At 57.4% G+C, this 57,067-nt stretch carries 53 protein-coding genes (2 of these 53 running past the window's edge); 23 read left to right on the plus strand and 30 right to left on the minus strand.

Annotation, left to right across the window (positions count from 1 at the left end):
- On the minus strand, window positions 1-842 hold the 5' portion of the coding sequence (locus ACR0MP_RS14090; protein ID WP_170405116.1) for a hypothetical protein. The gene continues 154 nt to the left of window position 1, outside the view; the window shows 842 of its 996 coding nt (coding positions 1-842); it begins with the start codon at window positions 840-842; its stop codon lies off the left edge, out of view.
- A gap of 152 nt (window positions 843-994) precedes the next feature.
- On the opposite strand from ACR0MP_RS14090, the gene ACR0MP_RS14095 reads away from it, so the two are divergent.
- From ACR0MP_RS14095 to preA, 3 genes are all read left to right on the plus strand, one after another.
- Window positions 995-1,627 (plus strand): cupin domain-containing protein, encoded by a 633-nt coding sequence (locus tag ACR0MP_RS14095; RefSeq protein ID WP_480886050.1) that lies wholly within the window; start codon window positions 995-997, stop codon window positions 1,625-1,627.
- A 159-nt stretch (window positions 1,628-1,786) separates the two neighbouring features.
- Window positions 1,787-3,121, plus strand: coding sequence for an NAD(P)-dependent oxidoreductase (locus ACR0MP_RS14100; RefSeq protein ID WP_480886048.1), 1,335 nt, complete (start codon window positions 1,787-1,789; stop codon window positions 3,119-3,121).
- Window positions 3,122-3,166: 45 nt separating this feature from the next.
- On the plus strand, window positions 3,167-4,471 hold the full coding sequence (gene preA / locus ACR0MP_RS14105; protein ID WP_170405125.1) for an NAD-dependent dihydropyrimidine dehydrogenase subunit PreA: 1,305 nt from the start codon (window positions 3,167-3,169) through the stop codon (window positions 4,469-4,471).
- Between the two features lie 51 nt (window positions 4,472-4,522).
- Here the strand turns inward: preA and ACR0MP_RS14110 are convergent, their stop codons facing one another.
- Window positions 4,523-4,744, minus strand: a complete 222-nt coding sequence (locus ACR0MP_RS14110; RefSeq protein WP_480704565.1) for an N-(5'-phosphoribosyl)anthranilate isomerase — start codon at window positions 4,742-4,744, stop codon at window positions 4,523-4,525.
- Between the two features lie 37 nt (window positions 4,745-4,781).
- Window positions 4,782-5,390: a TetR family transcriptional regulator C-terminal domain-containing protein gene (locus tag ACR0MP_RS14115; protein WP_170393378.1), complete on the minus strand. Its 609-nt coding sequence runs from the start codon at window positions 5,388-5,390 to the stop codon at window positions 4,782-4,784.
- Between the two features lie 171 nt (window positions 5,391-5,561).
- Here ACR0MP_RS14115 and ACR0MP_RS14120 point away from each other — a divergent pair, with 171 nt between their 5' ends.
- The 10 genes from ACR0MP_RS14120 to ACR0MP_RS14165 all read left to right on the plus strand — a co-directional run bounded on the left by ACR0MP_RS14120 (window position 5,562) and on the right by ACR0MP_RS14165 (window position 14,888).
- On the plus strand, window positions 5,562-6,812 hold the full coding sequence (locus ACR0MP_RS14120) for a Zn-dependent hydrolase (protein WP_170405131.1): 1,251 nt from the start codon (window positions 5,562-5,564) through the stop codon (window positions 6,810-6,812).
- Between the two features lie 92 nt (window positions 6,813-6,904).
- Window positions 6,905-8,359, plus strand: coding sequence for a dihydropyrimidinase (gene hydA / locus ACR0MP_RS14125; RefSeq protein WP_170393377.1), 1,455 nt, complete (start codon window positions 6,905-6,907; stop codon window positions 8,357-8,359).
- Window positions 8,360-8,414: 55 nt separating this feature from the next.
- Complete coding sequence (locus ACR0MP_RS14130; RefSeq protein ID WP_170405134.1) at window positions 8,415-9,212, plus strand: ABC transporter ATP-binding protein; 798 nt, start codon at window positions 8,415-8,417, stop codon at window positions 9,210-9,212.
- Window positions 9,212-9,643, plus strand: coding sequence for a GNAT family N-acetyltransferase (locus tag ACR0MP_RS14135; protein WP_170405139.1), 432 nt, complete (start codon window positions 9,212-9,214; stop codon window positions 9,641-9,643). Before ACR0MP_RS14130 ends, ACR0MP_RS14135 begins: the two co-directional genes overlap by 1 nt.
- On the plus strand, window positions 9,640-10,557 hold the full coding sequence (locus ACR0MP_RS14140; RefSeq protein WP_170405143.1) for an ABC transporter permease: 918 nt from the start codon (window positions 9,640-9,642) through the stop codon (window positions 10,555-10,557). Before ACR0MP_RS14135 ends, ACR0MP_RS14140 begins: the two co-directional genes overlap by 4 nt.
- Window positions 10,554-11,399 (plus strand): ABC transporter permease, encoded by an 846-nt coding sequence (locus tag ACR0MP_RS14145; RefSeq protein WP_170610228.1) that lies wholly within the window; start codon window positions 10,554-10,556, stop codon window positions 11,397-11,399. Before ACR0MP_RS14140 ends, ACR0MP_RS14145 begins: the two co-directional genes overlap by 4 nt.
- Window positions 11,400-11,458: 59 nt before the next feature.
- Entirely contained in the window at window positions 11,459-12,448 is a 990-nt protein-coding gene (locus tag ACR0MP_RS14150; protein WP_480886044.1) for an ABC transporter substrate-binding protein, read from the plus strand.
- A 161-nt stretch (window positions 12,449-12,609) separates the two neighbouring features.
- Window positions 12,610-13,323, plus strand: a complete 714-nt coding sequence (locus ACR0MP_RS14155) for an ABC transporter permease (protein ID WP_170421167.1) — start codon at window positions 12,610-12,612, stop codon at window positions 13,321-13,323.
- Window positions 13,316-14,050, plus strand: a complete 735-nt coding sequence (locus ACR0MP_RS14160) for an ATP-binding cassette domain-containing protein (protein WP_170510881.1) — start codon at window positions 13,316-13,318, stop codon at window positions 14,048-14,050. The genes ACR0MP_RS14155 and ACR0MP_RS14160 overlap by 8 nt, the downstream gene beginning before the upstream one ends.
- Window positions 14,051-14,072: 22 nt before the next feature.
- On the plus strand, window positions 14,073-14,888 hold the full coding sequence (locus ACR0MP_RS14165; RefSeq protein ID WP_170735241.1) for a substrate-binding domain-containing protein: 816 nt from the start codon (window positions 14,073-14,075) through the stop codon (window positions 14,886-14,888).
- Window positions 14,889-14,927: 39 nt separating this feature from the next.
- Here the strand turns inward: ACR0MP_RS14165 and ACR0MP_RS14170 are convergent, their stop codons facing one another.
- The 10 genes from ACR0MP_RS14170 to ACR0MP_RS14215 form a co-directional block, all read right to left on the minus strand.
- Window positions 14,928-15,800, minus strand: coding sequence for a helix-turn-helix transcriptional regulator (locus ACR0MP_RS14170; RefSeq protein WP_170405158.1), 873 nt, complete (start codon window positions 15,798-15,800; stop codon window positions 14,928-14,930).
- Entirely contained in the window at window positions 15,801-15,926 is a 126-nt protein-coding gene (locus tag ACR0MP_RS14175) for a hypothetical protein (RefSeq protein ID WP_255612119.1), read from the minus strand. It abuts the gene before it with no gap.
- 13 nt (window positions 15,927-15,939) lie between these two features.
- Window positions 15,940-17,202, minus strand: a complete 1,263-nt coding sequence (locus tag ACR0MP_RS14180) for a c-type cytochrome (RefSeq protein ID WP_170405161.1) — start codon at window positions 17,200-17,202, stop codon at window positions 15,940-15,942.
- Entirely contained in the window at window positions 17,203-18,411 is a 1,209-nt protein-coding gene (locus tag ACR0MP_RS14185) for a formate dehydrogenase subunit gamma (protein ID WP_170405163.1), read from the minus strand.
- A 73-nt stretch (window positions 18,412-18,484) separates the two neighbouring features.
- Window positions 18,485-19,078, minus strand: a complete 594-nt coding sequence (gene fdh3B / locus ACR0MP_RS14190; RefSeq protein ID WP_037307340.1) for a formate dehydrogenase FDH3 subunit beta — start codon at window positions 19,076-19,078, stop codon at window positions 18,485-18,487.
- Window positions 19,079-19,089: 11 nt separating this feature from the next.
- Window positions 19,090-21,984, minus strand: a complete 2,895-nt coding sequence (locus ACR0MP_RS14195; protein WP_170393362.1) for a formate dehydrogenase subunit alpha — start codon at window positions 21,982-21,984, stop codon at window positions 19,090-19,092.
- Window positions 21,985-22,089: 105 nt separating this feature from the next.
- Window positions 22,090-22,278, minus strand: coding sequence for a ubiquinol-cytochrome c reductase iron-sulfur subunit N-terminal domain-containing protein (locus ACR0MP_RS14200; RefSeq protein WP_170393361.1), 189 nt, complete (start codon window positions 22,276-22,278; stop codon window positions 22,090-22,092).
- 56 nt (window positions 22,279-22,334) lie between these two features.
- Complete coding sequence (locus ACR0MP_RS14205; RefSeq protein WP_170405167.1) at window positions 22,335-22,946, minus strand: molecular chaperone TorD family protein; 612 nt, start codon at window positions 22,944-22,946, stop codon at window positions 22,335-22,337.
- A 4-nt stretch (window positions 22,947-22,950) separates the two neighbouring features.
- Window positions 22,951-23,532, minus strand: a complete 582-nt coding sequence (locus tag ACR0MP_RS14210) for a DUF3306 domain-containing protein (RefSeq protein WP_170393359.1) — start codon at window positions 23,530-23,532, stop codon at window positions 22,951-22,953.
- The gene (locus ACR0MP_RS14215) at window positions 23,529-24,083 is read right to left on the minus strand and encodes a DUF3305 domain-containing protein (protein WP_170393358.1); all 555 of its coding nucleotides are present in this window, start codon (window positions 24,081-24,083) and stop codon (window positions 23,529-23,531) included. Before ACR0MP_RS14215 ends, ACR0MP_RS14210 begins: the two co-directional genes overlap by 4 nt.
- A 250-nt stretch (window positions 24,084-24,333) precedes the next feature.
- On the opposite strand from ACR0MP_RS14215, the gene ACR0MP_RS14220 reads away from it, so the two are divergent.
- Window positions 24,334-26,289 (plus strand): 4Fe-4S binding protein, encoded by a 1,956-nt coding sequence (locus ACR0MP_RS14220; protein ID WP_480760310.1) that lies wholly within the window; start codon window positions 24,334-24,336, stop codon window positions 26,287-26,289.
- Here the strand turns inward: ACR0MP_RS14220 and ACR0MP_RS14225 are convergent.
- Window positions 26,283-27,011 carry a hypothetical protein gene (locus ACR0MP_RS14225; RefSeq protein ID WP_480886040.1) on the minus strand — a complete coding sequence of 243 codons (729 nt, stop codon included), beginning with the start codon at window positions 27,009-27,011 and terminating at the stop codon, window positions 26,283-26,285. The two genes, ACR0MP_RS14220 and ACR0MP_RS14225, sit on opposite strands and share 7 nt — an antisense overlap.
- A 132-nt stretch (window positions 27,012-27,143) precedes the next feature.
- Here ACR0MP_RS14225 and ACR0MP_RS14230 point away from each other — a divergent pair, with 132 nt between their 5' ends.
- Genes ACR0MP_RS14230 through ACR0MP_RS14240 form a run of 3 tightly spaced genes read left to right on the plus strand, consistent with a single transcriptional unit; the run spans window position 27,144 to window position 29,376 of the window.
- Window positions 27,144-28,205, plus strand: a complete 1,062-nt coding sequence (locus tag ACR0MP_RS14230; protein WP_170405176.1) for an Mrp/NBP35 family ATP-binding protein — start codon at window positions 27,144-27,146, stop codon at window positions 28,203-28,205.
- Window positions 28,202-28,900 carry a biotin/lipoate--protein ligase family protein gene (locus ACR0MP_RS14235; protein ID WP_170405178.1) on the plus strand — a complete coding sequence of 233 codons (699 nt, stop codon included), beginning with the start codon at window positions 28,202-28,204 and terminating at the stop codon, window positions 28,898-28,900. Before ACR0MP_RS14230 ends, ACR0MP_RS14235 begins: the two co-directional genes overlap by 4 nt.
- Window positions 28,897-29,376 (plus strand): DUF6505 family protein, encoded by a 480-nt coding sequence (locus ACR0MP_RS14240; protein WP_170405182.1) that lies wholly within the window; start codon window positions 28,897-28,899, stop codon window positions 29,374-29,376. Before ACR0MP_RS14235 ends, ACR0MP_RS14240 begins: the two co-directional genes overlap by 4 nt.
- On the opposite strand, the gene ACR0MP_RS14245 is transcribed toward ACR0MP_RS14240, so the two are convergent.
- The 8 genes from ACR0MP_RS14245 to acs all read right to left on the minus strand — a co-directional run bounded on the left by ACR0MP_RS14245 (window position 29,373) and on the right by acs (window position 38,765).
- On the minus strand, window positions 29,373-29,873 hold the full coding sequence (locus ACR0MP_RS14245; protein WP_170405186.1) for a flavin reductase family protein: 501 nt from the start codon (window positions 29,871-29,873) through the stop codon (window positions 29,373-29,375). The genes ACR0MP_RS14240 and ACR0MP_RS14245 overlap by 4 nt on opposite strands.
- Before the next feature lie 86 nt (window positions 29,874-29,959).
- Window positions 29,960-31,372 (minus strand): 3'-5' exonuclease, encoded by a 1,413-nt coding sequence (locus tag ACR0MP_RS14250; protein ID WP_170405188.1) that lies wholly within the window; start codon window positions 31,370-31,372, stop codon window positions 29,960-29,962.
- 2 nt (window positions 31,373-31,374) lie between these two features.
- Window positions 31,375-31,893 carry a hypothetical protein gene (locus ACR0MP_RS14255; RefSeq protein ID WP_170393351.1) on the minus strand — a complete coding sequence of 173 codons (519 nt, stop codon included), beginning with the start codon at window positions 31,891-31,893 and terminating at the stop codon, window positions 31,375-31,377.
- 27 nt (window positions 31,894-31,920) lie between these two features.
- Window positions 31,921-33,744 carry a DUF294 nucleotidyltransferase-like domain-containing protein gene (locus ACR0MP_RS14260; RefSeq protein WP_170405191.1) on the minus strand — a complete coding sequence of 608 codons (1,824 nt, stop codon included), beginning with the start codon at window positions 33,742-33,744 and terminating at the stop codon, window positions 31,921-31,923.
- Window positions 33,745-33,852: 108 nt separating this feature from the next.
- Window positions 33,853-35,637, minus strand: a complete 1,785-nt coding sequence (locus ACR0MP_RS14265) for a sodium:solute symporter family protein (RefSeq protein WP_170393349.1) — start codon at window positions 35,635-35,637, stop codon at window positions 33,853-33,855.
- 5 nt (window positions 35,638-35,642) lie between these two features.
- The gene (locus ACR0MP_RS14270) at window positions 35,643-35,927 is read right to left on the minus strand and encodes a DUF4212 domain-containing protein (RefSeq protein WP_010439512.1); all 285 of its coding nucleotides are present in this window, start codon (window positions 35,925-35,927) and stop codon (window positions 35,643-35,645) included.
- 182 nt (window positions 35,928-36,109) lie between these two features.
- Entirely contained in the window at window positions 36,110-36,793 is a 684-nt protein-coding gene (locus ACR0MP_RS14275) for an adenylate kinase (RefSeq protein WP_170735237.1), read from the minus strand.
- Between the two features lie 7 nt (window positions 36,794-36,800).
- The gene (gene acs / locus ACR0MP_RS14280) at window positions 36,801-38,765 is read right to left on the minus strand and encodes an acetate--CoA ligase (protein ID WP_480886036.1); all 1,965 of its coding nucleotides are present in this window, start codon (window positions 38,763-38,765) and stop codon (window positions 36,801-36,803) included.
- A gap of 408 nt (window positions 38,766-39,173) precedes the next feature.
- On the opposite strand from acs, the gene ACR0MP_RS14285 reads away from it, so the two are divergent.
- From ACR0MP_RS14285 to ACR0MP_RS14295, 3 genes are read left to right on the plus strand one after another with little or no spacing between them, the layout of a single operon-like run.
- Window positions 39,174-40,190: a C4-dicarboxylate TRAP transporter substrate-binding protein gene (locus ACR0MP_RS14285; protein ID WP_170405200.1), complete on the plus strand. Its 1,017-nt coding sequence runs from the start codon at window positions 39,174-39,176 to the stop codon at window positions 40,188-40,190.
- 59 nt (window positions 40,191-40,249) lie between these two features.
- Window positions 40,250-40,879 carry a TRAP transporter small permease subunit gene (locus ACR0MP_RS14290; protein WP_170393345.1) on the plus strand — a complete coding sequence of 210 codons (630 nt, stop codon included), beginning with the start codon at window positions 40,250-40,252 and terminating at the stop codon, window positions 40,877-40,879.
- A gap of 3 nt (window positions 40,880-40,882) precedes the next feature.
- Complete coding sequence (locus ACR0MP_RS14295) at window positions 40,883-42,286, plus strand: TRAP transporter large permease (protein WP_170393344.1); 1,404 nt, start codon at window positions 40,883-40,885, stop codon at window positions 42,284-42,286.
- Window positions 42,287-42,336: 50 nt separating this feature from the next.
- On the opposite strand, the gene ACR0MP_RS14300 is transcribed toward ACR0MP_RS14295, so the two are convergent.
- The 3 genes from ACR0MP_RS14300 to rocF are packed head-to-tail and all read right to left on the minus strand — an operon-like array spanning window position 42,337 to window position 45,227.
- Entirely contained in the window at window positions 42,337-43,380 is a 1,044-nt protein-coding gene (locus tag ACR0MP_RS14300) for an ornithine cyclodeaminase (RefSeq protein ID WP_170510833.1), read from the minus strand.
- 6 nt (window positions 43,381-43,386) lie between these two features.
- Window positions 43,387-44,307 carry a citrulline utilization hydrolase CtlX gene (gene ctlX / locus ACR0MP_RS14305; RefSeq protein WP_170393342.1) on the minus strand — a complete coding sequence of 307 codons (921 nt, stop codon included), beginning with the start codon at window positions 44,305-44,307 and terminating at the stop codon, window positions 43,387-43,389.
- Window positions 44,307-45,227: an arginase gene (gene rocF / locus ACR0MP_RS14310; RefSeq protein ID WP_170801112.1), complete on the minus strand. Its 921-nt coding sequence runs from the start codon at window positions 45,225-45,227 to the stop codon at window positions 44,307-44,309. Before rocF ends, ctlX begins: the two co-directional genes overlap by 1 nt.
- A gap of 86 nt (window positions 45,228-45,313) precedes the next feature.
- Here rocF and ACR0MP_RS14315 point away from each other — a divergent pair, with 86 nt between their 5' ends.
- Together ACR0MP_RS14315 and mprF are read left to right on the plus strand one after the other, a co-directional pair.
- Entirely contained in the window at window positions 45,314-45,742 is a 429-nt protein-coding gene (locus ACR0MP_RS14315) for an Lrp/AsnC family transcriptional regulator (RefSeq protein WP_170393340.1), read from the plus strand.
- 91 nt (window positions 45,743-45,833) lie between these two features.
- Window positions 45,834-48,440 (plus strand): bifunctional lysylphosphatidylglycerol flippase/synthetase MprF, encoded by a 2,607-nt coding sequence (gene mprF / locus ACR0MP_RS14320; RefSeq protein WP_170405209.1) that lies wholly within the window; start codon window positions 45,834-45,836, stop codon window positions 48,438-48,440.
- 3 nt (window positions 48,441-48,443) lie between these two features.
- Here mprF and ACR0MP_RS14325 read toward each other — a convergent pair whose 3' ends face one another.
- The 4 genes from ACR0MP_RS14325 to ACR0MP_RS14340 form a co-directional block, all read right to left on the minus strand.
- Window positions 48,444-49,994: an efflux transporter outer membrane subunit gene (locus ACR0MP_RS14325; protein WP_480886033.1), complete on the minus strand. Its 1,551-nt coding sequence runs from the start codon at window positions 49,992-49,994 to the stop codon at window positions 48,444-48,446.
- Between the two features lie 11 nt (window positions 49,995-50,005).
- Window positions 50,006-51,151 carry an HlyD family secretion protein gene (locus tag ACR0MP_RS14330; RefSeq protein ID WP_170393337.1) on the minus strand — a complete coding sequence of 382 codons (1,146 nt, stop codon included), beginning with the start codon at window positions 51,149-51,151 and terminating at the stop codon, window positions 50,006-50,008.
- 21 nt (window positions 51,152-51,172) lie between these two features.
- Window positions 51,173-51,535, minus strand: coding sequence for a DUF3302 domain-containing protein (locus ACR0MP_RS14335; RefSeq protein ID WP_170393336.1), 363 nt, complete (start codon window positions 51,533-51,535; stop codon window positions 51,173-51,175).
- Window positions 51,536-51,624: 89 nt separating this feature from the next.
- Window positions 51,625-52,383: a DeoR/GlpR family DNA-binding transcription regulator gene (locus ACR0MP_RS14340; protein ID WP_480886031.1), complete on the minus strand. Its 759-nt coding sequence runs from the start codon at window positions 52,381-52,383 to the stop codon at window positions 51,625-51,627.
- A 190-nt stretch (window positions 52,384-52,573) separates the two neighbouring features.
- Between ACR0MP_RS14340 and glpD the strand changes: the two genes are divergently transcribed.
- The gene (gene glpD, locus ACR0MP_RS14345; protein WP_480886029.1) at window positions 52,574-54,151 is read left to right on the plus strand and encodes a glycerol-3-phosphate dehydrogenase; all 1,578 of its coding nucleotides are present in this window, start codon (window positions 52,574-52,576) and stop codon (window positions 54,149-54,151) included.
- Between the two features lie 77 nt (window positions 54,152-54,228).
- Here glpD and ACR0MP_RS14350 read toward each other — a convergent pair whose 3' ends face one another.
- Window positions 54,229-57,067: the 3' portion of an efflux RND transporter permease subunit gene (locus ACR0MP_RS14350; protein WP_170405224.1), read on the minus strand. 299 nt of this gene lie beyond the right edge of the window; only the last 2,839 of its 3,138 coding nucleotides appear in the window; the start codon falls outside the window, past its right edge; its stop codon occupies window positions 54,229-54,231.

The following is a 57,067-nucleotide window of genomic DNA, read 5'->3' on the forward strand; positions in this document are numbered from 1 at the left end:
ATCTTGTTCGGGGCCACGACGGTTTCCAATATCTCGACCACATGATCGCTTTCGCGGGCGTAGAGCATCGGGAACAGGCGATAGTGGCAGCTGATCCGACCATCCAGCAGGCCCTCGGGCAGGGCATCCCGTCCGCCACCGAAGGAATGGATGACCAGCGGCAAGGCGATCTGATCTAGCCACGGGTTCAGAACTTGCCCGGTCAGTTCGGGGATTTCCTCGTCGCGAATGGTGCGGGCATAGCCCATAAACCGCTCACCAAATTGGCGGGGGCATTTGTAGAAGAAATAACCGGCGTTAAAATACAGGTAGCGCCGCCAATAACCCTCGGGCTGGCTGGGATCGAGAGAGCTTTCGAAATCCAGCCCGAACCGGTCATACAGTGCGCGCCAGATACCCTCATATCCTGGGCCGTAGAGCGTGGGTTTGGGCCATGTTCCCTCGACCCGAAGTGAGGCGCCGGGCTGTTCGAAATCGAACGGGACGTCGGAAATTTCGCCGGTGATCAGAGTGTCGGAGTCGAAAAAGACAAAGGGCTCGCCCTCTGGCATCGCCAGCAAAGCTTCGATCTTGTTGCCATTGGGATAGCTCGAGCCAAAAGCATGAGACTCAAAAGGCAGAATCTCGGCACCCAGATGCTGCAGGGCTTCAAGAACTTCGGCATCCTGAATGCTGGGGTTCTGAGGCCAAAGAGGGCCGGGCTGTGGTACCCCCACGAACAACCGACCTTTGAACCCTGATGAGCTGTGGCGCAGCGAGGCGGCGAACAAAAGCGCCTCGTATTGCAGCCGGTTGTTTTGCCCGATGATGAGGATGTTGAATGTCGCCGGGCTTGCCTGCATCGTGTTGCGCTTTCTGATCGGGCCGGTATTCGGCCGCTGCCTCAACCGGAAGTACAACAAGCTGTGAAGGGCGTCAAAACCCCAAGCATGACCGGTTTGCAAATCCGGCTCGTGCTCCCATCTAATGCTACAGCAACGCAGGAGGATTGCATATGCTGGTCAATGCAGATTTCACACAGCGGGCCGCCGTTCACTTTGATCAGACCGAATGGGTCGCGTCACCGGCTGCTGGCGTCGAACGCAAGATGCTGGACCGCATTGGCGAGGAAGTGGCGCGTGCCACAACCATCGTGCGCTTTGCCCCCGGCAGCGCGTTTTCGGCGCATACTCATGACGGGGGTGAGGAATATCTGGTGCTGGACGGTGTGTTCCAGGATGAAACCGGAGATTTCCCTGTCGGCAGCTATGTACGCAATCCCCCGACGTCCTCCCATACACCTTCGGCCAGCGAAGGCGCGACTATTCTGGTCAAACTGCATCAGCTCGACCCCGATGACCGCACTGAGGTTCGGCGCTCGATCAACGGGGGCGGAAATATCGATTTGTTCAAGGATGCGCATGAGGATGTCCAGGTGCAAACCTGGGGCGCGGGCGAACATATTGAATTGGACGCAGATAAGGGGTTTGAGGTCTTTGTTATCGAAGGTGGCTTTGCCGAGGCGGGCGAAGAATTTGGCACTTGGGACTGGTTGCGCTTGCCGCCTGGATCACGCTTTGCTGCTGTAGCAGGTGAGGGCGGAGCCCGTGTTTGGATCAAATCCGGCCACCTGGGTGGGATGGTCTGAGCCACCGCTGCCAACAATATAGGCAATTTCTGACTGAATCCGGACCATTCCGCCCGGATTTTTCATTTTTTGACCATTTGGCAAATTTTACCAATTGATAAAAAATCAGATTGTGGCAAGCTGGGGTCCATAACAAACATATCTACAGGGAGTAGAGTGATGGCACAGGGCCAGATGGCACCCGGGATCGTCTCCGGGCGGCTTTCCAGCGATGAGCTGACCTCGAATTTCACCGATCTGCATCCGCCACTGGCCCCGCACGAGGCCGCTGTGGCCGCCGATCGATGCTATTTCTGCTATGACGCGCCATGTGTGACGGCATGTCCTACGGATATCGATATTCCGTTGTTCATTCGCCAGATTCAGGCCGGGCAACCGCAGGCGGCAGGGCAGACCATTCTGGAGCAGAACATTCTGGGCGGCATGTGTGCCCGGGTTTGTCCGACCGAAACTTTGTGTGAAGAGGCTTGCGTGCGTGAGACGGCCGAAGGCAAGCCGGTCGAGATCGGACGCCTGCAGCGTTATGCAACCGATGATGTGATGGCCTCGGGTGCGCATCCGTTCGAGCGCGCCGCATCAACCGGCAAGACAATTGCCGTAGTTGGGGCAGGGCCCGCCGGTCTGGCCTGTGCGCATCGTCTGGCGATGCAGGGGCACGATGTGGTGATCCACGAAGGCAAGCCCAAGCCAGGCGGTCTGAACGAATACGGGATTGCGGCGTATAAATCTACCAATGATTTTGCACAGGCCGAGGTCGATTGGCTGCTTAAAATAGGCGGGATCGCGATCGAGACCGGTTCGTTTCTGGGAGAGACGATTTCTCTGGAAGGGTTGCAGGAGAACTATGACGCTGTTTTCCTGTCAATAGGACTTGCGGGGGTGAACGCACTGCGGGCTGATGGGGTCGATAAAGACGGGGTGCGCCCGGCGGTCGACTTTATCTCGGATGTGCGACAGGCCAGCGATCTGGTTGATCTACCTGTGGGTCGCAATGTCGTTGTGATTGGCGGTGGTATGACTGCCGTAGATGCGGCAGTGAAATCGAAACTGCTAGGCGCTGAGCACGTCACCATCGCCTATCGCCGAGGTCGCGACGCGATGGGTGCAAGCCGGTACGAACAGGATTTGGCGGCATCGCATGGTGTTCGGATTCTCTGCAATGTTCAGCCGGTGGCTATTCACGGAAATGGTGCCGCAGCAGAGATCGAATTGGAGTATACTGCTAGCCATGATGGTCGACTGACCGGAACGGGTGAAACTGTCCGTGTGCCCGCCGATCAGGTTTTTAAGGCCATCGGTCAGACGCTTGACGGTGCGCCGGAAGGCCTAACGCTGGATGGCAATAAGATTGCCGTGACCGGGGCGGGACGCACTTCAATGACCGGTGTGTGGGCTGGCGGAGACTGTGCGGCAGGAGGCGAAGACCTGACCGTGACCGCCGTAGCCGAAGGTCGCGATGCCGCGATGGATATCCACGCTGCTCTGAGCGCGTGAAACTCAAAGACAAAGATGCAGAACAGCATCAGGGAGGCCGGATAAATGGCTGATTTAACATCAAACTTTATTGGAATATCAAGCCCGAACCCGTATTGGCTGGCCTCCGCGCCACCGACGGATAAGGAGTACAATGTTCGCCGCGCCTTCGAGGCCGGATGGGGCGGCGTAGTGTGGAAGACCTTGGGGGCCGAGGGGCCTCCGGTCGTGAATGTGAACGGCCCACGCTATGGCGCGATTTATGGCGCGGACCGCCGGTTGTTGGGACTCAACAACATCGAACTGATCACAGATCGGCCGCTTGAGGTGAACCTTGAGGAAATGGCCCGCGTAAAGGCGGATTATCCAGATCGCGCCCTGATCGCCTCGATCATGGTGCCCTGTGAGGAGGCTGCTTGGAAGGCCATTCTGCCGCGTGTGGCCGAAACCGGTGCGGACGGGATCGAGCTGAATTTTGGCTGTCCGCACGGGATGAGCGAGCGGGGTATGGGATCTGCCGTGGGGCAGGTGCCGGAATACATCGAAATGGTGACCCGTTGGTGCAAACAGTATTACGACCGCCCAGTTATCGTGAAGCTAACGCCGAACATTACGGATATCCGCAAACCTGCGGCGGCGGCGAAGAATGGGGGCGCGGATGCGGTATCGCTGATCAATACGATTAACTCGATCACCAGCGTCAATCTGGATACGTTCAGCCCCGAACCCTCGATTGACGGTAAAGGCAGCCATGGTGGCTACTGCGGACCGGCGGTGAAACCAATCGCGTTGTCGATGGTGTCCGAGATTGCGCGGGCCGAAGCCACGCATGGGCTGCCGATCTCAGGCATCGGTGGCGTCACCACTTGGCGCGATGCAGCAGAGTTTATCTCGCTGGGTTGCGGCACTGTTCAGGTCTGCACTGCAGCGATGACCTATGGGTTTAAAATCATCGATGAATTGACGGCTGGCCTGTCGGAATGGATGGATGAGAAAGGCTATGCCAATATCGACGAAGTGATCGGACGCGCAGTGCCCAATGTGACTGATTGGCAATATCTGAACCTCAACTACATCGCCAAAGCGAAGATCGATCAGGATCAGTGCATCAAATGCGGTCGCTGTTTTGCAGCCTGTGAAGACACCAGCCATCAGGCGATTTCGATGTCGGAGGATCGGGTGTTCGAAGTGATCGACGAGGAATGCGTAGCCTGCAATCTTTGCGTGGATGTGTGCCCTGTAGAGGGGTGTATTTCCATGGAGCCGATGGCCGCCGGAGCGGTTGATCCGCGCACAGGCAAGGTCGTTGATCCTGAATATGCCAATTGGACGACACACCCCAACAACCCCATGGCGAAAGCGGCGGAGTAGTCAGAGATTTTTCGTCGAAAAATCTTGGCGTAGAAAATTCGGCGAATTTTCTCAGAACAGAATGTCGATGGGTCCGTTGTGGCAGATGATGACATATTGATTGGCGGTGCGGATCAAATGGTATCCGCGCCGTTTCACTTCTGCCTGAAAAGCCGCGTGACCAACCTCGCGTTCGACCCAAGCAACTGAGCGTCGTACAACAGCTCCCGTTCTAGCAGATCGGGACGAGAAAAGCTGGGTGATCCAAGGCTCGGGATCTGAGCGATACGTCATCATGCTCCGAGCTTTTCTCAATAGGGTTAAGTGTTTCTTAAGGTGTAAGCAGTTTTCGATAGAGCGTTTCCACGAACGGAACTGCGCCTTCGAATGGGTCTTCTTCCCCAAGAATTGCCCGGACTTGAACATCGAAATCCGCATAATGCTGTGTCAGTGCCCAGATCGAGAAAATCAGATGATAGGGATGGACTCGTGCAATTTTGCCCTGAGCCATCCAGCTTGTCAGAATCGTGGTTTTTTCATCGACCAGTTTTTTGAGATCGCTGGACAAAGCTTCATGAATGCGCGGCGCGCCCTGAACAAGCTCATTGGCAAAGAGGCGGCTCTCGCGCGGCAGATCGCGGCTCATCTCAAGCTTGCGTTGGATATAAGACAGTATTTCTTCCAGCGGGTCGCCATCCTCATTCAACGCGTGCAGGGGAGCGAGCCAGACTTCAAGCAGACCCGACAACAGGGCTGTATGGATCGCTTCTTTCGATGGAAAATAATAGAGCAGGTTGGGCTTGCTCAGCCCCGCCTCAGCTGCAATTTGGTCGACGGTTGCGCCGCGAAAACCGTGGGCTGAGAACACATTCAGGGCCGCCTCGAGAATCGCTGCTCGGTTCTTTTGCTGAATCCGGGTTGGGGCGCGGTCTTTGGGCATGTTCACCTGTTGTCCTTTTTTCGGCCAGTTGGGTGTCAATTATGTCGAAAATTCCGGCAGGCCACTGCAATTTCTTGACTGATGTCGAACCCGTGATAGCGTGAGTTTGACCAGATGGTCAAATCAAGACACCAAAAGCGAGCCAAATCGCAAGCAACAGGGAAGAACAAGATGGCAGCTCCGGCGCAGAATCTCAGGATCAATGGCGACAGGTTATGGGACAGCCTGATGGAGATGGCCAAGATCGGCCCAGGCGTCGCGGGTGGGAACAACCGTCAGACGCTAACGGACGAGGACGCCGACGGGCGCGCGCTGTTTCAGAAATGGTGCGAGGATGCCGGTTGCTCGATGGGGCTGGACCAGATGGGCAATATGTTTGCCCGACGAGAGGGAGCGGACCCCGAGGCTCTGCCGGTTTATGTAGGGTCGCATTTGGATACGCAGCCCACAGGTGGCAAGTATGATGGCGTTCTTGGCGTGCTTGGTGGGCTGGAGATCATTCGCACGCTGAATGACCTGGGCATCAAGACCAAGCACCCTATTGTGGCCACCAATTGGACCAACGAAGAAGGAACGCGATATGCCCCGGCGATGTTGTCTTCGGGGGTGTTTGCCGGAATGCACACTCAGGACTGGGCTTATGCACGTGAGGATGCCGAAGGAAAGAAGTTCGGGGATGAACTGAACCGCATCGGTTGGCGCGGCGATGAAGAGGTTGGCGCGCGCAAGATGCACGCTTTCTTTGAGTTGCACATTGAACAGGGCCCGATTCTGGAAGCTGAGGGTAAGGATATTGGCGTTGTAACCCATGGTCAGGGTTTGAGCTGGACCCAGGTTACCGTGACCGGCAAGGATGCGCATACTGGGTCTACACCGATGCCGATGCGCAAGAATGCCGGGCTGGCGATGGCGCGTATTCTTGAGAAAGTGGACGAGATTGCATGGTCGCATGCACCTCATGCCGTGGGTGCGGCGGGGCATATCGATGTCTATCCGAACTCACGCAATGTGATCCCTGGAAAGGCAGTGTTCACGGTCGATTTTCGCTCGCCCGAGTTGGACGTGATCACTGATATGGAGAACCGTCTGCGGGTCGCAGCTGAAGACATCGTCGAAGAGATGGGGCTGCAGATCGAATTCGAGAAGGTGGGCGGTTTTGATCCGGTGAAGTTTGATGAGGGTTGCGTGGCGGCGGTGCGCGATGCGGCTGAGCGGTTGGGGTATTCGCATACGGATATCATCTCGGGCGCCGGACATGATGCCTGCTGGATCAACCGGGTGGCGCCAACAGCGATGGTGATGTGCCCATGCGTTGATGGGTTGAGCCATAATGAAGCTGAGGAGATCAGCAAGGATTGGGCTGCAGCTGGGGCGGATGTTCTGTTGCATGCGGTCGTTGAGACGGCTGGGATCGTGGAATAGGGGGCTCTGCCCCCGTCGCCCGATGGGCGGCTCCCCCGGGATATTTTTAGCCAGATGAAGCAAGCGGCGCAGACCGCATCAGGGAGTTTAACATGAGCACTGTAATCAAGAACGGAACCGTTGTGACCGCTGATCTGACCTATAAGGCGGATGTAAAGGTCGAAGGTGGTGTGATTACTGAGATTGGGCCGGACCTGCGAGGTGATAAGGAACTTGATGCATCGGGCTGTTATGTCATGCCCGGAGGGATCGACCCGCACACGCATCTGGAAATGCCGTTTATGGGAACCTATTCCAGCGATGATTTCGAAAGCGGCACACGCGCAGCGCTGGCAGGCGGGACCACGATGGTGGTGGATTTCGCGTTGCCCAATCCGGGCGAAAGCCTGTTGGACGCCCTGAAGCGTTGGGACAACAAGTCAACGCGCGCGAATTGTGATTATTCGTTCCATATGGCGGTGACCTGGTGGGGCGAGCAGGTGTTTGATGACATCAAAACCGTCATCGAGACGCGTGGCATCAACACCTTCAAGCATTTCATGGCCTATAAAGGCGCGCTGATGGTGAACGACGATGAGCTGTTTGCTTCGTTCAAGCGTCTGGCCGAGTTGGGTGGCACCGCGATGGTCCATGCCGAGAATGGCGATGTGGTCGCTGAACTGAGCGCGAAGTTGTTGGCCGAAGGAAACACAGGGCCAGAGGCGCATGCCTATTCCCGCCCACCACAGGTGGAAGGCGAGGCAACCAACCGCGCGATCATGATCGCGGATATGGCGGGTGTGCCGCTCTATGTGGTGCATACTTCCTGTGAGGAGGCGCACGAGGCTATTCGACGCGCCAAGATGCAGGGCAAACGGGTTTGGGGCGAGCCTTTGATCCAACACCTAACATTGGATGAAAGCGAGTATTTCCACCACGATTGGGAGCATGCGGCACGGCGAGTCATGAGCCCTCCGTTCCGGAACAAACAGCATCAGGATAGCTTGTGGAACGGTTTGCAGTCAGGAACGCTGAGCGTCGTAGCAACGGACCATTGTGCCTTTACCACCGAGCAGAAACGATATGGCGTGGGTGATTTCACCAAAATACCGAACGGGACCGGAGGGCTGGAGGATCGGATGCCGATGCTTTGGACACATGGGGTGAATACAGGTAGGTTGACACCGAATGAGTTCGTGGCTGTTACTTCAACTAACATCGCCAAGATATTGAATTGTTATCCGAAAAAAGGTGCGGTTCTCGTGGGAGCGGATGCTGATCTGGTGGTTTGGGATCCGGATAAGGCCAAGGTGATCTCGGCTGATACGCAGCAGTCGTCGATCGACTACAACGTCTTCGAGGGCAAAGAGGTGCGAGGGCTGCCTCGGTTCACGCTGACCCGCGGTGCGGTGGCTGTACATGATGGCGAGATTCAGACTCAGGAAGGGCACGGTAAGTTCGTGGCACGTGAGGCCAATACCCATGTGAACAAGGCGCTGAGCACCTGGAAAGAGTTGACAGCGCCCCGGCCTGTTGAGCGGACAGGTATACCGGCAACGGGAGTATAAACCCCTTGGGTCGCCTTTCTGGCGACTCGGGTCTGAGCTTCTTCAAGGCAATCGAATGAATACAGAAAATACTACTCAGCCCGTTATTGAGGCAAGGCAGCTGGATCTTACATTTCAGACGAATGATGGGCCTATTCATGCGCTGAAAGATGTGAACTTGTCGATTGGCAAGGGGGAGTTCGTTAGTTTTATCGGCCCCTCGGGCTGCGGCAAGACGACGTTCCTGCGCTGTATCGCAGCACTGGAAACACCGACCGGCGGGGCCCTGACCGTGAATGGCATGACGCCTGACGAAGCACGGCGAAAGCGCGCTTATGGGTATGTGTTTCAGGCGGCCGGGCTCTACCCGTGGCGGACCATTGCAAAGAACATCAAGCTGCCGCTTGAGATCATGGGCTATTCCTCTGCCGAGCAGGAGGAACGCGTTAGAAAGGTTCTGGAACTTGTTGATCTTGATGGATTTGGCGGTAAGTTCCCCTGGCAGCTCTCGGGCGGGATGCAACAGCGGGCCAGTATTGCGCGGGCCTTGGCATTTGATGCGGATATTCTGCTGATGGACGAACCGTTCGGTGCGCTGGATGAGATTGTGCGCGACCATCTGAACGAACAGCTTCTGGCATTATGGGCGCGCACCGAGAAGACCATCGGTTTCGTAACACATTCGATCCCCGAAGCGGTGTATCTCAGCACCAAGATCGTGGTGATGAGCCCTCGGCCTGGCCGGATCACGGATGTGATCGATAGCCCTCTGCCGAAAGAGCGGCCTCTGGATATCCGTGATACGCCCGAGTTTATCGAAGTCGCCCACCGCGTGCGAGAAGGATTGCGAGCGGGTCATGGGGATGAAGTGTGATGGCGGGTAAAGGCATCAGGCGGGCATCCCGCGAAGATGTGGGGGATTGCGCGCGCATCATCGCGACCTGGGCCGCCCAGACCGATTGGATACCCGAGGAATTGCCAGAAGAAAAGCTGGCGGATCTGATCCTTGAGGCGTTTCCGAACAGGGACATCTGGATCGCAGGTGATCCGATTGATTGCTATATGTCTGTCGATCCGGTCGAACATAAAGTTGGTGCGCTGTATTGTTTGCGCACTGGGCAGGGCATCGGCAAGCAATTGCTGGATAAGGCGAAGGAGGGGCGCGACCATCTTTGGCTGACCACACATGTGCCAAATGTCGACGCGCAACGGTTTTATCGGCGCGAGGGCTTTGTTGAGACGGGAAGAGAGCCTCCGGTGCCACCTGACACGGTGCCTGTCATTCGGATGGAGTGGCATGCATGAAGCAGATCATTGCAGTCCTCACCGTGATCGCCGCCATTGTCGTTGTCTGGTACGCGGCCTGTATTCCTATGAATATCAAAGGGGTTCTGACTGAACAGGAGCGCGCGGGTGCTGAAGTCCAACCACCTTCAGCCAAGGATCGCCGGGACATGGGGGAGATCGGTCTGGCCTTGAACAACGCGTTTGCAATCCCAGCCACATGGGAGCAGGACCGCCCGCGGCTGCCTGCACCGCATCAAGTTGGGATTGAGCTGTGGGAAACCACGATTGAGAAAAAAATCACCTCGAAACGCTCTCTGATTTATCATGGCTGGGTCACGCTGAGCGCCACGATGCTGGGTTTTGCTATCGGAACCGGGTTGGGCATCCTACTGGCGGTCGGGATCGTGCACAGTCGGGTGATGGATCTGTCGGTGATGCCCTGGGCGATCGTCAGCCAGACCATTCCTATCATTGCGCTGGCTCCGATGATCATTGTCGTTCTGTATTCTGTCGGGGTTCAGGGGATCATTCCTAAGGCGATCATTTCGGCGTATCTGAGTTTCTTCCCCGTCGTCGTAGGCATGGTAAAAGGGCTGCGCAGCCCGGATGCTATGCAGTTGGATTTGCTGCGAACCTACAATGCCAGCCGTTCGCAGGGGTTTTGGAAACTGCGCCTGCCGGCCTCGATGCCCTATCTCTTCACATCGCTGAAAATTGGCGTCGCTGCTTCGCTGGTCGGGGCCATTGTTGGAGAACTGCCGACCGGGGCTGTTGCCGGGTTGGGTGCACGGCTGCTGGCCGGTAGCTACTATGGCCAGACGGTACAGATCTGGTCGGCGCTGTTTGCTGCGGCCATTCTCGCCGCCTGTCTCGTCGGGTTGCTGGGGCTGATCGAGCGGACCGTCCTGAAACGAATGGGGATGGCACAATGATACCTATTCTTGGTGCAATCGCAGTCTGGTTATTGGGCTGGTGGTTGAACAGCCTTCTGGCCAGCGGACCCTATTCTGACACACGGATGGTGCGGTTTCTTGCGCCCCTGATCTTCGGTCTGACCGTGATTGGCATCTGGGAACTGGTGGTGCGTGGACTAGAAGTGCCCTTGGTCATCCTGCCCGCACCATCGGTCATCTGGGACCGTTTCTGGGACAGTTTGCCGACACTTTGGGCTGACTTTGTTCAAACGATCATCAAGGGAGCACTCAGCGGCTACATCATCGGCTGCGGTTCGGCCTTTCTCATGGCAATTGCCGTGGATAGATGGGATTTCCTGCGCCTCGGGCTTCTTCCCGTCGGCAACTTTGTTGCAGCGCTGCCGATCGTGGGCACCGCACCCATTTTAGTGATGTGGTTCGGGTTCGACTGGCATTCCAAGGCGGCGGTCGTCGTAGTGATGGTGTTCTTCCCGATGCTGGTGAACACGGTGGCAGGGCTGCGCGAAGCCACAACGATGCAGCGCGATCTGATGGAGACCTATGCCGCCACCTATTGGCAGAGCTTCCTGAAACTTCGCCTCCCCGCCGCGATGCCGTTTATTTTCAACGGGCTAAAGATTTCTACCACTCTGGCGCTGATCGGCGCTATCGTGGCTGAGTTCTTTGGCTCCCCCACATTGGGCATGGGCTTTCGGATATCGACCAGCGTCGGGCAATTGTCGCTGGACATGGTGTGGGCCGAGATTGTGGTGGCCGCGCTGGCGGGGACGGCCTTCTATGGCGTAGTGGCGATGATCGAAAAGGCGGTGACCTTCTGGCATCCGTCGCAGCGAGGATAAAGGAATAATTCAACAGACCCCATAAACGGGGCAAACATAAGCAACTAGGAGATATGAAGATGAAGAAGCTACTCAGTGGGGCGGTTGCGGCCTTTAGCCTGGCAGCCAGTGCGACACTTGCTGCGGATGAGGTGACACTGCAATTGAAGTGGGTCACGCAAGCGCAGTTTGCGGGCTATTATGTGGCAAAAGATAAAGGGTTCTACGAAGAAGAGGGGCTGGACGTCACCATTCTGCCCGGCGGTCCTGATATTGCGCCTACACAGGTGATCGCAGGTGGCGGAGCAGACGTTACGGTGGAATGGATGCCGGCTGCACTTGCTGCGCGCGAAAAGGGTCTGCCTCTGGTGAACATCGCGCAGCCTTTCAAGAGCTCGGGCATGATGCTGACCTGCTGGAAAGATGCGGGGATTGCCTCGCCCGAAGATCTCAAAAATCGCACGCTGGGAGTCTGGTTCTTCGGCAACGAATTCCCGTTCATGAGCTGGATGAGTCAGCTGGGAATCGGTACCGATGGCAAAAGCGACAGCGGTGTCGAAGTGCTGAAACAAGGCTTTAACGTCGACCCGCTGCTGCAGCGTCAGGCCGATTGCATCAGCACCATGACCTACAATGAGTATTGGCAGGTCATTGATGCCGGTGTCACGCCTGAAGAACTGGTAACCTTCAAATACGAAGATCAGGGCGTCGCCACGCTTGAGGATGGTCTATATGTGCTTGAAGAAAATTTGAGCGATGCGACCTTCACCGACAAGATGGAACGGTTTGTCCGTGCCTCGATGAAGGGTTGGAAATACGCCGAAGAGAACCCGGATGAAGCCGCCGAGATCGTTCTCGAAAACGATGCGACCGGTGCCCAGACCGAAGAGCATCAAAAGCGCATGATGGGCGAGATTGCCAAGCTGACCGCAGGGTCGAACGGGGCGCTGGATCCAGCCGATTTCGATCGCACGGTTGATACCCTGCTGGCGGGCGGATCTGATCCGGTTATCACCAAAAAGCCTGAAGGGGCATGGACACATCAGATCACCGACGCTGCGCTGAACTGAACCAGCTACAGCAAAAGACGTGCCAATCAAACGCGGCCCCGTCAGGGCCGCGTTCTTAGTTTTGAATGTCGAATTTGTGCCTGTACTTGCTGGCCAGAACCTTTAGTATTTCCCTGTAATTCATAGCATTTTGTCACAGCATACGGCATGAATTGTAGAATATGCAGGGATTTGCATCAGAATTCACTCAGGCGCTCTCGCTGATCCTCGAAGGGGATGCAGAGCTGTGGGCAATTGTGTTGTTGTCGCTGCGTGTTTCGATCTTTGCTGTTCTGATTTCGGCGGTCATCGGGATGCCTATTGGGGCAGCTTTGGCCGTCGCGCGGTTTCCGGGACGGCGGGCGCTGATTATCCTTGTGAACGCTCTGATGGGGTTCCCACCAGTCGTCGTCGGTTTGCTGGTCTACCTGATGTTGTCCCGATCCGGTCCTCTGGGGGTGCTGGAACTTCTCTACACCCCCACCGCAATGATCATAGCGCAGGTGGTGCTGGTGACGCCGATCATGGCCGCACTTACCCGGCAGGTGGTCGAGATGCTGGCCGAGGAGTATTCTGAACAACTCCGCTCGCTCGGCGTATCGCGGTTGGCTTCGATCCCGGTGCTGTTGTGGGACGCGCGTCTGGCTCTTGTCACCGCATTACTGGCCGGGTTTGGCAGGGCGATCGCCGAGGTAGGCGCAGTGATTATTGTCGGCGGCAATATCAATCACGTGACGCGGGTGATGACGACCACGATTGCGCTTGAGACTTCGAAGGGGAACTTGGCGCTGGCGCTGGCCTTGGGTGTGATCCTGATCGGTTTGGCCGTGGCGGTAAACGCGATGGTCAGCGCATTGACCCTGCGGGCCGAGCGGGAAGGGCTGCGCCATGCGTGATGTCGTAACCGAGGTGCCGGGCATGTTGGAGGTCCACGGGTTGCACATTGCACGCGAAGGCAAGGTGCTGCTCGATGTCCCGCATTTGTGCCTGGATGGCCCGGGTCCGACCTTGATCTTGGGTCCAAACGGCGCTGGCAAAAGTCTGTTGCTGCGTTGTCTGCATGGTCTGATTCAACCCGACAGCGGGCGTGTCTGTCAGGACGGTGTTGTGTTGAATGCAGCCCACAAAGCGCGGCAGGCGATGGTGTTTCAAAGCCCCGTGTTGCTGCGCCGCTCGGTCGCGGCCAATCTGGACTTTGTGCTAAAGCGGAAATCGATGCCCCGTGCCTTGCGCAGGCATCGTATTGAAGCTTTGCTGGCCGAAGGTGGACTGGATGGCAAGGCACGTCAATCCGCGCGTTCGCTGTCTGGTGGCGAGGCGCAAAGGTTGGCGATCCTGCGCGCGTTGGCCTTAGACCCCAGGACCTTGTTTCTGGACGAACCCACCAGCGCATTGGATCCAAGCGCCATGCAGATGATCGAGCGGATGGTCCTGCGTGCCTCGGCCCGGGGTGTGCGCATCGTGATGGTGACGCATGACATCGGGCAGGCGCGGCGCCTGGCATCTGACATCGTGATGATGCAGGCAGGGCATGTGGTTGAACATGGGGGGGCACAGCAGGTGCTGGAAACCCCAAAAAGCAACGAGTCGCGCCGGTATCTGGCTGGCGGTCTGGTAACTTGATTAACAGAGATGGAGACTTCGAATGATCCCTGATTTCGTTCGGGCATCAATTGTTGCACTTGGACTGACCACAAGCGCAGGTTTGGCGGAAGAACCCTTTATAGTCGTGCAATCCACGACCTCGACGCAGAACTCGGGTCTGCTGGACTATATCCTGCCAGGGTTTGAGGCTGAAACAGGTATCGATGTACGCGTTGTAGCCGTCGGGACCGGTCAGGCAATCAGGAACGCAATCAACGGGGATGGCGATGTTCTTCTGGTTCATTCCAAGCCCGCCGAAGAGCAGTTCGTGGCAGACGGTTGGGGCGTCGAACGGTTCGATGTCATGTACAATGATTTTGTATTGGTTGGCCCAAAATCTGATCCGGCCGGAATTGCCGGGGGCAACGACATTACAACCGCTTTGACAGCTGTGGCCGAAACGAAGGTACCCTTTGCCTCGCGCGGGGATGACAGCGGGACCCACAAAGCCGAAATGCGCAATTGGGAGGCGACAGGCGTTGACCCGACGGCGGCGTCGGGGACTTGGTATCGCGAGACCGGATCGGGGATGGGGGCAACGCTGAACGTGGCCAGCGGCATGGACGCGTATGCTCTGACCGACCGGGCAACCTGGTTATCCTTCGGAAACCGGGGCAATCTGGAGGTCTTGGTCGAGGGCGATCCGCGCCTGTTTAACCAATATGGTGTAATCCTCGTGAACCCTGAAAAGCACTCCGGCGTTCGCGCCGCTGCCGGGCAAAGGTTTATCGACTGGCTTATCGGCCCTGATGGACAGGCGGCGATTGCGTCTTACACGCTGGATGGTGAGCAGTTGTTTTTTCCAAACGCACAGTAAGTTCGCCTTGGGTTAGCGCAACCGCGATTAGACGACAGATCAGCCACTGGCGCCGTTGTGGTGGATCCGACCCAGATTTGCGAGATCATAGCCGCCTAGTTCATCAGCGCGTTCGGTAAAACGCTCGGATTTCAAAAACTGGGTCAGCGTCTGCATGGGGGCCTCGAAGAAGGCGCGGCGCCAGATTGCAAGGTCCAGACGCTCGGAATGGGTGGGCACGAAACTCAGCCCATACGGGCGCGCCAGTGCACCGAGGCCAAAACCAACCTCTGCCTTGCCGTCACGCAGGGCGGTGGCCAGCTCTTCTTCGGTGCGGGCGCAAACAGGCAGGGTGTTCAGATCATCACGACCCAGACCGTGGGCGTCGAGCAGTGCATCGAACAGACGCTGGCTGGCGGCGCTGTCTTGCCGCAGAATGATCCGTATGCCTTTCAGATCCTGAAACCCCGAGATGTCCGAGGTGCCAGGTGCCAGCAACAGGCCGCGCTGCCGGTTGGCAATCTGGTAGAGGATCACAGGTGCTTCGCCAATCGTGTCGCGCAGGGTCTGAGTGTTGAAGCCTTCCGGTTCGTGGATATGCAAGGCCGCCGCCTGTGCGCTGCGCTCCGCGAGACGATTCAGCCCGTCGAAAGACCCATCATAGTAAGTCGCAAGCCCAGAGCCGCTTTCCCGCAAAGCCCAGTCCAGCAGGGGATCGTGGCTACCTGCCACGATCGGCGGCAGGGGTGGTTCGACGACATCGGGGCCAGAGCGTGAGGCGTTGAGCCACGCTATGATCTCGGTTTTTGGGAACAACAGCTTGCCCATGGCGCGTACACAGGGGATTTCGCCCGAGGATGCCAGATCATAGGCCTTCCGCTCACCAATGCGCAGCAGATCCGCCAATTCGCGGGTGGTCAGGTATTGCGGCATTCAGTCGAGGCGTACAGCCGAACCGGACGTTTTGTCGGCGGCGCTGAAACCGAATTGATCCAGCGTGTAAGGAGCGGCGACAGTGATCACGACCATCGCGGCGACGGCGGTCAGAAAGGCTTTCATGTTCTCCTCCGGCTCAATCCTGCGGTGCGGTGGCGCTGCGCAGGAACGCGACCAGGTCTATCCGGTCCTGTGCTTGCGTGATCCGCTGCATCGGCATCTTTGACCCAGGAATGTAGTGGTCCGGGCCTTCGTCGAAAAGGGCATTTATGGTCTCTTCATTCCAAATGATATCAGAGTCTTGCAGCGTATCCGAGTACAAATAACCGGGCAATGTGCCCGCTTTCCGCCCGAAGATGTCGTGCAAGGTAGGACCCGCACGTCGACCCCCATCCGGCGTCAGGCTGTGACAGATCGAACATTTGCGCGCAAATTGCCGTTCTCCGTTGCCCATCTCGCTTGGGTCTTTCAGAAAGCTGGGTTCGGCAGCGGCCATCTGTTCGCGATCGCCCAGCGCTGAAACGGGCCAGCTGTACATTGCCTCATCAATGCCGCCTGCGTGAAGGTTTTGACCATCGGCAGAAAAAGCGAGCGCCCAAACCGGACCGCGCAGGGTGGCGCGGAAATCTTGTGCAATGCGCCATTCAGCCGTGTCGATGACCATTATAAAGCCCTCACCATCACCGACAGCCAACAGCTTGCGATCGGGGCTCAATGCCATGGCGAGGATCGGGCGCCGATCCAACGTAAAGTCATGTTCTTCTTCGGTGGCGAGGCTCAGGATGCGTGTCACTCCATCGACGGTGCCATAGGCGATCCAGTTGTCATGTGCGTTCAGGACCAATTCATTGATGCCAAAACCATGCTCGATCAGGCGATTTGTTTCCTGACCGCTGGCGACATCCCAGATACGCAACGCTCCGTCGACACCTGCCGAATAAAGCTGCTTTCCGTCCGGCGTAAAAACAACTGCATTCACCCCGCTGCCGATTGGCCCAAGCAGGGTCGGCTCGGACCCGTCCACCGGCCACAGGCCGATGGTGCCATCCCAGCTGGCCGTCGCGATATGAGTTTTCGACGCTGCAATGCCGATAATCTTGCCTTTGTGCTGCCCGACTACATCCCCGCCGGGCCAGCGGCGGAGGGTGAAGTCATCCCCGGCAGAATAGATTGCAGTGCCATTGAAAACGACCGAGTTCACTGCCGCTTCGTGCCCTTCCAGCCATTCCGGTGTCTGTCCGGTCCAGAGACCGACCGAATTGTCGAAACTGGCCGTTGCGATACGCCCATCCGGCGCCGAAGCGATCCCCATGATCGGCCCGCCATGGCCTTTGAGCGTGAAAAACTCGGACCAGGCGGGCAGGGGGGTCAAAACAAGCGCAAGAGCGAGCCAGCGCATCTATTCTGCAGGTGAGGCCGATGCCTTGCCAGCCTCTTTTTCTTGCACCTCTTCCAGCCACAGCGAGTGGTGCTCGCGTGCCCATTGTTCTTCGACTTCACCGGTGCCCATGGCGTCAAACGCACCCTCCATGCCCACCGAGCCAAGGTAGATATGGGCGATGATGATGGCGATGAACACGTAGGCGACCATGACATGCCAAACTTGGGCATATTGCATCTCTTCCTGCGGTGACATCTGCACTGGCAGGTTCAGACCCAACGCCTGCGGAATACCTGTCGAATTGGCGATTGAGAAGGTTTTGGCGAACATCGGCAGCTCGAACGGGAATAGCAGCGACAGGCCTGACAGGCTGATAGAGACACCCAGTAGAATGCAAGCCCAGAAGATTATCTTTTGACCCGCATTGAATTTCTTGGCTGGTGGATGGCTGTCTTTGGTGAACAAGCCCCCTCCGGCGGCCAACCATTTCAGGTCGGTCTTGTTGGGGATGTTATGGGCAATCCAGTTTATGGTGATGATTATCAGACCCAACATGAAGGCCCATGCGAGGTTGTTGTGAAGCCACTTGCACCCTTGCGCGATAGTGGCGAACCCTTCTTTGCCAAAGACCGGGATCAAGAAATCGCGGCCATAAAGGGTCAGCAGGCCTGTGATGCCGAGCACAAGGAACGACCCGGCAAAGAGCCAGTGACCGAAACGTTCGAAACTATTGAAACGAAGGACCGTGCGGCCGGTTTTTTCTCCGTCGATGCGGATTTTTCCTCGGATCAGAAAGAAAAGCACAATAATCGCAAGCATTCCGCCCAGAATGTAGGTTCCATATTCACGCAACGGGCCAGTTCGGAAGTTCAACCACCACATGCCGCCGTCTTGAATCAGCACGCTGTCCGCAGGTCCCTGGGATGAAACGGTGACGTCCGCAGATCCGTAACGCAGCGCGCGGTAGACGTCACTGTCAGAGGCAACACCATGGGTGCCGAACTGTCCCAGCAGGCCTTCAACATTGCCCTGACCGGTGTTTTCAGACCTGTAGCTGTTGTCGACCTTCTCGCCACGCTGGCGGGCCAGAATGTCCTCAAGCGTGGTCGCGCCGCCGGTTGTAGACCGGTCGGTCGAATCCGCAGGGGCGGCCCCCTCACTGGTTTGAGCGCCCGCAACTTGGGTCAGCGTTAGCGAAAGCAGGAAAGCGATGAATAAGCGCAACATCGGAACCTCAATAAAAATCCAATGCAGGATGACCCACATCTGCGGGTCATCCGTTTTGCTTTAGTAGACGGGGTCAGCCGTCTTTCTGATCGTAGGCCGTGCCCCAACCCCAAGCGCCCGAACCAAATCCGCGCGCGACGACACGCTCGCGGTAAATAGCCGAGACCACGTCGCCATCGCCGGCGAGCAGGGCCTTGGTAGAACACATCTCGGCGCAGATGGGCAATTTGCCCTCTGCGATCCGGTTGCGACCGTATTTGGCGAACTCTGCGGTCGAGTGCGTTTCCTCGGGGCCGCCAGCACAGAAGGTACATTTGTCCATCTTGCCTCGCGATCCGAAGTTGCCCGCCTGCGGGTATTGCGGCGCGCCGAAGGGGCACGCATAGAAGCAATAGCCGCAGCCAATGCACAGGTCCTTGGAGTGCAGGACGACCCCTTCTTCGTTCTGATAGAAGCAGTCGACCGGGCACACCGCCATGCAGGGCGCATCCGAACAATGCATACAGGCCACCGAGATCGAGCGTTCACCCGGATTGCCGTCATTGATCGTCACCACCCTGCGGCGGTTGATGCCCCACGGCACCTCGTGCTCGTTCTTACACGCGGTTACGCAGGCATTACACTCGATGCAGCGTTCAGCGTCGCAGAGAAACTTTGCTCTAGCCATTATCGTCCTCCTTACGCTGACCAGATTTTGCAGAGAGTCGCTTTGGTCTCTTGCATCTGGGTCACTGAATCATAGCCATAGGTCTGGGCGGTGTTGGTACTTTCACCCAGCACATAGGGGTCTGCACCGGCAGGATACTTGTGCCGCTGGTCTTCGCCCTGGAAATGGCCGCCAAAGTGGAAGGGCATGAAGGCGACACCGGCGCCGACTCTGTTAGTCAGCATCGCCATCACCTTGACCTTGCCGCCCTCAGGACCTTCGACCCAGACCTGTGATCCGTCCCGAATACCAAGGTTGTTGGCATCGCGCGGATTGATCTCGACGAACATGTCCTGCTGGAGCTCAGCCAGCCACGGGTTCGACCGCGTCTCATCGCCGCCACCCTCATACTCGACCAGACGACCAGACGTGAGGATTATCGGGTAATCCTTTGAAAAGTCGTTCTTTTGGATCGACGCATAAAGGGTAGGTAGACGATAGGCCTGACGGTCATCGTAGGTTGGATAGTCCTCCACCAGATCGCGCCGGTTTGTATAGAGCGGCTCGCGGTGCAGTGGGATCGGATCCGGGAAGGTCCATACGACCGCGCGTGCCTTTGCGTTCCCGAAGGGCGCACAGCCATGGGCAATCGCGACCCGTTGGATACCGCCGCTAAGGTCGGTTTTCCAGTTGGTCTCTGGTCCCGCAACGGCGTCGATGGCCGCACGTTCCTCAGCCGTCAGGTCACCGTCCCAGCCAAGATCCATCAGCATCTGCATCGTGAATTCCGGATAACCATCCTGGATTTCCGACCCAACGCTATAGACCCCTTCGGCCAGCAGGTTGTCACCATCCCGTTCCACGCCGAAACGGGCGCGGAAGGTCAGGCCACCTTCGGCCACCGGTTTGGACATATCATACAGGTTTGGTGTCCCCGTATGACCCATCTCAGCCGTTCCCCAGCAGGGCCAGGGCAGACCGTAATACTCGCCGTCGTTGGGGCCACCAATGGCTTGCAGCGTGGTTCTGTCGAACGTGTGCTGGTTGGCCATATGGCTTTTCAGACGTTCCGGCGACTGACCGGTATAGCCAATTGTCCAAAGGCCGCTGTTGAACTCACGCGTGATGCTTTCAACATTCGGGGTTTCGGGATCTTCCATCTCGATATTGCGGAAGAACCGATCCGCCCAGCCGAACTTGTTGGCGAACTTGGCCATGATGACCTCGTCCGGCAGGCTTTCGAACAGAGGTTCGACCACGCGGTCCCGCCACTGCAGCGATCGGTTCGAGGCCGTGACCGAGCCACGGGTTTCGAACTGCGTACAGGCGGGCAGCAGATAGACGCCATCGGTGCGGTCATGCAGCACGGCCGAGACGGTGGGATACGGGTCGATCACGACCAGCATGTCCAGCTTCTCCATCGCCGTCTTCATTTCCGTCATCCGGGTCTGCGAGTTGGGCGCGTGGCCCCACAGAACCATGGCGCGGACGTTGTTGTCCTGATCCATGTTAGCTGGGTCTTCGAGAACACCGTCGATCCAGCGGGAAACCGGGATGCCGCGCTCATTCTGCAGCGGTTTATCCTTGCCTTCCTTATCCTTGATCGTGGCGAACTGGCCTGCAAGCCACTCGGGCTCTTCACCCCAGACTCGTGCCCAGTGACCCCATGCGCCTTTGGATAAGCCATAGTAGCCGGGCAGGGTGTGGGACAGAACACCAAGGTCCGTCGCGCCTTGCACGTTGTCATGGCCGCGGAAGATGTTGGTGCCACCACCCGAGGTGCCCATGTTGCCAAGCGCAAGCTGAAGCACGCAGTAGGCGCGAGTGTTGTTGTTGCCGTTGGTGTGCTGCGTACCACCCATGCACCATACAACGGTACCGGGGCGGTTGTTCACCATGGTCCGTGCGACGCGGCGCAGCTGCGAGCCGGGCGTGCCGGTGACACGTTCGACCTCATCCGGGTTCCACTTGGCAACCTCTTCACGGATTTGGTCCATCCCCCAGACACGGGTGCGGATAAACTCTTTGTCCTCCCAGCCGTTGTCGAAGATGTGCCACAGGATACCCCAGATCAGCGCAACGTCTGTGCCGGGGCGGAAGCGGACATATTCATCCGCATGGGCCGCGGTGCGCGTAAAGCGCGGGTCGCAGACGATTAAAGGCGCATTGTTCTGCTCTTTCGCGCGCAGGATATGCAGCAGCGAGACGGGGTGCGCCTCGGCCGGGTTACCACCGATGATGAAGATGGCCCGGCTGTTGTGCATGTCGTTGTACGAATTGGTCATGGCGCCGTAGCCCCATGTATTCGCAACACCCGCGACAGTGGTCGAGTGGCAGATACGGGCCTGATGGTCCACGTTGTTCGTGCCCCAATAGGCGGCGAACTTGCGGAACAGATAGGCCTGTTCGTTATTGTGCTTCGCAGACCCCAGCCAGTACACGCTGTCCGGCCCGGATTCTTCGCGGATGCTCATCATGCCATCGCCGATCTCGTTGATCGCCTCTTCCCAGCTGATGCGCTTCCACTCGCCACCTTCCTTTTTCATCGGATATTTCAGGCGGCGCTCGCCATGGGCGTGCTCGCGGACCGAGGCCCCCTTGGCGCAGTGTGCACCCAGATTGAATGGGCTGTCCCAGCCGGGTTCTTGCCCGATCCAGACTCCGTTCTGTACCTCGGCAACGACCGTGCAGCCGACCGAGCAGTGAGTGCATACGGATTTGATATTCTCAACGGCGGTGTTTGCCGCTGTCTGGGCACTGGCGGGCGTCACGGTTCCACCCGTGGCGCTGATCGCGGCAAGGCCGCCGATCGTCAGGCCCGAGCCACGCAAGAATGCGCGGCGATCGACGGTTTTCTCGCCGACCTGGGACAGGATACTTGTCCGCTGGGGGCGTCTCGCAACCCCGTTGGTCTTTTTCCTAAGCATTTCTTTCCTCCCTTGCTGGCCATGTAACCCATGGCTGGCTTGGTACTTCGCGAAACCGACTTCAGGGCCAATCGCAACCGTCAGTCGGGTATGACTACGTCCGGGTCAGAACCGGGCGCTGTCGAGGTATGCGCGCGTGTGCGCGGTGTCCTGCATCCGGGTTTCGTCCGTCGGCAGTTCGGCTGCTTCGGCTTTCCCAGACAGGCTGGCGGCGGCTACAGCAGCGGGCGCTGCGGTACCGGCCAGTTTCAGGAAGTCGCGGCGGGTTGCGCCTTCTTCCTTGGTCTTGCTCATGGGCTCCTCCTGTCCCAATTGCGGTTTGGTGCCTAAAGGCACCGGCGAATGGCGGGCTAGGCCGCCGTCATTCGAAAGGCTTCACGTTCGATCTCCATGAACACCCGACCAGCCGTGCCGACCGAGGCGTAGAGAACCGAGTTCTCGGCACCTTCCAAATCCGAATAGAAATGCGCGGCCCAGGGCCCGATATGTTTGCTCCAGAACGCCTTTTGATCTTCCAGCGTGGCGGGCGCGCCGAACCGACCGACGATCATGCCCGCCATCATTTCCATTAGCGAGGCGATGTTGTCTTCGGGTTCATAAACATTCTTCGCCCGGGTGATGCCCCGCGCGGCCATGTCATTGCGCAGCTGCGCCAGGGGTTTTTCGTTCAGAAATCCCGTCAGGTAGAAAGAGGCATAAGGCAGCAGTTCGCCTCGGCCCAATCCGATGAACAGTGCGTTGAATTCGCGCTCTGCGGCGGCAGGCTTGGTCACCTTGGCCACCCGTGCCATTGCCTGAATGGCCTGACCTAGAACCGAGTCATCACCGCTTAGCCCGGCCATCTGATCCAAAAGCAACTGATCGGGTGGACCGGCCAATAGCAGGCCAAGAAAATTATAGAAATCCGCACGCAGACGATCCTCAGTCGAGATATCCAATGTTTGCGCGTTGTCTGCGGTCATAGAGTTATCCTTCGAATTCGAATTTCATACGGCGTGGAGCAGGGGGGAGTTCGATTTCCTCTGGCTCTTCCATTTCAACCATCTGTGGGGCTTCCGGTTCTGGTTCGACGGCGTTGATCGGTTCTTCACCTGACTCGATCGCCTCGGGCATGTCAGCTTCTGTTTCTGCTTCGGACACTTCTGCCTCGGCAGCGAGCGCTTCGACATGCGCCAACATACCCTTGCCAACCTGATACGCGGTCTGGATGTTCTCAATCACGCAGGCCGCATCGGTATAATCCTCGCCGTAATCGACCAGCCCGTCGACATTGGCCAGAACAGGATTCAACCGCCATAGGCGCCGCAAGGCGCGGCGGCGCAAACGGTTAGGTACAGCTTTGGCCATGAAGCCCGAGACATCATCGCCGGCTTCCAGCGTGTCGGGATCGGGCAGATCAAACTCGGCCAGAATTTCGGCGTCGCTTTTTTCCTCCAACTCAGCTTGCCGCGTTGTGATAATCTGTTCCTCTGCGGCCAAAGCTTCTGCTTCGGTCTCGGCCTGAACGGCGGCCTTGCGGCGGGACCAGAAATCGCGGGCCTGGGTCATTGCAGCACCCGACGCGGAGCCCGGTAGACATCTGAATCCTGCCGGATTCGTGCATCGCCCTTGCCGTCTTCCACCAGATCGGTGCGTTTCTTGTCCCGTTTACGTTTTATGAACACCTCGTCCTGATGATGCTGCAGGGTGAAATCGCGGAGCCATGCAATCAACCCTTCGGTCATCGGAATCTTCTCAACGATCTCTTCGCCGGTATCCGCATAATCCTGACCCTCGAACGGTGAGGCGGTGATCAATACGGCATTCAGGGGTGTTTCGCCTTTCAGCTCATCCCGCAAAACCAGGTACAGCGAAGGTTGACCGTCCGACAGGTTGACCATGTAGGCTTCGGTTTCATCGGCCCACAGGGTGAGGGGCAGGGTGGCTGCATGGTATTCGATGGCCTCACCTTCACGTCGCAACTCTTGCCAGTCGGCAGGCTTTGCACCTGGCAAAACAGCGACCGCGCGCCAGTTCCAACGCGCCCAGCGTGTCACCCCGGGTGTTCTGCGCACGACGACGCCAATTGTCATTTCAGTCCGGCTTGCGGCCTTGGCCACTGGCTCCTCCCCGGAAGGCTCTCCCCTGCCTTCCATTGATGTACTATGTTACATAAATTGGCGACCTGCCAAGTCTAGTTTCGCCTAATATGAGACATTCACTTAGAGTTTATTTCCAACTTCAGGTTTTGATGGCGATTTGTGATGAAAAATAATGCACATATCGGGTTTTTCTCTGATGCTTCGCATTGCCTCGGCGCGGATTGGGTCTAAGCTGCTGATGGGGCAGAACGCAGCGTCGGGAGGGGAAATGGCCAGCAAGCTCATATTGTGTGATTGCGAGGGGACGCAGTCCCTGAACGCAGATGGTATTTCTGCAGCCTGCGATACGGAGTGCTCGAAGGTGCATACCGCCCTTTGTACGCGCCAGATTCAAACTGCCGCCGAGTTGATGACGGGCGATGAGCAGGTGGTGTTTGCCTGCGCTCAGGAAAGTGCAGTTTTTAGCGAGCTTGCCGAGGAACTGGGTGTTGAAGCGCCCGGATTTGTCGATCTGCGCGACCGAGCTGGCTGGTCCGAACAGGGGACCAATGCAACCCCCAAAATGGCTGCGCTCGCGGCTGAGGCATTACTGCCGCAGCCAGTGACCCCAAGTTTCGATGTCATCAGTGAAGGTACCTGCTGTATTGTGGGGCCCGGAGAGGTTGTCTTTCCGTTGGCCGAACAGCTGTCCGCTGTGTTGGCCGTGACTGTGCTTTTGGTTGACGATGCAGAACCGCTAAGCCGCAACTATGACGTTGCGCGCGCACGAATACGCAGACTGACCGGCGCGCTGGGTGGATTTGTTTGGCATCTGGATGAAGTGCAGCAACTGGATCCCGGCGGACGCGGAGAATTTGGTTGGAGCGCACCCCGTGACGGTGCAACGTCGCGTTGCGACATTGTTGTTGATCTGACCGGAGCAACACCTTTGGTTAATGCCCCCGAAAAGCGCGAGGGGTACTTGCGCGCTGATCCCAGAGATGCGGTGGCCGTCGCGCGTCTTGCTTTTGAAGCGGTGCAACTGGTCGGGACCTTTGAAAAACCGCTCTATGTCCGATTGGATGAGACGCTTTGCGCCCATTCGCGAGCGGAACAAACGGGGTGTTCAAACTGTCTGGACGTCTGCCCGACCGGTGCGATCACACCGGCTGGCGATCATGTAGCCATTGATCCGATGATTTGCGCCGGGTGCGGTGAGTGTTCGGCGTTGTGCCCGTCGACTGCCATCACATATGAAGATCCTCCGGTCTCGGCGGTATTGTCGCGGATGCACATACTGGCCCGGACCTTCCGGCGCGCGGGCGGCGTTGCACCGCGACTGCTGGTGCACGACGCCCATGGGGCGCAGATGATCCGGATGGCGGCCCGGTTTGGACGAGGACTGCCAGCGGATGTCATTCCGCTGGAGCTGAACGTGGTTTCGGGCTTTGGACATGCCGAGATGCTCGCAGCGCTGGCGCATGGCTTTGCGCGCGCCGATATCCTGATTAGCCCTAAGACCGAACGGGACGCGCTTGATCGTGAATTAGAGCTGGCTCGGGCTATCGCAGTGCAAGACGCACTGAGTCTGATCGATGAAACCGACCCGGATGCGCTGGCAGATCTGCTTTATGCGCAAGATGTTCCGCAGCCATTGATTGATCCGGTGCTTCCACTGGGTAATCGTCGTCAAATAGCGCGTCTGGCGGGGCAAGCTTTGAACCCGGAGGTCGAGGTGCCGCTGGCCTTGCCCGAGGGCGCGCCTTATGGCGCGATTGCAGTGAATACCGACACCTGTACATTGTGCCTGAGTTGCGTGTCCCTTTGCCCATCGGGGGCGCTGATCGATAACCCGGACAAGCCGCAGTTGAATTTCCAGCAGGACGCCTGCCTGCAATGCGGGATTTGCCGAACGATCTGCCCAGAACAGGCGATCACACTAGTGCCCCAGCTTGATCTGAGCGACCAAGCGCTGTCACAACAGGTGCTGAATGAAGAGGAACCCTTTGAATGCGTCGAATGCGGCGCAGCGTTTGGCGTTAAATCAACGGTTGAGCGGATCATGGAAAAGTTGTCGGGCACACATCCGATGTTCGCGACCTCGGATCAGGCGCGGATGATCCAGATGTGCGACAATTGCCGGGTGAACGCCCAGTTCCATAGCGCTGACAATCCATTTCAATCCGCCCCCAGACCACGGGTTGTCACAACGGATGATTACCTTTCAAAGCGCAAGGATCACTGAAGTTGCAGTGGCGCGCCCAGATCGGCGGCGCGCATGGCGGTCACGAAAGCCAGAATTGCTTCGAGGTCATCCAGGCTCATCTCGACCGGATGGATCGGCGAGGGGCGCTCGGGCGGGAAAGGTTCGGTGACGCCCTCGATCTGCGTGAAAGCTGGGTGTGGGTTCAGGGCAAAGAACGCCTGAAACCGTTCCGACCAGTCGGGCATAGCGCGCAGCACTGCGAAAGACGGGGTCGAACCCAGCCCGTTCATCCGATTCTTTGGGCCGATTACGTGGCACCGGCCACAATGGATCATCGACAGATCTTCGCCAAGCAGCGCGTTTCCGTCGACCACGACCTCTTTGGTAACAGTGGCAGTTTCGAAACTTGCGCTAAAGGGCGTGCCCTCGTCGGGGATGAAGTTTTCAACCGTCCGTCTGCCAATGTCGGAAAGTAGCCATTCACGAAACCTTACCTGCTTGGCGCTGTCGTCGATTCTTAGATGATAGACCACCCCGTCACGGGCAAAGACCGGATCGCCGGGCGAACTTGGGGCCAGTGACATGACGCCGCTTTCATCCGCAACAACACGTATTCCGGTCTTGAGAGAAAAGCGCGGAAGAATATGTTGCAAAAGACCTGAGTTTGTCACCTCATCCGGGGCGGCAAGGCCCAATGCCTCTTGCGACCAAGAGGGGGTGGCGGTGAGCGTCAGGCTCAGGCACAACAGGACAAAGCGCATGGTTAAGCCTAACGGTGGCTGACCCGATGCGTCAAATGTACAAAATGAGACGGAGACACATGCAATGAGCGGCGACTATATTCTGTCGATACGCAAGGCGCCCAGCGCGGGGCGGATCAAGGGGAAGACGGCATGAGCATCCGTGATGCAGTTCTAGCAAACTTGAAGAAGATTACCGATCCGGTTTCTGGTCAGGATATTGTGAGCGCGGGTATCGTGCGTGCATTGAATGTTGAAGGCGATACCGTTCGGTTTGTGCTGGAGATCGATCCCAAACAGGCCGAGAAGATGGAGCCCGTACGAGCCACAGCCGAACAGGCGGCGCAGATGGTTGATGGTGTTTCCAAGGTCTCGGCAATGTTGACCGCGCATTCGGACAAGGCGCCGCCTGATTTGAAGCCCAAGCCCAAGCCCTCACAAACCGGACCGCAGGCCGTTCCCGGTGTGGACCGGATCATCGCGGTTGCGTCGGGCAAGGGTGGCGTGGGCAAGTCCACCGTGTCGGCCAACCTTGCCTGCGCGCTGGCAGCTGAAGGCCGTCGCGTAGGCCTGTTGGACGCAGACGTATATGGCCCTTCACAACCCCGGATGCTGGGCGTGTCGGGGCGACCGGCCAGCCCAGATGGCAAGACGATCCTACCGCTGCGCAATCACGGTGTCACCATGATGTCGATGGGGTTAATGACCAACGAAGGGCAGGCGGTTGTCTGGCGTGGCCCCATGCTGATGGGCGCCTTGCAGCAGATGATGAGTCAGGTGCAATGGGGCGCATTGGATGTGTTGATCGTTGATCTGCCCCCCGGAACCGGCGATGTGCAACTGACGCTGAGCCAAAAGTTTCAGGTGGATGGAGCCATTGTCGTCTCAACCCCACAGGATGTTGCTTTGATCGACGCCCGCAAGGGGATCGATATGTTCAACCAGCTCAAGACGCCCATTGTTGGGATGATCGAAAATATGTCGACGCATATTTGCTCGAATTGCGGACACGAAGAACATGTCTTTGGCCATGGCGGTGTTGCCTCAGAAGCCGAGGCGCTGGGCGTGCCATTGCTAGGGGAAATTCCGCTGCATCTGGATATCCGAGTTGCCGCCGACGGGGGTGCCCCCATCGTTGTCAGCAAACCTGACAGCCCGCAAGCCGAAGCCTTCCGCAAGATCGCCCGCGACATGATTGCCAAGGGCAACGCGTGACCCAGCCGGTCTTTCCCCCATTGCTCAAAGGGCAACCTGCCAAGGCTGGCGAAGACCCGTTCGAGCGTGCCCAGGCGATGGCAGCGCTGGGCTGTGACGCGGGAACTGTGGTCCACAATATTCAGGCGGATCGTCTGCGCGTTGCGATTGTATTCGCGCCCGAGGTTCCGTTGCAGGATGCTATGGCGATGCTGCCGCTTTGTGTTGTTGGGTTCCAGAATGCGCTGGGCGCGCTGGCCCCGCCCGAGGTCGCGGTGCACTTTGGTTGGGATGGGCTGATCTGTGTAAACGGTGCAAAATGTGGGACAATAAAAGTCTCAGCCTCGTCTGCCGAGGTGGATGAGGTTCCCGATTGGCTGATCGTTGGTTGGGAACTGGCCTTGCTTCAAACCAGCGATGCACCGGGGGAAACACCGGATGTTACCTCGCTCTATGATGAAGGATGCGCCGAGGTTTCTGCGACGCAGTTGGTCGAGAGCTGGTCGCGTCACATGTTGACCTGGTTGAACCGCTGGAACGAGGACGGTAACGCGCCGCTTCACGCTGAGTGGATGGGGCTGCTGCGCGGTGTCGGAGAACCTATTGGAGAAGGGGGTGTCTTTCTGGGCACCGATGAGCGCTTCGGTATGCTGATCCGCGACGGCGCGGACACACATATACGCCCGCTGACAGAATTATTGGAGACCGCCAGATGAAACTCGCCCGTGCTATCCATTTTGATGAAAGCGATATGAACGTGTTTCATTCACCCGCAAGAACCGGTGAATGGTGCATCTCGGGCGGATTCGAGTTTTCGAACTGGAGTGAGGCTGATCTGGAAGGTAAGGCGCGTCAGGCCTTTGCCAATGGATGGCTGGGGCTTGAAACCTTCGGGCGCGTTACATTTGTTGCCGTTACGCGGGTCGAGCAGGCCGAGATTAACCAGATCACGCAATATCTGGCCGAGCATTTCGTGCAATTCTACGGCGCGCCTTCGGTTGAAGCCGCGTTAGAAGTGGCGCAGGCCGAAATCTCGCATATGTCCGAGCTGTGCGAAGATCATGCCCCGAACACATTGCTGACCGTCGCCCGAGAGCTGACGGGTGCAGGCGTGCACGAGGCATTCCGCGTGATCGCCCCGCAAGAGGCGCAACTTGAAGCGTTGGCCGTCCACGGCTCGCTGGACGATTAGATCAGATCGGCGAAGCCGCCGAATTGTCCGCGCTTGAAGATCAGCCCCTGACCTGGGCGATGCATGACCTGTTCAACATGACCAACAAGGATCAGGTGGTCACCTGCCTCATGACGGGCCGAAAGACGGCAATCGAAGCGGGCGAGGCATTCCGCAAGTCGGGGACGCCCGGCGTCATCCTCCTGCCAATCCGCATGGGAAAAATCGAACCCGTTTCGCGCGAATTGCAATGCTTGGTCGTGCTGGTCCTGCGCCATTACGTGGATCGCGTAATATTCGCAGTTGTGGAACGCGTCGTACCGGTTCGAATCCCGATCAAGACACCACAGGACCAGCGGCGGGTCCAGCGATACAGACGCAAATGAGTTCACCGTGATTGCTGCAGGGCCCTCGGAGGTATTTGTGGTCACAACGGTGACGCCGGTGCCGAAACAGCTCAGGGCCTCGCGAAAGGCAAGGCTTTGCTCGGGGCTGGGAATGAAGGTCTTTTCAGTCATCGCGCGCTCGTACATGGGCCTGTCTCAGGTGCCACGCGACGCCAGAATTGTCTACGGAAAGCTGCGGTGGTGGTAGCAATTTCTGGTCAGTTCAGGTCTTCAAGCAACCGTCCGTGTTTGCGAGTCTCGGTGATGACGTCGCCAAAGGTCACCAAATTACGGGCCGTAAGCATTGGTAGCATCCGAACCAGCACTTCGGCGGTCGCGACGGCATCACCCAAGGCCGTGTGACGCAGGGCTTCGGGAATTGTTATGCCAAGCCGTTCGCAGACAGCGTCCAGCGTATGAGTTTCGCTTGCCCCGAACAGCACCGCCGACAGCAGGACCGTATCCAGAATGGGGTGGCTCCATTCCACCCCCATACGCTCGGCATGGCGGCGCAGGAAAGCCATGTCGAATGGTGCATTGTGGGCAACAATGACGGCATCCCGGGCAAATTGGTGAAAGCTGCGACCGGCCTCGGCAATATCAGGCGCACCCTGAACCATCCGGTCGCTGACCTTATGCACTTTGGTTGAAGCTGGGGGGATCGGGATGCCGGGGTCGACCAGGGTATCAAGCCGTTCGCCTTCGACGATTTTACCCTTTACGACGCGCACAGCACCGATCTGTACGATCTCATCCTTATGCGGGAGCAGCCCCGTGGTTTCGGTGTCAAAGACTACGAAGCAGAGGTCCAACAGGGGTCTATCTTCAAACGCGTCGTCACCGGGTGTGTCGAGAAGTTCGAAATCGTAAACCAGAGGGCGGGCCGCGTCGGGATCGATTTGCGCGGCACTGTCATCGAAGACCAGCATGTAACCGGGGGCATCGCCCAATGGTTTCATACGGGCTGAATACGATTGCCGCCCATCGACACTGGTCAGTGTGCAATGGACGTCTTTCCCGGTTTTTATCAGTTTCGCATAGGAATCCGTCAGACCGGTTGCTTCGAGGTAGTCAAACAGCGAGGCGTTTAGCCGGGGATGTGCGATCTGTGCCAAAACCTCAGCCGCCTGCGCGTCATATAGAACGATCTGATGCTTCGGGCCGGCTAAAAGCATTGCAACCGGAATCTCGGTCAGCAGCGCCGTTAGACGTTGTTTTTCCGAGGCCAGATGGGCCGTTTCCGCGGCCACGGCCTCAGCCGTGGTCATGGCGTTGGCAGCCAGTTGTTCGGCCAGTCCAGCGGCGGCTGGGGCCAGATCGCCCAAATAACGCGCCGCCTGAAGGTCCAAATCCGTGCTGACCCCGGCGTGTGCGCGCGCCCGGAGTTGGGCCGAGAGCCGCTCGATCGGTTTTGCAACGTTGTCATCAAAAAGAAGCCAGACTCCGGCAACTAGCGCCAACATTCCAAAAGCGATCAGTATCTCTGCGAAGATGAACGCATCCATAAGAGCAGGATCACTTGCCCTCTGATAACCGACCCACAAAGCCAGGGTGCTGATGATCAGCCCTCCTGCCGCAAGTAATAGGAAGAACAGGAACACCCTCAGGCGCAGGCTCAGATGGTTCAACATGGTCAGACCCCGCAGGTTGCCTCGATTACCGGATCTTCAGCGTCGATCTTGATCCAGCTGGCGTTCAGCAAACGTCCGTCATCGGCGAATTCGGCCCCGTCTGCCAGGTTGGCGCGGCTGTTTTCGGCGCAGTTTACAGCGACCGGCATCTTCGAGACCGGTGCCCAGCGACCAAAAAAGTAAAGATCAACCAGACGCTCGTCCGGCAAATTGGCATTGGTGCGTACCGATGTGGCGTCGATCGCAGCAAAGCGGTCGACAAAGGGCACGGCATACGTCCATGGACGATAGAAGGCGCGGCTTTCCACCTCCTGCACGATGGTGAGGCTGTCGGGCAGTTGGTCGCGCGTACGGTCATACCAAGAATACTCGCTGGTAATCGTCATACCGATCATCCCCGCACCTGCCGCAACCGGCGCGGCCCATTTGGGCAAGCGGCCCCCGGTCAGCTTGTTCACCACCATCACGACACCCGCAAAGGCAAAGCCTGCAAAAATCGTGCCGATCAGTTCCAGAAACATGTGATTTCTCCGTTCATTTCCAGTTTCTTAACCCAGCATTCCTTTGCCATGGCCAACCGCTGATTGCATGGTTTTTACCACGACAAAGGCATCGCGGAGATGACTTCGCTCAAAGTCCGACAATTCAGCGGGTGGCAGGTAATTGTCCGGTGCATCCCCGGATTTGACCAGACGCACTTGATGTTCCAATCGGGTCTCAGCGATTAGGTCATATGCGTCCAGTAAATCGCGTGCGCCGGACGCGCTGAGCACACCCGCAGCCTCGGCGGCGCTAAGACGGGCGCGGGTGTTCGCTTCGGTTAATTGTCCCTGCAGGCTGTAGATGCGTGCCAGATCCACGACAGGCACCACGCCATTATGCTTGAGGTCGAGCGTATTGCGATGCTCACCCGAACGTATGGTGGCGAATCCACGCAGCAGGCCCAGAGGAGGCGTGTGTTTCAGTGAGTTCGAAATCATATGCGCGACAAAGATCGAATTCGCATTGGCTGCCGCCAGCGTATCGGCCTGCAGGTCGGTGAACAGATCGAAGGACCCTCCGATGGGCCGCAGGTCAAACATCACCGAGGCCAGCATTTGCGCCTCGGGGTTGGGTTTGGCAATCCAGCCATTGAAATACTCGCGCCAGACGCGCACGGGCTGGCACCAGCGAGGGTTGGTCGCCATCATGTCACCGGGGCAATAGAAATAACCGCAGGTATCCAGCCCGTCTGAGACGAATTTGGCCAGCGCAGCGAAGTAGGCCATATCGCCGTCCGCCACACTGTCATCTAGCATCAGGCAATTGTCCTGATCAGAAACTCCGGTCTGTTCCTGCCGTCCTTGCGAGCCGCAAGCAAGCCACAAGTAGGGCACTGGCGGCGCACCCAGTTCAGCCTCAGCCAGTGCCAGCAACCGCCGCGTCGCAGTGTCTGCGATGTCGGTGATCAGCCGTGTAACGATCTCGTGCCGGTTGCCACCCGCGACGAGTTGGACCAGCAGTTGTGGTATCTCAGCGGTGACTTGAGCCATCTCTTGCGGGCTGTCGGCGCGGGCAATTCGTCCTACCAACTCGGCAGAATTGACCGCCTGATAGCGGGTGAGGTCGGTTTGGGTTACGATTCCGACCAGCTTACCGGCCTCGGAAATTGGAATATGACCGATGCCACGTTCCATCATCACGTGTAATACGTCCGAGCCGATATCTGTCGGGGCAAGAATGATTGGATCGGCGGTCATGATCGCCGAAACCGCGGTGTCAGCGGGCATCGCCTCGGCGACGTATTTGCCGGAAATATCGCGGAGGGTTGCGATACCCAACAATCTGTCCCCTTCGGTCACGCAAAGCGATGAGATATGGCGGTCGCGCATGATCTGCGCGGCGTTTTGAACCGGAGTATCGGGCGGGCAGGTGGCAGGGTCACGAGCCATCAGCACATCAATTGCACTGGTAGCCAGGCTTTGCGGTCCGCTCCGCCCTCCGCGTGAACGGTTAAAGAACTTGGACACCACATCGTGACCTTCGATCAGGTTTTTCACAAGGTCTGGCGGCAACACGATCAACACTGACGGCGTGTGCGCGCGCGCATGTGTGGCGGCTTTGCCGTCCTTCAGCAATCCGCGCTCACCAAAAGAATTGCGCAATCCCAGATGCGAAACGACAGCGCCGTTCTCATCGGTAATTTCTACCTGTCCTTCATAGATCACAAAGACGCCGGGCAGAGCGTTGCCCAACTGGTAAATGCTGCCATCGGCATCGACTTCGCGCACTTCGATCTGCTTGGCCAGATCGTCCAAAGCATCATGGGGCAACGAGTCATAGGGGTGTACAGACTTCAGAAACCGGGTGATTTCGTCATGGGACAGGGGCATTTACGCTCTCCGGAGTTCCGAATAAAAAATCCCGCCCGGTGGTGTGCCGGGCGGGAACAGTAAGTCGAAAGATGCGATCGAAGACAAGAGCCGCCGACCGCATCACACTCAGTGATCCTGAGCTGCGCCCGCACCACGGGGAATGCGAATGCTTTCGACCATATCTTTGATCTCCTGCGGAGTCTCTTTGGTCATACCGGCAACGACGTAGGCGACGCCGAAGTTGATCATCGCACCGATGGCGCCGAACGAGGTCGACTTGATCGGACCCAGAAGCGGATCAGCATCGGTGAACGAGTTGGTGCCCGGAATGAACAGCCAGCCCTTATGCAGGAAGATGTAGACCAGGGTTACGGTCAGACCAGCCAGCATACCTGCAACCGCGCCGGTGTTGTTGATGCGGGTCGAGAAGATCCCCATCATCAGCGCCGGGAAGATCGAGGCTGCTGCCAGACCAAAGGCCAAGGCCACGGTTTGTGCCGCAAAGCCCGGAGGGTTGAGACCCAGGTAGGTTGCAACCACGATGGCTACAGCCATGGCAATCCGTGCCGCCAGAAGTTCACCCTTTTCAGAGATCGACGGGTTGATTGCACCTTTGACAAGGTCATGGGACACAGCCGACGAGATCGCCAGCAAAAGGCCCGCAGCGGTTGACAGAGCAGCCGCAAGACCACCAGCAGCGACCAGACCAATCACCCAACCTGGCAAGTTGGCAATCTCAGGATTGGCCAGAACCAGGATGTCGCGGTTGAACTTGGTCAGCTCGTTACCGACCCAGCCTTTTTCTTCGGCGATTGCAGTCATCGCCTCGGATTTGTCGTTGTAGTACTGGATCTTGCCGTCGCCGTTCTTGTCTTCCCAATCCAGCAGACCGGTTTTCTGCCAAGTGGCCATCCAGTCGTAACGCGGATCATTGTCGATTTCCTCGACCGAAACAGCGCCACCTTCGATGCCACCATTGGGCCACATCATGTCGGTGATGTTCAGGCGCGCCATTGCACCAACAGCAGGAGCCGTCAGGTACAGCAGAGCGATGAAGACCAGCGCCCAGCCCGCCGACCAACGTGCGTCAGACACTTTGGGAACGGTGAAGAAGCGCATGATGACGTGCGGCAGACCCGCAGTACCGATCATCAGCGACAGGGTGAACAGCACCATGTTCAGCGTATTCGAGTGGTGGGCCGTGTAGTCGTTAAAGCCCAGCTCGGTCACGATGGCGTCCAGCTTGGTCAGCAGGGGTTCACCGCTGGCGGTGTCACCAAACAGACCCAGCGCCGGAACAGGCGTGCCGGTCAGCTGCAGCGAGATAAAGATGGCCGGGATGGTATAAGCGGTGATCAGCACGCAGTACTGAGCGACCTGAGTGTAGGTCACGCCCTTCATCCCACCAAACACTGCGTAGGCAAACACAACGCCGGCGCCGATCAGCAGACCTGTAGTGTTGGACACTTCGAGGAAGCGACCAAAGGCCACGCCAACACCGGTCATCTGACCGATCACGTAGGTCACCGACGCAACGATCAGACAGATCACCGCAACGATACGTGCGGTCTGGCTGTAGAAACGATCGCCGATGAATTCCGACACGGTGAACTTGCCGAACTTACGCAGGTAGGGCGCAAGCAGCAGGGCCAGCAGCACGTAGCCACCGGTCCAACCCATCAGGAAGGTCGAGTTGTCGTAGCCGGTAAAGGCAATCAGGCCCGCCATCGAGATGAACGAGGCCGCAGACATCCAGTCCGCCGCTGTCGCCATACCGTTGGTGACCGGGTGAACGCCGCGACCGGCGGCATAGAATTCCGATGTGGAACCCGCACGGGCCCAGATCGCGATGCCGATGTAAAGCGCAAAAGACGCGCCCACAAACAGCAGGTTGATAGTAAACTGATCCATGCCGATTACTCCTCGTCCACGCCGTGCTCAGCGTCGAGCTTGTTCATGCGCCAGGCGTAGTTGAAGATCAGCACCAGAAAGACCAGGATCGATCCTTGCTGAGCGAACCAAAAGCCCAGATCTGTACCGCCAACGGCGATGCCGGACAGCAGCGGACGCAGCAGAATGCCGAATCCAAACGACACCAGCGCCCAAATCGCGAGGCTGATGTAGATGAGGCGCAGGTTGGCCTGCCAATAGCCCTTGTCGGCTTCAGCAGTCTGCGCGGAGTTTGTTGAATGATCCGCCATCGCGGGTTCCTCCTTCGCTTCCCTCATTGGCGGCCCATTGCCCAACTCCTCCAGTGCGGTGGGCCGCTTCTCGGTTGTGCCAAACGCCCCGTGACGTCAGGCATAACTCCTCTGGTCCGCCAAGGCGGGTCCATTGAAGTATTCTGTTTTAGGATCAAAGCCCTAAGGCTTATCTCCTCCCCTTAATTCATGACCTCGCCGACAATCCCGTGAAGGTCTTGTGCGATGTCGTCGATCTGACCCATGGCATCGATGCCTTTCAGCACGCCCTGGGCTTGATAGTAGTCAATCAGCGGTGCGGTCTGCGCGTGATAGGCCGCCAGACGCGACGCGACCGTCTCGGCATTGTCGTCGGCGCGGCGTTTGAATTCTGTGTGACCGCACTTGTCGCATTTGCCGTTTTCGATGGGCTGCTTGTACGTGTCGTGATAGCCCTCACCGCATCCGGCGCAGGTGTAACGACCCGAAATCCGCGTCACCATCTCGGCGTCTTCAACTTCAAGGCTGATGGCCGCGTTGATCTTCTGATCTGAAGACGCGAGCAGACCATCAAGAGCCTCGGCCTGGACTGTGGTCCGGGGGAAACCATCCAGTATGACGCCCTTGTCGCAGTCCGGTTCTGCCATGCGGTCGCGCAGGATCGCGATGACGATGCCGTCGCTGACAAGATCGCCTGCCTCCATAACCGCTTTGGCAGCATTACCAGCCTCGGTACCTGCGGCGACCGCGTCGCGCAGCAGATCACCGGTGCTGAGTTGTACAAGCCCGAACTTCTCTTCAAGCATACGAGCCTGCGTACCCTTCCCGGCGCCCGGAGGGCCGAGAAGGATCAGAACAGCGGGGGATATGGTCGTGGCAGCGTCCATCACATCCTCACTTGTTTGCCCGGTTTTCGATCAGGTCTTCGACCACTGACGGATCGGCCAGGGTCGACGTATCGCCAAGCGAACCAAAGTCGTTCTCGGCAATCTTGCGCAGAATTCGGCGCATGATCTTGCCCGAGCGAGTCTTGGGCAGGCCGGGGGCCCACTGGATCACATCAGGCGAGGCAATCGGGCCGATCTCGGTCCGGACCCAGGTGCGCAGCTCTTTCAGCAACTCATCCGACGGCTCGCGGTCATTCATCAAAGTGACATAGCAATAGATGCCTTGCCCTTTGATTTCATGGGGATAGCCAACCACAGCGGCCTCGGCGACGGCGGCATGGGCGACCAGCGCGCTTTCCACCTCGGCCGTGCCCATCCGGTGGCCGGAGACGTTGATTACATCATCGACGCGGCCAGTGATCCAGTAATCGCCATCCTCATCGCGACGGCAGCCATCGCCGGTGAAGTAGTAGCCTTTGTAGTCCGAGAAATAGGTCTTCTCGAACCGCTCATGATCGCCCCAAACGGTGCGCATCTGACCGGGCCAGCTGTCTTTGATGCACAGAACACCCTCTACGCCATTTCCCTCGATCTCAACACCGGATTGCGGGTCCAGAACCACCGGCTGGATGCCGAAGAACGGTTTCATCGCCGAGCCGGGCTTCATCGCATGCGCACCAGGCAGGGGGGTCATCAGGTGACCGCCGGTTTCGGTCTGCCACCAGGTGTCAACAATCGGGCATTTGCCTTTGCCAACAACTTCATTGTACCAGTTCCAGGCTTCCGGGTTGATCGGCTCGCCGACTGTGCCCAGCGTCCGGAGATCGCTCAGGTCGCATTTCTCGACGAACTCGGTACCCTGACCCATCAGAGCGCGAATTGCCGTCGGAGCGGTGTAGAACTGGTTCACCTTGTGCTTTTCGCACACCTGCCAGAAGCGTGATGCATCCGGATAGGTCGGCACGCCTTCGAACATCAGTGTGGTCGCTCCGTTGGCCAGCGGGCCATAGACGATATAGCTGTGGCCGGTGACCCAGCCGACATCGGCGGTGCACCAGTAAACGTCGCCTTCATGGTAGTCGAATGTGATCTCATGCGTCATCGCGGCATAGACCAGATAACCGCCGGTCGTATGGACGACACCTTTGGGCTGACCGGTCGAACCGGAAGTATAGAGAATGAACAGCGGATCTTCGGCATTCATCTCGGCGGGTGCGCAATAGTCATCCGCTTCAAGCGCCATTTCGTTGTAATCATAGTCGCGGCCATCAATCCAAGTGGTCTGCCCACCGGTGCGTTTGACCACCAGACATTTCACGCTGTCTTTGCAGTGCAGCAGGGCCGCGTCTGCGTTGGACTTCAGCGGAGTCTTTCGGCCACCACGTGGTGCCTCATCGGCAGTGATGACGACCTTGGCATCACATCCGTTGACTCGGGCTGCCAACGCATCGGGTGAAAACCCAGCAAATACAATCGAGTGGATTGCTCCGATCCGTGCACAAGCCAGCATCGCATAGCCTGCTTCAGGGATCATCGGCAGATAAATCACAACGCGGTCACCTTTGCGCACGCCCATCGACTCGAGAATATTGGCCATGCGACAGGTGCGACGGTGCAATTCGGCGTAGGTAATGTGCTGAGCTTCGTCGTTTGGATCATCCGGTTCCCAGATGATCGCTGTCTGATCGCCGCGCGTATTCAAATGACGGTCAAGGCAGTTGGCCGAGACGTTTAGAGTGCCGTCCGCATACCAGTTGATACCAACCGAACCAAAATCATAGCTGACGTCTTTGACCTGAGTATAAGGCTTGATCCAGTCAACGCGCTTGCCTTGCTCATCCCAGAATGCTTCGGGGTTGTTGATCGACGCAGCGTACATATCTGCGTATTTGTCGGCGTCGACATGCGCACGGGCGACAGTTTCTGCGGATGGCGGATATGTCTTGGCATCTGCCTGGGCAGCGGTAGTCATCTTTGAGGCTCCTCCCTCTGGACTGGATTACATGGGATCGATTTTGCCAGCCGATCAGGCAATGTCGATCCGGTTCCTCCCCAAGTTGAATAATACGGGGATCAGAAAAGAAATAAATAAATTGCCATAATCCTTGGATTTCTTTGTAAAGAAATTTCATTTCCGGCACTAATATTGTAAACAACTCTGAAATTGTTCGTAAAAAATATTTTAAAACAGTAAGATAGTTGTAATGACATAAGCACTCATTGGCATGTGTCTGGGGCTTTGGCCGATAGCTTCACTTTAATCTCGAAGTCTGGTGGCGATAACACCACTTCTCCTCGCAGGGGTTGGCAGCTTCTAGACTTGGCGCTAGCTTCACAATCAAGCATCCCGATAGGGGGCGCAACTAAGGGAGATACCACTATGAAAAAGATGTTGAGCGGTGCGGCTTTTGCCGCCCTGAGTGTGGCGTTTGTCACTGAAGCAGCTGCGACCGAATGGAATGCCTCGGTCTGGGGTAAGCGCCGCGCATTTACCGAGCATGTTGAGAAACTGGCTGAACTGGTGAACGAAAAAACCGGCGGCGATTTCACCATCAATGTTAGCTATGGTGGATTGTCGAAGCCCAAGGAAAACCTGGATGGTATCGAGATTGGCGCGTTCGAGATGGCGCAGTTCTGTGCGGGCTATCACCGCGATAAGAACCGCGCGATCACCGTTTTGGAACTGCCCTTCCTTGGCGTAAACACATTGGATGAAGAGGTGGCCGTCAGCCACGCAGTCTATGATCATCCAGCAGTCAAGGACGAGATGGCGCAGTGGAACGCGCGCATCATCATGACTTCACCGATGCCTCAATATAACCTTGTTGGTACCGGTGACCCTCGTGATGAGCTTGCCGAGTTCGACGGTATGCGCGTACGCGCCACTGGCGGTTTGGGGCAAGCATTTGAAGCGGTTGGTGGCGTACCTACGTCCGTGCCCGCGACCGAAGCTTATAATGCGATGGAATCTGGCGTGGTCGATACCGTGGCCTTCGCTCAGCATGCGCATTTGTCATTCGGGACGATCAACGAAGCTGACTGGTGGACGGCCAATCTGAATCCTGGAACGGTAAACTGTCCGGTGGTGGTGAATATCGACGCTTATGAAGCGCTGCCAGCCGAACATCGCGAAGCGCTGGACAGCTCGATTGATGAGGCTATCGATCACTATCTGGCCAACTACGGTGGACTGCTTGAAAAGTGGGATGGCGTGCTGGCAGAGAAAGGCGTTGAAAAGGTCGAGATTGACGATGCCGTGCTTGAGGAGTTTCGCGCCAAAGCCGCTGATCCGATTCGCGCGAAGTGGATCGAAGACATGACCGCTCAGGGTCTACCTGCGCAGGATCTTTATGATCTTGTGCAATCGACACTGCAACAGCAGCGCGGCGGTAACTGATCGCCACAGCCGGGTGTCATTAGGCACCCGGCATTTCCTTCAATCAAAGGAATGCTGAGATGGCAGGACATGCCACGGTGCTTGAGGATGGCAGTCTTCTAAGCCGGTTGGATCACCGTTTGTTACGTCTAGAGCGTTTTATGGCGCTGATCAGCGGTTTCGCGGTTTTCGGGCTGATGGTGCTGGCTGTTGTGTCAGTCAGCGGCCGAAACGCGTTAAACGCGCCTTTGCCCGGATATGTTGACTGGATTGAACAGGCGATGCCCCTGATCGCGTTTCTGGGTATTTCGTTTGTGCAGCGCGATGGCGGGCACATCCGAATGGATATCGTTATCTCGCGCCTGAAAGGGCGGGCGCTGTGGTTGTTCGAGCTGATCTCGGTTCTGTTGATACTGCTGCTGATGCTGGCGCTGGTTTGGGGTAGTTGGTCCCACTTTGACCGGTCCTTTGACTTCGGCGCTCCGATGTGGAGTCGCGACAGCTCGATTGATATCGGGATTCCTATTTGGCCAGCCAAGCTGCTGGCGCCCGTTGCTTTTTCGGTGCTGTGCGCCCGGCTAATCTTGCAGGTCTGGGGCTATGGACGAGCCTTCATGCTGGGGCTCGAGGCACCGGTGGCCGTACCGCTGATACAGGATGCCGCCGCACAGGCTGCAGCCGAGGCCGAACAATTCGAAGGACGTAACTGACCCATGGACACGATTGATATCGGCCTTTGGGTCACTGCCGGACTGTTGGTTCTTGTCGTCACAGGCATGCGGGTGGCATTTGCTGCAGGTCTGGCAGGGTTGGTTGGCCTTGTTTGGATATTCTGGGCAAAGTTTGGGTATGATCCCGAGCGGTTTGGTAAGGCACTGACTGTGGCCGTCAAAACGGCTGGCCAGGTACCACATTCCAAGGTGGCGTCTCATACGCTGAGCCTGATCCCAACATTCATCCTGATCGGCTATCTAGCCTACTACGCTGGCCTGACCCGCGCCTTGTTTGAGGCGGCAAAACGCTGGGTGGCATGGGTGCCTGGCGGGTTGGCCGTTTCAACGATTTTTGCGACCGCCGGTTTCGCCGCCGTATCAGGTGCATCGGTCGCCACATCAGCCGTCTTTGCGCGCATCGCCATCCCTGAAATGCTGGCCGTCGGGTATAACAAACGTTTCGCCGCCGGTGTGGTTGCCGCTGGCGGAACCTTGGCCTCGCTAATCCCCCCATCCGCGATCCTTGTGATTTACGCCATTATTGTCGAACAGGATGTGGGAAAACTGCTGCTCGCAGGCTTCATCCCCGGCGCGTTTTCGGCGGTGATCTATGGCTTGCTGATCGTCGGTATCGCCGTGATCTTCAAGTCCGTCGGACCGCCGGTCACCGGGTTTACCTGGAAACAACGATTTGCTGCACTTCCGGGCGCACTGCCCATTGTGGCGGTGATCCTCATCATAATCTGCTTTGTCTATAACCCCTTCGGCGACAAGGCTTGGGGCACCCCGACCGAGGGCGGGGCCATCGGGGCCTTCATCGTGTTCTGCTTTGCCCTGATCCACGGCATGCGCTGGCCTGAATTCAAATCGGCTTTGCTTGAAACCGCCAAACTGACCGCCATGATCTTCGCAATCATCTGGGGTGTTCTGATCTATGTGCGGTTTCTAGGATTTGCTGATTTGCCGGGGGCGTTTTCCGACTGGATCACTTCGCTCGAAATGTCACCTATGTTGATCCTGATCTGCATACTGCTGGCCTATGCAGTGCTGGGCATGTTCATGGATGCGATCGGTATGCTGCTTTTGACACTTCCGGTCGTGTATCCCGCCGTTATGGCCCTGAACGGAGGCGAGGCCGTCAGCGCAGCAGACAGCGCCTTTGGTATGTCCGGGCCGATGTGTGCGATCTGGTTTGGTATCTTGGTGGTCAAAATGGCCGAGTTCTGCCTGATCACACCTCCTATTGGTCTAAACTGTTTTGTTGTCGCAGGCGTGAGGCCTGATCTTAGTGTTCAGGATGTCTTCAAAGGGGTAACGCCGTTCTTCATTGCCGATGCACTTACCATCGCACTGCTGGTGGCCTTTCCAGGGATTGTTCTATACCTGCCATCGCTTGCGGGATAAGAAAAAGCCCCGGCCAAAGGCCGGGGCACAGTTTTAGAAGTGCGGGTTCTTTATCCTGCCCGCATCAACATCCCGAACAGATCCCGCGGGTCGTCAGGGTCTGCCAGCATATCCAATGCCTCATAGAAATCAGTGCCTTCAATCGCGCTTTTGATGTAACGTAGTGCCGAGAAGTCCTCGATCGCGAAGCCGACACTGTCGAACAACGTGATCTGTCGATCATCGGTGCGCCCTATGGCTTGGCCGGTCATAACTTCCCACATCTCGGTGACAGGGTGATCATCCTCCAGAGCCTGAATCTCACCTTCGATCCGCGTTTGTTCGGGGTACTCTACAAAGATCTCCGACCGCAAAAGAATGTCGCGGTGCAGTTCGGTTTTGCCGGGGCAATCACCGCCAATGGCGTTGATGTGCACACCGGGGCCGACCATGTTGTCGGTCAGGATGGTGGCGTATTTCTTGTCAGCGGTGCAGGTCGTTATGATCTGAGCGCCTTCGATTGCGTCCTCCGGCGTTTTGCAGGGCACGACCGTCAGCCCTTTGCCCTGCAGATTGGCTGCACATTTCGCCGTCGCGTTCGGGTCTGTGTCGTAGAGCCGGACCGTATCGATGCCGCACATGGCTTTGAAGGCGAGGCACTGGAACTCGGATTGCGCGCCGTTTCCAATCATCGCCATCGTCGTCGCGGATTTGGGCGCGAGATATTTGCCGACCAGCGCAGAGGTTGCCGCTGTCCGCAAAGCAGTCAACATCGTCATTTCGGTCAACAATGTCGGGTAACCGGTATAGACATCAGCCAGCAGGCCAAACGCGGTCACGGTCTGCAGGCCCTCAGACGTGTTCTTGGGATGCCCATTGACGTATTTGAACCCGTATGCCTCACCATCCGAGGTTGGCATCAGTTCGATCACCCCATGTGGTGAATGGGCCGGGATGCGGGGCGTTTTGTCAAAGCTCTCCCAGCGTTTAAAATCGGATTCGATCTGCGCGGCAATCTGCGTGATCATCTGTTCGACCCCGATGTGGTGGACCAGACGCATCATGTTGTCGACGGAAACAAATGGCACGAGGGCCTTATCAGAAGGTTGCATCAAAGACTCCTATCGGCGGGAAAGATGGATACCAGCGATCATACAACGTACGGATCCACCGGCTGTTTCTATTGTGGGAACCGAGAGCGGCAGCGGAGTTGCACTGGCTTCGATGATCGCGACTTGAGCAGGTGTAAGAGCCTGTAGCGCTCGGCTGGACAACGCCAAGACAAGACCATCATTGCCACTAAGCTCAATCGCGTTTCCTGCAAAATCTGCAATCTGCTCATGGGACAGATCGATGACAGTACGGCCAGATTCCTCAAGCCGTGCCCGAACTGTTGCCCGACGTTCTGGGTTGGAAATCATGTCCAAACAGATAAGGGCGTAGTGCGTGCCGATCCCCATCAGGACATTGGTGTGATAGACATCACGGCCTTCAGCGTCCTTTGCATCAAATGCAATCGGCTCATAGTTGAAATGCGTACAGAAACGCTCCAACAACACCGGATCGGCGCGGTTGGATCGAACAGTGTAGGCAATACGGCCCACGTGATCCAGAACCATTGCGCCAGTGCCCTCAAGCGCGAGGTCGTCCTGTTCGAGGCCGGAATAGTCGATGACGTCTTGCACTCGATATTCCCGCTTCAGTAACTCAATTACATCTGAGCGTCTTTCGCGTCTGCGCGATGGAACGAACATCGGATAAACAGCGACATGACCGCCTGGATGGGTCGAAAACCAGTTGTTTGGGAACACGCTGTCGGGTGTGTCACGTTCGCCTTCGTCGTCAAACACATGAACGGTCACACCAGCAGCGCGAAGCTGTTCTACTGCTTTGTCATGCTCATCCCGCGCGGCAGCAGACGTCGCTGCAGCAGATCGATTTGCCAATGTTTGAAACGCATTGTCGTCGCGGGTCTCTGGATTTGACGCAAATGCATGGGGGCGCACCATCACGACAGCTGAAGGAGATTGAAGAGAAATCATCAGAAGCTCCGGGTTGGGCGATCGAAGATGCGACGACCCATCAGCGAGGCTGCAAGATCGACCATCAGTTTTGCGGTTCGGCCGCGCTCATCCAGGAATGGGTTCAGTTCAACTAGATCCAGCGAACAAACGAGACCGCTTTCATGCAGCAATTCCATGACCAGATGGGCCTCACGTTCGGTGGCACCGCCGGGGACAGTGGTGCCGACGGCTGGTGCGATCGACGGGTCAAGGAAATCTACATCCAGCGAGACATGCAGGATGCCGTTTGCTTCGCGCACTTTGTCAAGGAAGGCCAGTAGGGGTGTCTTGATCCCGTGCTCGTCGATGCTGCGCATATCGGCGAGCATCGCGTGATCTTTTTCCAATGCCGCGCGTTCGGCGGGATCGACCGAGCGCAAACCAATCATACCGACGCGATCCGTTGGGATCGGCGATATCAGCGGTGGAAAGGCGTCAAAGCCTGACTGGCCAGTGAAATAAGCGACCGGCGTTCCATGCAAATTGCCGCTGGCCGTACTGCTGGGCGTATGGAAATCACTATGTGCATCTAACCAGAGCACGAACAGAGGGCGCCCGATACGGTCCGCATGTGCCGCCATTCCTGCCACTGTGCCCATCGACAGGGCGTGATCACCGCCCATGAAAATGGGAAGGCCTTCAAGCGCGGCTTCCTGAGCCGTGCGGCTTAGCGCCTGTGTCCAGCCAACGCATTCCGGTAAAGAGAACAGATGGGTGTCTTCCGACATGTCGACGGCATCTGGTCGCGTGTCACCGATGTCCGACACAGAATGCCCGAGATCTGACAGCGCTTGGGCGAGACCCGCGACCCGATAGGCATCTGGACCCATCCGACAGCCTTGGCGGTGTTTGCCGGCATCCATCGGCGCTCCGGCGAGAATGATGTTCATTTTGCTCATAAGTCTATCTATCGATACGATATGAGTTGAGAAAAGAGATCAAATTGGTCAAAGTGAATTAGCGAATTCCGATTTGGTAATCACGCATGGACGAACTGGACAATCGCTTATTGAACGCACTGCACAGGGACGCTCGGGCATCGTTGTCGGAGCTGGCTGAACTGCTCGGAGTGACCCGAACAACCGTGCGCAGCCGACTAAAGCGGCTTCAGCAGTCTGGCGAAATCGTCGGCTTTACCGTTGTGACACGGCAGGGCGTATCGGAAAGCCCTGTTCGTGGATTGATGATGCTTGAGATCGCAGGCCGTGGGACCGAGCGGATCAGATCGCGTATCGCTGCGATGCGTCAAGTTCGGGCGGTGCACTCAACCAATGGAAGTTGGGATCTGATCGCAGAGATCGGAACCGATACACTGGATGAGCTTGATGAAGTCCTGTTCCAGATCCGTCGGATGGAGGGCGTTACACGATCTGAGACCAATCTGTTGCTCTCGACGCGCAAGGGACGCTCGTGACGCGTTGGCCTAGGCCCTTTGCCGGATGGAAAATTCGTGCAAAGCTTTGAATTGACACTGATCTGAGGATCGCGGGGCAGGGGCGAACGGAATGACGACACAGCCGACAACGGAAGAGACACGCGCCGTACGTCTGGCCGAGTATGTGACAGGGCTGTTGGAAAAGCCGCTGGTCAAGATTGCGGTTCCGTTGCTGATTACAGGAATCGCGCTTGCGGTTCTGCATGACCTCTCTGCGCATGTGAAATGGTCAGATATCCAAAGCGATATCGCAGCGAAACCATGGAAATTCATGTTTTTTGCGATGTGCTGGACGGCTTTCAGTTTTCTATCGCTTTCGTTCTACGATGTGCTTGCCGTGCAGAGCGTCGCCGATGGAAAAGTGCCTCTGCCCGTTGCGGGGATGGCCGGTGCAAGCGGCTATGCGGTATCGAACTGCCTGGGATTCTCCTATATCACCGGCACCGCGATCCGATACCGTATCTATGCGTCGCTGGGGCTTGATCTTGGCCGCGTGGCCGGGGTGATCGCGACCTCTTGGGTGGCGTTCTGGATGGGACTGATCCTGCTTTTGGGCCTGTTGCTTACAATACACCCGGATGGCATTTCCAAGGTCCTGCCGATCAGTGAAACGACGGAAACTGTGATCGGTCTGAGCATGTTGGCGGGGCTTGCGGTCTTGTTTGTCTGGCTTTCAAGCGGAGGGCGGCGATTGGCCTATGGTGGGTTTGGGTTCAACCTGCCGGGCGGCAAGCTGGCGAGTCTGCTGACAATCGCGGCGGTAGGCGATCTGTTCGGCGCTTCAATGGCGCTGTATGTGCTCATGCCGGACGATCTGGGGGTTGGCTACCCGTATTTCTTCGCGGTCTATATAGGCGCAATAGCGGTGGGTATCCTTAGCCATGCACCGGGTGGAATCGGTGTGTTCGAGGCCACTCTGATCGCTGGTCTAGGGGCATCGGGCCGGTCTGATGTGATCGCTGCGCTGCTGCTCTACCGACTGGTCTATACCTTCCTTCCGTTTGCCATCGCCAGCCTGTCGATCGCGGTCGCGTCGGTGCTGACACAGCGCCATCGCATCGGGGGCGCGGTCACTTGGGTCTATCGCGCAATTCGCCCCATTGTCCCGATGGTGGCTGCCGGCGTCGCGGCTGTGGCAGGAGTTATCCTGTTGGTTTCAGGGGCTTTGCCTTCCAGTACGCAGAACCTTGGCGTACTGCGAGAGGTTTTGCCTTTGTCATTTGTCGAGGCATCTCATCTTGCAGGCAGCGCCGTGGGTGTACTTCTGCTGCTTGTCTCACGTGGCCTATTCCGCAAGCTCTATCGGGCATGGGTTGTTGCCATGCTTTTGATGGTGGCGGGTTTCTTCGCCTCGCTCGCCAAAGGGCTTGATACGCATGAAGCCCTTTCATTGCTGTTCACGATTGGCCTTTTGGCGATGTTTCGGGGTGCGTTTTACCGGGTAAGCGGTGCATCTATCTTTCGGCTAAATATCCCTTGGCTGGTCAGCGTCGTCGCGTTGCTGGCGGTGATTTTCTGGATTGGATTGTTCGCTTATTCCCATGTCGAATATCAAAACGCGCTGTGGTGGGACTTTGCCTGGAGTGGAGATGCCTCGCGATTCCTGCGGTCCAGCCTCGTGGTGGCCGTGATCGTTGGCATCGTGGCGGTGAACTCGCTGTTCGGCCGTGAAATCCCCGCGCCGGTTAGGACTGAAATCCCCGAAGTTGTCGAACGTCTCGTGATGGAGAGCGAAGACACCGAATCTCAGATTTCACTGACGGGTGATAAGCAATTCCTGATCTCGCCTGACGAAACCGCATTCCTTGCCTATGCAGATACTGGCAATGCGCTGATCACCAAAGGAGAGCCTGTGGGTGATGAGCAAGCGGGGCAGCAACTGATCTGGCAATTGCGAGAAATGGCCGATCGCGAAGGCAAGCTTTGTGCGTTCTACAGTGTATCGACCAAATATCTGCCGACATTCCTGGACCTCGGCCTGTCGATCCTGAAGATCGGAGAAGTGGCCCGCGTACCGCTGCAGAATTTTTCGCTGGACGGAAAATCGCGAAAACGGTTCCGGCAGGCGAAGAACAGGGCTGAGCGTGAGGGGTACAAGTTCGAAATTATCCCCAAAGAACAGCTTGCACCGGTGTTGCCCGAACTTCGTCAGATCTCGGACGATTGGTTGGCGCAAAAGGCAGGTGAGGAAAAGGGTTTTGCCTTGGGCGGCTTTGATGATGCCTACCTTTCCTATTTCGACCATGCGGTTCTGCGGGATGAGACGGGCAAGATCATGGCCTTTGCCAACCTGTTTCAAGGCGGAAACAAATCCGAACTGTCTCTGGATTTGATGCGTTATGAACCGGATAGCCCCAGCTTTGTCATGGATGCGCTGTTTGCTGAGATGATGGTCTGGGGGTCCGAGCAGGGATTCCACTGGTTCTCGCTGGGCGCCGCGCCATTTTCAGGGATCGAAAACCGGCAGTTGGCCTCGCTTTGGAATCGGATCGGTGGGTTCGTTTATGAACATGGCGAACAATTCTACCACTTCGAAGGCCTGCGCGCCTTCAAGCAGAAATTCGATCCGGAATGGAGCCCCAACTATCTGGCCAGCCCCGGCGGGTTGGCCGCGCCACGTATCCTCTACGAAGTTAACATCCTGATCTCGGGTGGCCTGCGCGGGTTGACGAAATAGGCCTTAGTTCAAGCTGGCGCGTGTTGGCGTTTTCTCCAACAGATCACCCCAATCGGTGCGATAGGCCATCTCGGCCAGCACCGTCTCGGGTAGGAATTCCTGATTCTGCCGAATCTGCCAACCACCACCCAGACCTTTGTAGATCGCGACCAGATTGGATGAGACCTCCTGCCGGGCCTCGATCAGGTTCGCCTGCGATCGTAATAGCGCGGTCTGCGTGTTCAGGATACGCGAATAGCTGGCGATGCCGTCTCGGTACTGATCGACCGCGATTTCAGCCGCCTTGCGCGAAGCTTCGACGCTGCGCTGATAAAAGGTGACCTGTTTGCGCGCCTGTGCGTAAGCAACCATCGCGCTTTCGACCTCGGAATAGGCGGTCAGCACAGTGTTCTGGTAATTGGCGATCAACGCTTGATAGGCGGCATCCTGCGCGCGGACATTGTTCTTAATGCGGCCATAATTCAGGACATTCCAGACAACGCCTGCGCTAGCCAATCCTGTGGCGCTGTTGGTGCTGAACAGATCGCGCCCACCCGAGGCCTGCAAACCGATCGCACCCGACAGAATGAACTGCGGATAGAGATCAGCTAACGCGATCCCGACCTGCGCCGATTGGGTGGCTGCCGCCAACTCGGCGGCGCGGACGTCGGGCCGCCGCCGCAGCAATTCGGCGGGGACTCCCACAGCTACGTTGCTGCGCCCTGTTGGAATGCGACCCGAGTTTCCGATCAAGCCCGCCATCTGAGACGGCGTTTTTCCTAACAGAACCGCCAGTGCGTTCTTGGCTTGTTGGATATCGCTTTCCAACTCGGGCACGAGTGCCTTGGTGTTGTTGAGCAGGGCAGTCGATTCCTGCACATCCAACTCGGTTGTAACGCCGTTGTTGAAGCGCAGCTGAGTGAGGTCTGCCGATGCCTGCTGAATCGTGATGTTTTCCCGCGCGATGCGCAGAGCCTCTTGCAACGAACGGATGTTGATATAAAGCGCCGCTACGTCCCCGGTCAGCGTGACCAGTGCGTCGTCATAATTAGCAACCTGCAGTGCCAGGTTCGATCGCGCGGCCTGTACGCCGCGACGTTGCTGGCCCCATACGTCCAGTTCCCATTGCGCATCAAACCCAACTTGCGAAGTCGAGAATTCGGTGTCCAAGGGAATAATCCGCCGGATGTCCGAAATCGGCCCAAGATTGTCGCTGATCTGTCGGCGTTGGAGCGAACCGCCCACGGCCTGCGATTGCGGGTAGAGCTCTCCGAATGCGATACCAAGCTGCGCGCGGGCCTGAAGTACGCGGGCACCTGCGACCTGTAAGGTCAGGTTCTGCGCATAGGCTTCGGCGATCAGCTTGTTCAGCGTCGGATCATTAAACGTTTCCCACCAGCGCACAACCGGAGCGCTGCGTGAGGTCAGGCCGCTCTGGCCCGCGCTGGGGTTGTTGACCTCCATCCATTGCTTCACGACCGGAGAGTTGGGGCGCACAAAATCAGGCCCCACTGGCGTACAGGCGGTGAGGGTAACGGCGCAAAGGGCAGTGCCTAACAACCGGCGGAGTGTCATCGTACGCATCCTCAGATATCCAGTGGCCGGATGAAGTTGGCGAAGGAATAGAGGCGAATGTTGATGCGCCTCAGAAATTCAAAGCTTTTTCCCATGCCGGTGTAAATCGCCACCGCAGCGTGGCCACCTGCAGGAAAAGTATGCCCCTCAGGCACATCGACCGAGATCTGAACAGCGATCCGACCGGGCAGTTTTGGCAGCTCAAAGCCGGGCAGGCGGCCTGAGGGCAAGTATTGGCCCTGACGTGTAGCCCACCAGACCGCCTCAACCTTGCCGGTCAGAATTTCTCCGGGATAGAGGTCCAGAGCAACTTCGACCGGTTGGCCGACCTCGACAAATTTTAGGTTCTGCTGGCGGAAGGTGGCTAGAATATAGGGGTCTTCTTCGGTGACAAAGCTGGCAATGGCACCCAGACGAATTTCCCCCACAACCATCCCCGGGCGGGCCTGTTGCGAAACGATCATGCCATTTTCGGGGGCATAGATCGTTGTGTTGTCGAGAAAATACTCGGCCTCGGCCAGCTGCGCCTCAGCCTCAATAATGCCCGTATTCACGCCGTCGATCTGCGAATCCAGCGCAAGGTTGGCCTTTTCAAGATTGGCCTGAGCTTCCTTAATCTTCGCCTGATCTTCCGCGACCTGTTCGTTCCAGCGGTCTAGTTCATCCTGGCGTGCGCCCCCGGCGGGAACGAGGTTCTCGTATCGCGCTTGTTCGGTCAGCGCATAGGCCAGCTGCGCGTTCGCGCGTTCGACTGCTTCTCCCGCCGCGATAACGTCCTGTTCAAGGATCTTTGCGTTTTGCTGCGCCGCCACCAGCTGTGCATTCGCCTTGTCCACGGCCAGCGAAAACACCGTGTCGTCGAACTTATACAGCGGATCGCCCTTAGTGACCCAGGTGTTGGGCTCGACCAAAACCTCGGACAGGATTGTGGGCTGAGTCAGACGCGGGACGATCTGGATGGTGGAGCGCACGACGTGGCTGTCGACGGAAAAGGGCTGAAAGAAGCGCAGCGCGACCAAAAAGATCAGCAGCAGATGAGCGCCGACCCAGAATGAGACGATCCCCCACATGATGTTGAATTTCAGCCATTGCACCTTGAAGAAGATGAACCAGACAAAAATAATGTAGAAAAGCGTGATGCCTAGGGCGACGAACATGAGTGCTGAATTCCTTTGGCCTTAGGCTTGCTTTGTTTCGTCGGTATCAAGTGGGTCCTGGTATTCCGGTTTGACGGTGCCTCCCAGACGCTTGATTTCATCCCTTATGGCCTTGCGTTCTTCATCAGGGCCGCGGCGCATGTCGACGGTGACGCCGTCGTGAAACGCCCAGATAAAGGCATGCACCCAAGGGACAATCGCCAAAAATCCCATCCATCCCATGATCTTGACCGCTTCGGCATGGGGGTGATTGCGTTTGATCGCGATACGTCCGGGCAGACCCATTATGAATAGAAACAACGCCATCACCGCTGCCAGCAGCAAGATAAGTGCCACAAATGTCAGATAGTCATAGTAGCCCAGCGGCTGCCCCAAAAGTCCCATGCTCGCGCCTCCTGTTGTTGGAAACTGTTCCATCCTCGGGCGCTGTTGTCCAGCTAATCAATCACTTTCTGGCTGATCGGAAGGATGCATCAGCATTCAATAATTTTGGTGTTCCAGTCTATGCACTTCTGATGGAGGTCGCCGGGTAGCGGTAGATCGGTATAAACCATATCAACATCGGATAATGAGGCGATGCGTGCGGGCGCGGTGCGCTGAAACTTTGAAGCATCCGCTACAAGGCTGATCTGCCGGGCTTGTTCAATGATGGTTTGACTGACCAGTACTTCTTGGAGATCGAAATCCATTAGATCCCCATCCGCATCCAATGCGGAACAGCCGATAATCGCGTGATCGAATTTGAACTGGCGGATGGTCGCGACCGCAAGATTCCCGACCAACCCACTATCTGATCTGCGCAGCACACCGCCTGCAACGACGATCTGGCAATCGGGGTTATCGGCCAGGATATTGGCGACGTTCATATTGTTGGTCACGACCATTAGGTTTTTGTGTTTCTGCAATTGGTGAGCAACGGCCTCGGTCGAGGTGCCTATGTTCATAAAGATCGAGCTGCCCTCGGGGATGTCGGCCGCGCAGCGTTCAGCGATGCGTGTCTTGGCTTCATGGTTCAGGGCGCGCCGTTCTTCGTATCCAATATTAGACACGCCAGAACGCAGAACGGCACCCCCGTGAACCCGATCCAACTTACCTGCCTCTGACAGTTCAGTCAGGTCACGGCGAATGGTTTGAACCGTCACCTGAAAGCGCTCGGCCAGTCCTTCGACAGTAACGCGGCCCTCTTGCTCGGCGACTAAAAGAATGTCCGATTGGCGAAATGATAGTGACATGGGCGGTCCTGAGCTCCGGTGTTTTCGTTTTTGTTCTAATTTTGCGATTAAGCAAGGGAATTCGTTAGTTGCACTTATTAATATTCGTTGTTTCAGCTAAAAACGAACAATATCGAAAAATATAGTTGACGATACGAACCATCATACTGCTAATGCGCTTGAAACTGCCACGTTGGGGAATCAATTGGATATGTCATCGGACAGCAGCCAAGTTACCGATCTTTTTGTGATCGGCGGGGGTATAAATGGGTGCGGTATCGCACGTGATGCGGCAGGTCGGGGCCTATCGGTCACCTTGGCTGAAATGAACGATCTGGCCTCGGCGACGTCGTCAGCCTCGACCAAACTGTTTCATGGCGGGCTACGGTACCTGGAATTTTTTGAATTTCGTTTGGTGCGTGAAGCGCTGGTCGAACGCGAGACCTTACTGCGCGCTATGCCCCATATCAGTTGGCCCATGCGTTTCGTGCTGCCCTATCACGCCGATATGCGTTTTGACTCTGAAACGCCGACCTCACGGTTGCTCAGTACGGTGATGCCATGGATGCGCGGGCGTCGTCCTGCGTGGCTAATACGGCTTGGCCTTTTTTTGTATGACAATCTGGGCGGTCGCAAAATCCTGCCGGGTACACGTTCGCTGAACCTGCGCGCGGCACCCGAGGGGGCTCCGCTGCAAGACAAATTTGAAACCGCCTATGAATACTCGGACTGCTGGGTCGAGGATTCGCGGCTGGTGGTCCTGAACGCCCGCGATGCCGAGGCACGCGGGGCTAAGATCATGGTCAGGACCGAAGTTCTTTCGGCTGAGCGGATCGATCAAGTGTGGCAAGTCACGATCCGGGATCGGGATAGCGGCAAGACCGAAACCGTCCTTGCGAAGATGTTGATCAATGCGGGCGGACCTTGGGTAGGTGACATCATCCAGACCAAGATCCGGGTCAATTCCCGAGAAGGCGTCCGTCTGGTGCGTGGCAGCCATATCGTGACACCCAAGCTGTTTGACCATGACAAGTGCTATTTCTTTCAGGGCGAAGACGGGCGCATCATCTTTGCGATCCCGTACGAGCAGGATTTTACCTTGATCGGAACCACGGATCAGGATCATTCTGACCCCTCCGAGCCTCCGGTATGTACCGAGGCCGAGCAGGAGTATCTGTGCGCTTTCGCATCGAAATACTTCGCGAAGCCCGTTACCCGTGAAGATATTGTCTGGACCTATTCAGGCGTCCGTCCGCTGTATGATGACGGCGCAAGCAGTGCTACGGCGGCTACGCGCGACTATACGCTGAAAGTGGACGCCGAGGGCGGGGTTCCGGTGTTGAATGTCTTTGGTGGAAAAATCACCACCTACAGACGCCTTGCAGAAAGCGCGTTGGAGAAAGTGGGCGAGCATTTCCCCGATCTTGCCGGACCTTGGACCGCAGGTGTGCCGTTGCCAGGTGGGGATTTCCCGGTCGACGGCGTGCATGATTTGATCCGGAAACTGATGGTCGAATACCCGTTCCTGACCGATTTCTGGGCCCATCGATTGATCCGGGCCTATGGCACAGAAACCTGGGACCTTCTGGGCCCAGCAAAAGATCAGAGCGAACTGGGTGATGATTTCGGCGCGACATTGACCGAGGCCGAACTGGTTTGGCTGATGGACAAGGAATACGCGCGCACCGCTCAGGATGTCGTGTGGCGGCGCAATAAGCTGGGTCTAAGGCTCAGCCCCGAACAGATCAGCCGGATAGACGACTGGATGGCCAAACGGTTAACTGACTAGCGCGGATCAGACGACCCGTACAAAAAAAAGAAACGCCCCGCAGATGTGCGGGGCGTTTTGCGATTTCAATGCCAGCCCTACGCAGCTTCCTCTGACGGTTCCGGATCCTTCTTGCTGCCTTTGACCCACTCGCGCAGGCTCTGCATCACAGCGTACAGGACGGGAACCAGAATGACCCCGAACAGAGTGGCTGCCAGCATACCGCCGAACACGGCAACGCCGATGGCCTTCTGGCTGGCAGCTCCGGCCCCGTTCGCGGCCAGCAGGGGAACCACGCCCAAAAGGAAGGACAGGGCGGTCATCATCACAGCGCGGAAACGCTGATATGCGGCTTCGGCCGCGGCCTCCTTGATTGACAGCCCCTTGGCCCTTTGCTCCATCGCGAATTCGACGATCAGAATCCCGTTCTTTGACGCAAGCCCGACAAGCATGATCATCCCGATCTGCGTGTAGAGGTTGATGTCGCTGCCAACGATTGCCACCGCTGCGACGGCACCGAACAAGGCCACGGTCACCGACATTAGGATCGAAACGGGCATCGTCCAACTTTCATATTGGCCGACAAGGAACAGGTACCCAAACAGGATCGCCAACCCAAGGATCACCACGACCAGGCCGCCCGAGGCCAGCTGCTGCTGCGCCGTTCCGGTCCATTCATAGGCATAGCCGGGGGGCAGGGCGGTCGCCGACTCCTCGGTCATGACATTGATGGCGTCCCCGGTCGAGAGCCCCGGTGCCGGAACCGCTGTCACAGTGGCCGAGCGGAACAGGTTATGCCGCTTTAGCAGGACCGGACCCAGCACGTTCTCGATATCGATCAGCGTGCCAAGCGGTACCATCTCACCTTTGGTGGAACGTACATAAAGCTCTGAGATATCATCGACCTTATTCCGGTATGACCCTTCGGCCTGGATCATTACGCGATAGACACGACCAAACAGGTTGAAGTCATTCACGTAATACGAGCCAAGCTGCGCCTGCATGGTCTGGAAAATCTCGGCCACCGAGACTTGCAGGGTTTTGGCCTTTTCCCGATCCAGATCGACAAACAATTGCGGCACGTTCGCGCGGAAGGTGGTGTAGGCCTGCGCGATCTCAGGACGCTGGTTTGCGGCATAGACATACGACCCAACGGCCGAGGCCAGATCCTGCGGCGAGCCGCCACCGGTCTGCTGCACTTCCATTTCAACCCCTGCAGACATACCAAGGCCCTGAATGGGTGGCGGGTTGAACGCAACAATCGATGCGGCAGACTCACCATATGCAATCGCCAGAACCTGGTTCAGGATCGCATCCGCACTGAGCTCGGGTTCCTGCCGCTCTTCCCAGTTGGTCAGGTTGACAAAGATGGCTGCGCCATTGGTAGTGGTCCCGTTCAACAGCGAGAACCCATTGACCAGAACGGTACTGGATACGCCGGAGATCTGTTGAATCTGTTCATCGATCCGCGCAGAAACCGCCTCGGTCCGTTCAAGCGTCGCCGCATCGGGAAGCTGGATATCGACGAACAGATATCCGTTGTCTTCCAGCGGAATGAACCCTTTGGACGTGTTGCCCATAATGGTCCCAGTACCCGCTGCGAATGCTGCAATGATCCCCAGCGAAATGACCGGCAGGATCAGTAGCTTTCGCACGATGGCGACATAGCCGCTGCGCATTCCGCCGATAAATCCCTCGAACACGGCCAGCAGCCCCTTGGGCGGTCCTGAACGCGCCCGCAGCACCAGCCCGCAAAGGGCCGGTGAAAGCGTCAGAGCGTTGATCGACGAGATCACAACAGCGGTCGAGATCGTGACGGCAAACTGCGAATACAATCGCCCGGATATGCCGGGCATGAACGTCACCGGCACGAACACGGCCAGCAATACCAACGTGGTTGCGATCACGGGGCCGGTGATCTGACCCATGGCCTTGCGGGTCGCCTCGGCAGGGGAAAGGCCTTCGTCGGCGATGATACGCTCAACGTTTTCCACCACAACGATGGCGTCATCTACAACGATCCCGATGGCCAGCACCAATGCGAACAGCGAGATCGTGTTCAGCGACATGCCAAAAGCCAGCAGGAAGGCAAATGTCCCGATCAATGAGACCGGAATTGCCACCGCCGGAATGATCGTCGCCCGCCAACTGCCAAGGAAGATGAACACAACTGTGATCACCAATATGAATGTCAGGATGAGGGTCGAGACCACGTCATTGAGCGACTGTTCCACGAAATCCGTCGTATTGAATGGAACATCGTATTCGACATCCGTGGGAAAGGATCGTGACAGGCGCTCAAGTTCGGCCTCAACACGTTCGGACACCGCAAGGGCGTTTGCGCCGGGGGCCTGATAGATGCCGATAACGGTCGCAGGAACGCTTTCGAAATAGCCCGAGGCGGAATAGAACTGCGCCCCCAATTCAACCCGCGCAATGTCTTTGACGCGCACAATCGCACCGGCTTCGCCTGTACGGATTACAATATCTCCGAATTCATCGGCCGAGGTCAGGCGGCCTTTGGTCTTGATCGTGTACTGAAAGGTTTGTCCTTCAGGCACAGGAGGCGACCCGATTGAGCCCGCAGAGACTTCGATATTCTGTTCGCGGATGGCATTGATCACATCACCCGGAGTGATTGACAGCGCGGCCATCTTGTCCGGATCCATCCAGATCCGCATGGCGTATTCCAGATTGGTCAGAACATCCGCTTTACCCACGCCCTGAACCCGCGCCAGAGCGTCTTTCAAGTTGATTGAGGCATAGTTCGACAGGAACACACTGTCATATGTGCCATTGGGCGAGGTCAGCGTGACCAGCAACAACATGTTGGTTGACGCTTTTTGCGTGACAACACCGGATGAAGTCACTTCGGACGGCAGCGATGCCATCGCCTGTGCCACACGGTTCTGTACGTTGACCGAGGCGATATCGGGG

The organism is Ruegeria sp. K3 (genome assembly GCF_056531845.1).

Bases quoted from the DNA above. Each gene is read 5' to 3' on its own strand.
- ACR0MP_RS14095 (WP_480886050.1), top strand. From the start codon at position 995: ATGCTGGTCAATGCAGATTTCACACAGCGGGCCGCCGTTCACTTTGAT.
- ACR0MP_RS14100 (WP_480886048.1), top strand. From the start codon at position 1,787: ATGGCACAGGGCCAGATGGCACCCGGGATCGTCTCCGGGCGGCTTTCC.
- preA (WP_170405125.1), top strand. From the start codon at position 3,167: ATGGCTGATTTAACATCAAACTTTATTGGAATATCAAGCCCGAACCCG.
- ACR0MP_RS14110 (WP_480704565.1), bottom strand. From the start codon at position 4,744: ATGACGTATCGCTCAGATCCCGAGCCTTGGATCACCCAGCTTTTCTCG.
- ACR0MP_RS14115 (WP_170393378.1), bottom strand. From the start codon at position 5,390: ATGCCCAAAGACCGCGCCCCAACCCGGATTCAGCAAAAGAACCGAGCA.
- ACR0MP_RS14120 (WP_170405131.1), top strand. From the start codon at position 5,562: ATGGCAGCTCCGGCGCAGAATCTCAGGATCAATGGCGACAGGTTATGG.
- hydA (WP_170393377.1), top strand. From the start codon at position 6,905: ATGAGCACTGTAATCAAGAACGGAACCGTTGTGACCGCTGATCTGACC.
- ACR0MP_RS14130 (WP_170405134.1), top strand. From the start codon at position 8,415: ATGAATACAGAAAATACTACTCAGCCCGTTATTGAGGCAAGGCAGCTG.
- ACR0MP_RS14135 (WP_170405139.1), top strand. From the start codon at position 9,212: ATGGCGGGTAAAGGCATCAGGCGGGCATCCCGCGAAGATGTGGGGGAT.
- ACR0MP_RS14140 (WP_170405143.1), top strand. From the start codon at position 9,640: ATGAAGCAGATCATTGCAGTCCTCACCGTGATCGCCGCCATTGTCGTT.
- ACR0MP_RS14145 (WP_170610228.1), top strand. From the start codon at position 10,554: ATGATACCTATTCTTGGTGCAATCGCAGTCTGGTTATTGGGCTGGTGG.
- ACR0MP_RS14150 (WP_480886044.1), top strand. From the start codon at position 11,459: ATGAAGAAGCTACTCAGTGGGGCGGTTGCGGCCTTTAGCCTGGCAGCC.
- ACR0MP_RS14155 (WP_170421167.1), top strand. From the start codon at position 12,610: ATGCAGGGATTTGCATCAGAATTCACTCAGGCGCTCTCGCTGATCCTC.
- ACR0MP_RS14160 (WP_170510881.1), top strand. From the start codon at position 13,316: ATGCGTGATGTCGTAACCGAGGTGCCGGGCATGTTGGAGGTCCACGGG.
- ACR0MP_RS14165 (WP_170735241.1), top strand. From the start codon at position 14,073: ATGATCCCTGATTTCGTTCGGGCATCAATTGTTGCACTTGGACTGACC.
- ACR0MP_RS14170 (WP_170405158.1), bottom strand. From the start codon at position 15,800: ATGCCGCAATACCTGACCACCCGCGAATTGGCGGATCTGCTGCGCATT.
- ACR0MP_RS14175 (WP_255612119.1), bottom strand. From the start codon at position 15,926: ATGAAAGCCTTTCTGACCGCCGTCGCCGCGATGGTCGTGATCACTGTC.
- ACR0MP_RS14180 (WP_170405161.1), bottom strand. From the start codon at position 17,202: ATGCGCTGGCTCGCTCTTGCGCTTGTTTTGACCCCCCTGCCCGCCTGG.
- ACR0MP_RS14185 (WP_170405163.1), bottom strand. From the start codon at position 18,411: ATGTTGCGCTTATTCATCGCTTTCCTGCTTTCGCTAACGCTGACCCAA.
- fdh3B (WP_037307340.1), bottom strand. From the start codon at position 19,078: ATGGCTAGAGCAAAGTTTCTCTGCGACGCTGAACGCTGCATCGAGTGT.
- ACR0MP_RS14195 (WP_170393362.1), bottom strand. From the start codon at position 21,984: ATGCTTAGGAAAAAGACCAACGGGGTTGCGAGACGCCCCCAGCGGACA.
- ACR0MP_RS14200 (WP_170393361.1), bottom strand. From the start codon at position 22,278: ATGAGCAAGACCAAGGAAGAAGGCGCAACCCGCCGCGACTTCCTGAAA.
- ACR0MP_RS14205 (WP_170405167.1), bottom strand. From the start codon at position 22,946: ATGACCGCAGACAACGCGCAAACATTGGATATCTCGACTGAGGATCGT.
- ACR0MP_RS14210 (WP_170393359.1), bottom strand. From the start codon at position 23,532: ATGACCCAGGCCCGCGATTTCTGGTCCCGCCGCAAGGCCGCCGTTCAG.
- ACR0MP_RS14220 (WP_480760310.1), top strand. From the start codon at position 24,334: ATGGCCAGCAAGCTCATATTGTGTGATTGCGAGGGGACGCAGTCCCTG.
- ACR0MP_RS14225 (WP_480886040.1), bottom strand. From the start codon at position 27,011: ATGCGCTTTGTCCTGTTGTGCCTGAGCCTGACGCTCACCGCCACCCCC.
- ACR0MP_RS14230 (WP_170405176.1), top strand. From the start codon at position 27,144: ATGAGCATCCGTGATGCAGTTCTAGCAAACTTGAAGAAGATTACCGAT.
- ACR0MP_RS14240 (WP_170405182.1), top strand. From the start codon at position 28,897: ATGAAACTCGCCCGTGCTATCCATTTTGATGAAAGCGATATGAACGTG.
- ACR0MP_RS14245 (WP_170405186.1), bottom strand. From the start codon at position 29,873: ATGACTGAAAAGACCTTCATTCCCAGCCCCGAGCAAAGCCTTGCCTTT.
- ACR0MP_RS14250 (WP_170405188.1), bottom strand. From the start codon at position 31,372: ATGTTGAACCATCTGAGCCTGCGCCTGAGGGTGTTCCTGTTCTTCCTA.
- ACR0MP_RS14255 (WP_170393351.1), bottom strand. From the start codon at position 31,893: ATGTTTCTGGAACTGATCGGCACGATTTTTGCAGGCTTTGCCTTTGCG.
- ACR0MP_RS14260 (WP_170405191.1), bottom strand. From the start codon at position 33,744: ATGCCCCTGTCCCATGACGAAATCACCCGGTTTCTGAAGTCTGTACAC.
- ACR0MP_RS14265 (WP_170393349.1), bottom strand. From the start codon at position 35,637: ATGGATCAGTTTACTATCAACCTGCTGTTTGTGGGCGCGTCTTTTGCG.
- ACR0MP_RS14270 (WP_010439512.1), bottom strand. From the start codon at position 35,927: ATGGCGGATCATTCAACAAACTCCGCGCAGACTGCTGAAGCCGACAAG.
- ACR0MP_RS14275 (WP_170735237.1), bottom strand. From the start codon at position 36,793: ATGGACGCTGCCACGACCATATCCCCCGCTGTTCTGATCCTTCTCGGC.
- acs (WP_480886036.1), bottom strand. From the start codon at position 38,765: ATGACTACCGCTGCCCAGGCAGATGCCAAGACATATCCGCCATCCGCA.
- ACR0MP_RS14285 (WP_170405200.1), top strand. From the start codon at position 39,174: ATGAAAAAGATGTTGAGCGGTGCGGCTTTTGCCGCCCTGAGTGTGGCG.
- ACR0MP_RS14290 (WP_170393345.1), top strand. From the start codon at position 40,250: ATGGCAGGACATGCCACGGTGCTTGAGGATGGCAGTCTTCTAAGCCGG.
- ACR0MP_RS14295 (WP_170393344.1), top strand. From the start codon at position 40,883: ATGGACACGATTGATATCGGCCTTTGGGTCACTGCCGGACTGTTGGTT.
- ctlX (WP_170393342.1), bottom strand. From the start codon at position 44,307: ATGATTTCTCTTCAATCTCCTTCAGCTGTCGTGATGGTGCGCCCCCAT.
- rocF (WP_170801112.1), bottom strand. From the start codon at position 45,227: ATGAGCAAAATGAACATCATTCTCGCCGGAGCGCCGATGGATGCCGGC.
- ACR0MP_RS14315 (WP_170393340.1), top strand. From the start codon at position 45,314: ATGGACGAACTGGACAATCGCTTATTGAACGCACTGCACAGGGACGCT.
- mprF (WP_170405209.1), top strand. From the start codon at position 45,834: ATGACGACACAGCCGACAACGGAAGAGACACGCGCCGTACGTCTGGCC.
- ACR0MP_RS14325 (WP_480886033.1), bottom strand. From the start codon at position 49,994: ATGACACTCCGCCGGTTGTTAGGCACTGCCCTTTGCGCCGTTACCCTC.
- ACR0MP_RS14330 (WP_170393337.1), bottom strand. From the start codon at position 51,151: ATGTTCGTCGCCCTAGGCATCACGCTTTTCTACATTATTTTTGTCTGG.
- ACR0MP_RS14335 (WP_170393336.1), bottom strand. From the start codon at position 51,535: ATGGGACTTTTGGGGCAGCCGCTGGGCTACTATGACTATCTGACATTT.
- ACR0MP_RS14340 (WP_480886031.1), bottom strand. From the start codon at position 52,383: ATGTCACTATCATTTCGCCAATCGGACATTCTTTTAGTCGCCGAGCAA.
- glpD (WP_480886029.1), top strand. From the start codon at position 52,574: ATGTCATCGGACAGCAGCCAAGTTACCGATCTTTTTGTGATCGGCGGG.